Here is a 55012-nt window from a genome sequence, read left to right as displayed (position 1 = left end):
TCATAGGTGATCGAACCCGGGATCGGCTGGACGGAGGCGAAAGCGGCCGAGCCGGCTGCGAGGGAGATCAGGGCGGCAGAAATGATGGTCTTCATGGTCGGAGTTCCTTATCTTGAATTGAGTGACACGCTGCGTGTTCAGCTCATGATTGTATGTCTGGGTAGAGTTCCACCCGGGATTTTGGATCGTCCCTTGTGTCAGTCGTTCGACATGGAACGGGAAACGATCGATACGGTCCTGTCTGCATTCACCTGGTAGATCTCGCGGACCTCGGATCCACCGGTGTAGAAGGTATGAAAGAAGTTCGAACCGGCCGGGGCCTGTTCGAGCCTCGGCTGCGCACCGCCATAGGTGATGGAGCCCGGGATTGGCTCTACCGCGAAGGCGGCCGATGTGCCTGCGAGGGTTGTGAGGAGTGCTGCTGCGATGAACTTCATTGTCGTTGTGCCTTGAGAACCTTGTTCAATCGAACTGTGCGGTTCGATGAGATGTATTTGGCGCAGACGGCTGCGGATTGCAATACCCAATTGCGCACAATCGAACTGATTGGTTCGGTTGGTGTACCCGGTATACGGAGAGGCACTTGAAAATTTGTCCTATGAAAATCAGCGGTTTAGGCTGTGTTTTTGCTGTCATTTAACTATGACATAGAACGATTATTTTTTATTTCTCTCACCCTTTTGTGACTGCTGCTTGACTGTCGAGACCCCGATTAAGGCGTCGCCGTCGACCGCGGGTGGCCCCTGCGCGGCGGCAATCGGTCTTTCATCCCGATATTTCGAGAAGCCTGCTCGCGGCCCCGGGCAAAATTCGGACGTCCCGCCATTCCAACAATCTGCGGAAGCTTTGTCCTCCATGTCGATGCTCGGCAGAACGCCTGTCGCGCCAGCCCGGGGGGCACGGGAAACGCTTTTGCGAACGCATGGATCCACGTTGACTAAGACGACTTGTCAGGTAGTCTTAAATCGTTAACGCCAGAGAGGAGGCACAGACATGAAGTGCATTGGGAAAAATCTTGCGGCGTTTCTTATCGGTCTGGGCCTGTCCACCGGCCTCGTGCTGCCGGCAGGCGCCACGGAACTCCTGAACGTTTCCTATGATCCGACGCGCGAGTTCTATGCCGAATTCAACACGGTCTTTGCCAGACACTGGCAAACCGAGACCGGCGAGACCGTGACGGTGAGCCAGTCGCATGGCGGTTCCGGCCGCCAGGCCCGCGCCGTGATGGAAGGCCTCAAGGCAGATGTCGTCACACTCGCCCTGCAGAGTGACATAGACATTATCGCAGAGCGGTCAAAGCTGATCGCCGCGGACTGGCGAGCCCGTCTGCCGAACAGGTCGTCCCCCTATACGTCCACCATCGTGTTCCTGGTGCGCAAGGGCAATCCCAAGGGCATCAAGGACTGGGGTGACCTGGTGAAGGGGGACATCCAGATCGTCACGCCCAATCCGAAGACCTCGGGCGGTGCACGCTGGAACTATCTCGCCGCCTGGGCCTGGGCCAACAAGGAGTTCGGCGGTGATCAGCAGAAGATTGGCGAGTATATCGCCGAGATCTACCGCCGCGCGCCGGTGCTTGATACAGGCGCACGCGGCGCGCTGACGAGCTTTGCCCAGCGCGAAATCGGCGACGTACTGATTTCCTGGGAAAACGAGGCCTATCTCGCCGGCAGGGAATTTGGCGCAGACCAGTTCGAGATCGTCACCCCGTCGCTGTCGATCCTCGCCGAACCGCCGGTTGCCGTCGTCGATGTCAATGTCGACGAGAAGGGCACCCGCAGGGAGGCGGAAGCCTATCTGAACTACCTCTATTCGGCAGAGGGCCAGGCGCTCGCCGCCAAGCATTTCTACCGCCCCTCGCGGCCGGATCTCGTGGCCGCAGGCTCCGGTCCCGAATTGCCCAGGCTCGATCTTGTCACCATCGACGATCCACTCTTCGGCGGCTGGGCCAAAGCTCAGCAGGAGCATTTCGGCGAAGGAGGTATCTTTGACCGGATCTACCGCCCCTGACGGGCGGCACCTCCCAAGGGTGAGGAAGGCGGTTCCGAAGGGGGCCGCCTTCCTTGTTTTTCGGCAGAGTCGGACAAGACGATCTTGCCTTCCAGCCGACGCCTATTGTTGCGCTGCGGCATGTTTTGAGCTACAGACCCTCATCCACAAGGACCCGGTGAAAATCCGGGTGGCTCTTCTGGCCGCCGATCCGCCAGACAACACAGCAACGCAACCCATTACTTCTTTTCTGGCCCGGGACCCGCTCGGACCGTTGCAACAACTGTGAAAAATCAACAATGCAAACTCTTATCAATTACCGCCGCGAGTGGTTCTCCAACATCCGTGGCGACATCCTTTCCGGCATCGTCGTGGCGCTGGCCCTCATCCCCGAAGCGATCGGCTTTTCCGTCATTGCCGGCGTCGATCCCAAGGTCGGCCTTTATGCCTCCTTCGCCATCGCCTGCGTCACCGCCTTTGTCGGCGGCCGGCCCGGCATGATTTCGGCTGCCACTGCCGCAACCGCCGTGATCATGGTGACCTTGGTCAAGGAACACGGCCTGCAATATCTTTTCGCCGCCACGATCCTGATGGGCATCATCCAGATCCTCGCCGGCTTCCTGAAGCTCGGCCGGGTCATGCGCTTCGTCTCGCGCTCGGTCATCACCGGCTTCGTCAACGCACTCGCCATCCTCATCTTCATGGCGCAGCTCCCCGAACTGATCGGCGTGCCGGGCATGACCTATGCGATGATCGCCGGCGGCCTCGCGATCATCTACCTCTTCCCCTATGTGACGAAGGCCATCCCGTCGCCGCTGGTCGCCATTGCGGTCCTGACCACGCTTGCCTGGTGGACGGGCATGGACCTGCGCACCGTTGGCGATCTCGGTGAACTGCCCTCGACGCTGCCCGTCTTCCTGCTGCCGGATGTGCCGCTCACCCTTGAGACGCTGCAGATCATCTTGCCCTATTCGCTCACTCTCGCTGCCGTCGGCTTGCTCGAGTCCTTGCTGACCGCGCAGATCGTTGACGACATGACGGATACGCCCAGCAACAAGAGCCAGGAATGCATCGGTCAGGGCACGGGCAACATCGCCTCCGCCATGATCGGCGGCATGGGCGGTTGCGCCATGATCGGCCAGTCTGTCATCAACATTACCTCCGGTGGCCGCGGGCGCCTGTCGGCCTTCGTCGCCGGCGCCTTTCTGCTCTTCCTGATCGTGGTGCTCGACGATCTCGTCCGCATCATCCCCATGGCAGCCCTCGTCGCCGTCATGATCATGGTCTCGATCGGCACCTTCTCCTGGCGCTCGATCCTCGATGTGAGCCGCAATCCCTGGCCATCCACGGTCGTGATGCTGGCAACCGTCGTGACAGTCGTTGCGACCCACGATCTCGCCAAGGGCGTCATCGTCGGCGTACTCCTGTCCGGGATCTTCTTTGCCGGCAAGGTGGCCAAGCTGTTCAGCGTCAGCCGCCATGCCGACGGGGCGTCCGGCACGGTCACCTACCGGGTCACGGGCCAGATCTTCTTCGCCTCGGCCGAGAGCTTCATCCACGCCTTCGATTTCGCCGACGTGGCAGACAAGGTGGTGATCGACGTGACCACCGCCCATCTCTGGGACATCACTGCGGTCGGCGCGCTCGACAAGGTCGTGCTGAAATACCGCAAGGCTGGCGTCGAGGTCGATGTTCTCGGCTTCAACGAGGCGAGTGCCGACATGGTCGATCGTTTCGCCCTGCACGACAAGGACGAGCGGCTTGCCGCAAGTGCTGCCCTGCACTGATTTGAAGCAGACCGGGCGCCGGAAATTCGGCGCCCTTTTTCGACGTCACCACTCAATCAAGCAAAGGTGACGTCGAAAAACCGGATGGGTGCACTAGTCTTGCAGGGAGTGCCCACAGTCCGGAGAAAGATCATGAACCGCTTACTCTCCTTGTCTGCCCTGGCAGGCGTCGCCCTGTGCGCCGGTGCGGCCATGGCCCATCACGGCTGGTCCTGGGCCGAGGCCGACCAGATCGACCTGACCGGCAAGATCACCGCGATCTCCTTTGCCCCGCCGCATCCGACGCTCGAACTCGATACGGCCGATGGCGGCTGGCGCATCGAACTCGGCAATCCGAACCAGACCCAGCGATCCGGCTTTGTCGAAGGCGTGGTTGCTGTCGGCGATGAGATCACCGTGCGCGGCAATCGCTCGCTCGATCCCGCGGAGAAGCGGCTGAAGGCCGTGCGTGTCATCGTGGCGGGCAAGAACTACGACATCTATCCCAGTCGCATCGTGACGAACTGACGGCATGGACTGGCTGGCGGCTCTCGGCGAGACACCAGTGGCCCAGGCGCTGATGCGCTGGCCGGTGCTCTACATCTTCGTCAATGCCAGCCACATCCTCTCGCTTGGCATGCTGGTCGGGGCGAGCGTCATCCTCGATCTGCGCCTGCTCGGCGCCTTCGCCCGCCTGCCGCTGGCGGAGACGCTGACCGTCCTCTCGCGGATCGCAGCGGTCGCTCTGGGGTTTGCGGTGCTGACCGGCGCGCATCTCTTCTCCGTGCGTCCGCTGGACTATGCAACCAACACCGCTTTCCTCATCAAGATCGTGCTCGTTCTTCTTGGCACGGCCAATGCCCTTGCTGTCCACCGATCGCGCGACTGGCAGGCGATGGTGGCCGGCGCGCCCGCGACGGCGCGGCTCCGTCTGGCGGCGTTGGCCTCGCTTGTCTTCTGGCTGGGAGCGTTGCTTGCCGGGCGCTGGATCGGGTTTCTCTGAGTGCGACCGCTTCGGGATCTCTCCCCTGGATCCGCCGGAAAATGACGATTGTCAGTATCTTTGCACCGGGCCGAAGCAATGGTACTCTCCCTTCGTTGTTCGGGGGATTTCAACATGCCACAATTATCTGTCTGGTATTTCCGTACGGCCATTCTCTTTCTGATCGCCGGCATCTGTCTCGGCCTGTACATGTCGATCACGCACCAGTTCGAGGCGACCGGTGCGCATGCCCATATCAACCTGCTCGGCTGGGTCACCATGGCGATCTTCGGCATCTACTACGCATTGAACCCGGTCCAGGCCGCGAGCCGGATCGCCAAGATCCAGTACATGGTCTACACGATCGGCATCCTGGTCATGGCACCATCGCTCTTCCTGATGCTGACCGGCAATCCGGCCCTGGAACCCGTCGTGGCGATCTCCTCGCTGGTGACGTTTTCCGGCGTCCTGCTGTTTGCCATGATCCTGTTTACGCGCAAGGCGTGAGCAGGATCGGTACGGCGAAGGCCACACTTGGGGCTCGACGGCTGGGTTGGTGAGACCTAGCCGTCGATAGTCTGTGCAACCGCCTGTCCCGCGATCCTTGCGATCGCCATGAGCCGGTCGAGGGAAAGCCCCGCGCGGGCCTTGGCCGACATTCCTGTCATGGTCGCGCCGACGAAATCCGCCACTTCGCTGGCCTTGTCCGGATGTCGTGCGGCGACATAGTCAAGGATGGCCTCTTCTGCACCGCGCTGTAGGACACAGGCGGCTGCTCGCGCGTCCGGGTCGTCCGATCGGACACCTTCCACCACCATACATCCCGTTGCGTCCGGATTGCCCGCATATCGGCGCGCCGCATCCTCAAGCACAGCTGTAAGGCACGCAGCCACCGGCTCGTCCGCGCGCAACAGTTCGGCAAGCGGGATGGCCTCGGTTGCCGTGTAACGGTCCAGGACGCGCGCATAGAGCCCCATCTTGCTGCCGAAGGCGGCGTAGAAACTCGGCGGGTTGATGCCGAGGGCCGTCGTGATGTCGGCCACGCTGACCGCGTCATACCCACGACCGTGGAAAAGTTGCTGTGCAACGGCGATCGCCTCTTCCGGGTCGAAGCGGCGCGGTCTGCCGCGTGGCCGGATATTTTTTGTATCAGTCATTACAAAAAGCCTTGAAGCTGAGAAATCAGTATTTATGTAGTGCTCGTTAGGTAAACACTCAAGGAGCGAACATGTCCAAGTTTATAGGAAAATCAGTGCTGGTGCTCGGCGGCAGCCGCGGGATTGGCGCGGCCATCGTCCGGCGCTTCGCAGCCGATGGCGCAAATGTCACCTTCACCTATGCCGGATCGAAGGCTGCGGCCGAGCAATTGGCGGCCGAGACTGGCAGTACGGCAGTTGTCACCGACAGTGCCGACCGTGAGGCCGTGGTCCGGCGGGTTCGCGAAAGTGGCCCGCTGGACATCCTCGTGGTCAATTCCGGTATCGGCGTTTTCGGCGATGCGCTGGACCAGGATCCCGATGTCATAGATCGGCTTTTCCAGATCAACATCCACACGCCCTATCACGCCTCAGTGGAAGCGGCGCGACAGATGCCCGAGGGGGGCCGTATCATTGTGATGGGGTCGGTCAACGGTGATCGAATGCCTGTTCCCGGCATGGCGTCCTATGCAGTCAGCAAGTCTGCCCTGCAGGGTCTCGCTCGTGGGCTGGCACGCGATTTCGGTCCGCGCGGCATTACCATCAATGTCATCCAGCCAGGGCCGATCGATACGGATGCCAATCCGGAGAATGGGCCGATGAAGGATCTGATGCACAGCTTCATGGCCATCAAGCGCCACGGCCGCCCGGAAGAGGTCGCCGGCATGGTTGCCTGGCTGTCTGGCCCGGAAGCCAGTTTCGTCACGGGGGCCATGCACACGATTGACGGTGCATTCGGCGCCTGATCGGCCATCACAAGGGGCGCCTCCGGGCGCCCCGGTTGGAGCGCGGTCATTGATACGCTGGTTGTCAGGTTACACGTGTCGCCACCGCGCCAGCGCCTCTTGACCCACGGGGGTCAAGCCATAGACACCGCGCTCCACCCGCTCGAACCAGCCATAGACATTGCCCTGCAGGATCTTGGCCGCCTCAGGCACCTGCGCCCGGACCTCCCGCACCATGAGCGGACCCGATGCGAGCGCCGAAGCGCATCCGAGTGCCTGCTGGCGATAGGCCGTCATGAGCGGTGTCCTCGTGCTGCCGCCCACCGCAGGATCGCCCTTGCGCCGCTGGTGTTCGCGCATCAGCCGTGAGCGCCGTTTCGGATTGGTGCGGGGCATGGGCGTGACCGAACCGACGATGACGCTGACCTCGCCGGTATCGGATATGCCGAGCATGCCGATCCCCAGCCGTCGGCAGAGATCGCGGTAACGTTTGTCGCTCTCGCGCCCCTTGCCCTTGGCCGAGACACGCCCCGCGATCCAGACTTCGTCGGCGACAGAGGCGCGATCGACAGCCTGCAGGATGAGTTCGAGATTGAAGCTGAGCTTGAGCTCGCAGACCACGAGCACAGGCGGATCCTCATCATTCAGGCCGACGAGATCGCAACCGCCGATCTCGCCCTTGACGCTGTAGCCGGCCTTTTCCAGGAAGGCTTTGACCGGCAGGTAGAGTGAAGTTTCCATGGACCTGCTAGAGTTTGGAAGGAGATGCCCGACAACTACTGCGATTTTCCGGCGTGTGACACCCGGCGCGGCTGCTCTTCGGCGAAAAACTGCCCGGATGCGCTCGATCAGCCGTCGATGCGCTTCACCAGCAGCTTGTCCACCCGCCGTCCGTCCATGTCGATGACTTCGAAGGACCAGCCCTTTGCGGTGAATTTTTCGCCGAGGGAGGGGAGGCGCTTGATCTCGTCGATGACGAAGCCCGCGACGGTCTCGTAGTCTGGATCGGCCTCGATCGAAAAGCCCATCTCGTCGGCAAACTCGTCGATCGGCATCCAGCCGGCCACGAGGAAGGTTCCATCCTCGCGCTCGGTGAGGGGAGGCTCCTCGCCGTCCTCTTCCTGAAACACGCCGGTGATGGCTTCCAGCACGTCACCCGACGTCACGATCCCTTCGAAATGGCCATATTCGTCATAGACGAGAACCATGTGGGCGGGCGAGCGACGCAACGACTGGATGACGTTGATGGCGCTGGTCCGGTCTGACACCACGGGCGCCTCGCGCATCAGGGAGCGGATGTCGAGTTCTGTACCCTGCAGGAGGGCGTCCAGTGCGTCCTTGACGAAAACGACCCCCAGGATTTCGTCCGAAGAACCGTTGCGCACCGGAAGGCGCGACCGCTGCGAATTGCGCAGCTGTTCCCGGATTGCGGCGAAATCATTCTGGATGTCGATGACCTCGACCTCGCGGCGCGGGGTCATCAGGCCACGCGCGGCCCGGTCTGCGAGGCGCATGACGCCCGAGATCATTTCCGACTCTTCTTCCTCGATCACGCCGGCGCTGTGCGCCTCGGCGAGCACGCTCCTGATTTCCTCGTCGGTCATCTTCTCGCCTTTGTCGCCCTTCTGGCCGAGAAGTGCGAGAACGAGCTTGCCGGAGGCATTGAGCAGCCAGACGAGAGGAAGCGCGACCCTCGAAAGCATCGCCATGGCTGGCGCGACTTTGGATGCGACGGCCTCTGGCGCCCGAAGTGCGATCTGCTTGGGCACGAGTTCGCCGACGATCAGCGACAGATAGGTGATGGCAACGACGACCGATCCGACACCCAGGCCGTCTGAAAGTGCTTCAGACAGGCCCTGCGCCTGCAGCCATCCGGCGAGGCGCGCGCCCAGCGTCGCGCCTGAAAAAGCGCCGGAGAGCACGCCGACAAGGGTGATGCCGATCTGCACTGTGGAGAGGAAACGCCCCGGATCTTCGGCAAGCCGGATGGCGATGGCAGCACCGCGATTGCCCTGATCGGCGAGTAGCTTCAGGCGCACCGGGCGGGAGGAGACGACGGCGAGTTCGGACATGGCGAGAACGCCGTTAAGCAGTGTCAGGAAAACGACGATGGAGATTTCGATTAACACGAGTGGTCCATTGATTACGTCGGGATGCGCCGGAGCGAGCCGCTCGGTGATCCGGGATGCCGATAAGCCGGCCAGTCCCTCCGTTCAGCTGTCACGCACAATAGCATGCGGCTGAGAAACGTCGACACGCTCCATATACGTGAGGAGTCCCGGTCCTGCAAACCGCAGATTTGTGACGCGCAGGTTTCGGGTGGCATCGGAACCCCTTTGCCGACATCGTCGGTCCGGCAGAAGACCGGAGGATTGCATGCATAGCGACAGGCTGACCAGCACCCATAGGAACCCGACCCCGGCGCAGTGGCAGGCGATCCGCAGTCGCGACACGTCCATGGACTGCCATTTCTTCTATGGGGTCCTCTCCACCGGCATCGCCTGCCGCCCTTCCTGCGCGGCCCGGCCCGCCCGGCCGGAAAGTGTCGTCTGCTATGAGACGGTTGAGCAGGCGCGCGCCGCCGGCTTTCGTCCCTGCCTGCGTTGTCGTCCTGATAGGCCTGAGGCCTGGTGACCTGCAGCCGGTCGACGCCTCACACGAGGAAGGTCGAGATGATCGGAAAGGCCGTGAGAATGGCGATCCGGATCAGGTCGGCACCGACAAAGGGCACGATGCCTCGGTAGGTCTCGCGGATCGGCACGTCGCGGGACATGGCCGATATGATGAAGAGGTTCAGCCCCACCGGTGGCGTTATCATGCCGATCTCCGCCACCATCAGCACCAGGATGCCGAACCAGATGGCGAAATGCTCAGGGCTCATGCCGAAATCCATGGCCGTCACGATCGGGAAGAAGATCGGAATGGTGAGCACGATCATGGAGAGCGAATCCATGATGCAGCCAAAGATGATGTAGAGCGCGAGGATGATGATCAGCACGGTCATCGGCGCATAGCCCTGCGCCGTCACCCATTCCGCACCGAGCTGGGGCAGGCGGGAGAAGGCGAGGAAGGAATTGAAGACCGAGGCGCCGAGGATGATGAAGAAGATCATGCCGGTCGAGACGGCCGTCTCCTTGAAACACTCGAACAGAGACTTGCGATCCAGGCCGCCATTGACGAAGGCGACGAGACCCGCGCCGACCGCACCGACGGCGGCCGCCTGGGTCGGGGTGAACCAGCCGAGATAGATGCCGCCGACGACCGAGAAGAAGATGGCGATGACGGGCCAGACGGCAATCATCGCCGGTACCCGGTCCCTCCAGGCGACGCGTGCCGCATGTCCCGCCGAACCGGGCTTCACCCGCACATAAATGGCAATAACGATCAGGTAGGAGAGCGCCGCAATGATGCCGGGCACGAAGGCGGCAAGGAAGAGTTTGGCGATATTCTGCTCGGCGAGGATGGCATAGATGACCAGCACGACCGAGGGCGGGATCAGGATGCCGAGCGTGCCGCCGGCTGCAAGCGAAGCCGTTGCCAGCCCGCCGGAATAGCCGTTCCGCTTCAGTTCCGGCAGCGCGACCTGCGCCATGGTGGCGGCGGTCGCGAGTGACGAACCGCAGATCGAGCCGAATCCCGCACTGGCGCCGACGGCCGCCATGGCGACCCCGCCCTTGCGATGGCCGAGAAAGGCGGCCGCTGCATTGAACAGCGCCTGGCTCATGCCACCGCGTGCGGCGAACTGGCCCATCAGCAGGAAGAGCGGAATGATCGAAAGCGAGTAGTTCGCATTGGTGTTCCAGGCCAGCGCCTTCATCTGCGCAAGCACCGGCGTCCACCTGTCGAGCACGAAATAGGTGCCGACAATGCCGGTGGCCAGCATGGCAGCCCCGATCGGCACGCGCATCAGGATCAGAAGGATGAGAACGGGGAAGGACCAGAGTCCAATTTCGACGCTGCTCATCAATGGGCTCCGAGCGATGCAACTATGGTGCGCCGGTTCCGGATGTCCCGGATATCGGCGACGACGACAAACAGGCAGATGATCAGGTTGGCGAACAGCAGCACGAGCGCCACGGCATAACCCCACCAGACCGGAATGAGCAGCAGCGGCGTGATTTCGCCATTGCCGAACTTGTCCATCGTCCCGACGAAATGACGCCAGGTGACGAGGCCGAGAAGCACCGCGATCAGCACGTCGCCGACGACTTGGGTGAAGTTCATCGCCTTCGGCCCGAAGGCGGAGATGATGAGATCGACACCGACATGACCGCGCTTCAGCTGGCAATAGGGCAGGAAGGCGAAGACGGCGAGACCACATAAGGCTTCCACGAGCTCGATTTCGCCGGGCAAGGGTCGAATGGTCAGGCTGCCGACGATTGACAGCACGGTCAGTCCGCAGGCGACCATCAGGCAGAGCCCGCCAAACGCGACCAGCGCCCCGGCAAGGGCATGGCTGGCCCGCTCGAGGCGCTCGAAGCTGCTTGACGTGGAGTTCGCCATGGGGAGGTCCTCGGGTATCAGACGAAAAAAAATCCGGGCGCCTTCCGACAGGGCGCCCGGACAGGTGTGGGAACTTACTTGGCGTTCGCCTCGATCAGAGCAAGTGCATCGTTGTAGAGGGTCGTGCCATCGAGGCCCTTGCCGTCCATTTCGGCGATCCAGGCCTTGGTGACGGCCTCTCCGGCAGCCTTCCAGCGCGCGGTTTCGGCCTCGTCCAGTGTGATCGTGGTATTGCCGGCCTTGTCGGCAATTTCCTTGCCGCGAACGTCGCCTGAGTCCATGGCCTGCCCGAAGAGCCGGGCGAGTTCCTTGCCCGAATTGGCGTCGATCACCGACTTCAGATCGTCAGGCATGGCGTCGTAGCTGTCCTTGTTCATCGCGAAGAAGAACGTGCCGGTATAGAGGCCGGTCGAGCCGGAAAACGCCGTATGGTTCGGTGCGAGTTCGGCGATCTTGATCGCCGGCGTCACTTCCCACGGCACGACGGAGCCGTCGATGACGCTCTTCGACAGGCTTTCCGGGACGGCCGTCACCGGCATGCCAATGGCCGATGCGCCCATGGCCTCGAGCATCTGGTTGACCACTTTGGACGTGCCGCGAAGCTTCAGGCCCTGCATGTCTTCGAGCTTGGAAACCGGCTTGGAGGCGATCGTGTGGATGAGCCCCGGGCCATGCGTGTGGACGGCGAGCACATGGTAGTCGGTCAGCTCGTCCTTCAGGTGCTTTTCGTAATAGTCCTGGAAGGCGAGCGAGGTCGCTTCCGCAGTGGTCACCATGAATGGCAGTTCGAAGGCTTCCGACTTGGGGAAACGACCCGGCGTATAACCGAAAAGGGTCCAGGTGAGGTCGACGACACCGTCCTTGACCTGATCGACGAGGTCGGACGGTTTGCCGCCCAGCTGCATCGCCGGATAGAGTTCGACTTCGATCCGGCCATTGGAATCGGCCTTGATCTTGTCGGCCCAGGGCTGCAGCACCTTGGCCGGGATCGTCGCCTGCGGCGGCAGCATCTGATGCAGTTTCAGGGTGACGTCGGCGGCAAAGCTGGTAGTCGCCGACAGCGACATGACCAATCCGGACAGGCCGGCAATGAGAAACGGGCGCAACATGATCTCCTCCCATGTCTTGTTGAGCGCGGGGAACCTGCCGATCCGAGATCTCGTTGCGATCCGAACACATGACCGTGAGGTCATGAAAGGTCGCATCGTTGGGCTCCTCACTCCCGACCGGCAAACTTCTCCCTTGATGGTTATGCTTACAGATGGCTTCGTCGCATGCAAATAATCTTCTGGCGGTCACGCATAACCAAACTTGTATGAATGGATGCTCTGCGCCGCAATCTTTAACGCGTGTTTCAGGGCATGTCTTGCAAGCTTTGATCCGGAGTCCTTGGCGAGGACAGCGCGCTCGGTTATAGCTCGCCCTGGTCCGCTCATGACGAGCGGCGTACCGGTTGATGCGTATCGGGGATGGGTCGAGAATGAGTTTCACCGCTGCCGGAGCTGCCCGCCTGACAAGGTCGCTCTCTCTCGCCACGGGTCTTGTCGCGGCAGTTCTCCTGTCATCCTGTGCCGGACGGCCCGGTCCCGAAACCCTGGGCACGGTCGCCCTCGGCGACTTTGAGCCGACCCGGGTCGAGACCCTCTACACGGTCACCACCCGTGGCCGCGCCACGACGGGCACGAATGTCTTCACGACGGACAAGACGCGCCACCCCAATTATGCGAGCTTCGACATCTCCATTCCGCCGACCCATGTGGCGGCCGTGATCGAGTGGCCAAAGCCGGGCCGCGAGGTGGACCCGAAAACCGATTTTGCCGTCGTCTCCCAATCCGTTCTCGACCGGGCATCGCTCCTGCAGGTTCTCCGCCGGCGCGAGGCCGCCGCTCCGGTCGTCTTCGTCCACGGCTACAACTACAATTTTCAGGAATCGCTCTTCCGGCTGGCCCAGCTGAAGACGGACAGCAATGTCGAAGGCACGCCGGTGCTCTTCTCCTGGCCATCGCTTGCCGCCTTGCCGGCCTATGTCGCGGACAAGGAATCCGCTACCTATTCGCGCGATGCGCTGGCTGACTTGCTGTCCGACATGGTGCGGGCGCGCAAGGGTGAGGTCGATGTCTTCGCCCATTCCATGGGTGGCTGGCTGACCATCGAAGCGCTCCGGCAGCTCAGGCTGGAAGGCAAGGACGATGTGCTCGACCGTCTGAGGGTGATCATGGCAGCCCCCGATATCGACGAGGATGTCTTCACCGCCCAGCTCGATGTGATCGGCCGTATGCGCACCCCCATCACCATCCTCGTTGCGCCCGACGATCGTGCCCTCCAGGTGTCGAGCTTCCTCGGCGCCGGCACCCAGAGAGTCGGCGCTCTCGATGCGCGAAGCCCGGAAGTCGAGGAAGCGGCGCAGCGCTACGGCATCACGATCGTCGATATCTCCTCGCTGGAATCGATCGATGCGACCAACCACAATCGCTTCTTCGACGTGAAGCAACTGGCCGTCGCCCTGAACAAGCCGGCGGCCGCCGCGACCCTGGGCGATGCCGGCGCCTTCGTGCTGGATGCCGCCGCCCAGACCGTGTCCAGTCCCTTCTCGCTGGCAGCGACCGTTCTGCGCCAGCGGTGATCCGACCGGTCTTGTCGATCAACGGGCTTTAAGCCGGGCCTTTCCTGTAGGGCTGGCTTGCTTTGCGTCCGCTTGACGGGAGAGGCATTCGGCTGTCTTGCGCAGTTTATGCGCCGCATTACCGAAGCGTTTACCACCTTGGTGGCACAAGCTTCGATAAATACGAATGCGCTAATAAGCAGTCGAGTCTCTCCATCCAGTGGTCCCATTCATGGCTTCTCCTTCGTCCGGTGCCGATCCGGCGGCGTCCGCGCCCGCCGCGGATCTCCCCAAGCCGCTGTCGCATGCGGCTCTTTCGCTGATTCCGCGTCTCCTCCTGCGCCTGCCGCGCACGGGGCTGCTGCTGGGCGCCATCGTCATGCTTGCCCTGCTGGGCCCGGTCCTCGCGGAGGAAAGCGCACTCCGTTTCGGCTGGAGCCTCTTCATGGCGCGTCAGGGCATCGATGCGGCCGAGGGCACGCTGGGGCTGTCGATGGTTCTCGGCGTCATTGCCTCGCGCGGCCTGGTGCGCATGCCGCGGCGGCGTCGGAATGACGGCTCGGCGGAAGGTGATCTGGCCCGCGCCGTCGCCCTTCTGTCCGGGCAGGGCAATGCCAGCGCCGGCCTTGTCCGCCTTGGAGACAAGCGCGTCCTGATGTCCGACTGCGGCCAGGGCTTCATCATGTATGCCCGCCGGGGTCGCTCGCTGGTGGCACTCTTCGACCCTGTCGGACCGAGGCATCTCTGGGCGCCGCTCGTGGAAAAATTCATCGCAGAGGCCCGCCGGACCCGCAGCCGTCCCGTCTTCTATCAAGTCTCTGCCGATTTCCTGCCGGTGGCCGTGGAGATGCGTCTGCAGCCCCTGAAGCTCGGCGAGCAGGCCGTCATTGACCTCCCCCGTTTCAGCCTTGCCGGCGGCGACTGGCTGAAGCTCAGGCGCTCGATCAACCGTGCCGAGCGGGATGGGCTTTGCTTCGAACTCGTCCCGGCCGGTTCGGTCGCGCCGCTGATCGATGAGCTCCGGCTTGTTTCCGAAACCTGGCTTTCCGCCCACGAGGCCGGCGAAAAGGGCTTCTCGCTCGGAACCTTCGAGCCGGACTATGTCGCCTCCGGCCCCGTCGCCGTGGTCCGTCTCGAAGGCCGGATCGTCGCCTTTGCCACCCTGATGACTGCGTCGTCGAACGGCGATGCCTTCATCGACCTGATGCGCCATGTGCCGGGCGTGCATCGCGGCATGATGGACCTGCTCTTCGTGAAGATCATGGAGGCACTGAAAGCCGATGGATTCCGGACGCTCAATCTCGGCATGGCGCCGCTCGCGGGGCTCTCCGTCCATCGTCGCGCGCCGACCTGGAACCATGTCGCCCGCCAGGTTTTCGAACACGGCGAACGCTTCTACAACTTCCGTGGCGTGCGTGCCTTCAAGGAGAAGTTCGATCCCGAATGGCAGCCTCGCTACCTGGCCGTCGCAGGCCAGGGTCTCCCCCTCCTGTCCCTGATCGACGTGACGCTGTTGATCGGTGGCGGGCTGAAGAGCCTGATGCGCAAGTGATGGGAATAGGCGCAAGCGTCGCTGAGTGCAGCAGGCTGCGCAGGCGGCTGACAGCGGCCGTCTTCCTCCTTTCGGTCATGGCAGGCGGCGCACCAGCAACGGCGTCGAGCGACGGCATTGTCAGTCTGCCGCAGGACCACATTGCCACCCCCGATGACCACAGGATATCAGGCGTCGTCGTGCTGATCTCCGATGCCAATGGCTGGGACATGGTCGAGCAGGCTGCGCTGGAAGCGGTGGTCGCCGGCGGCGCAATCGGCGTCGGCGTCGATCTGCGCACCTGGCGGGCGGCGCTCGCGCGCGAGACGGCGCGGGAGTGCCTCTTCCTTCCCGCCGATATCGAACGCCTGACCCGTCAGTTGCATCGCAGTCATCAGGCAGATTTCTATCGTCCACCGCGCATCATCGGTTTCGGAGAAGGCGGGGCGCTGGCGCTCGCCATCGCAGCCCAGACGCCGAATCGCAGTTTCGCCGAGACGATCGGCGAGACCGTCGCCGTCGACCCGACGCAGGCAGTCATGCTTCCCAAGCCGCTCTGCACGCCAGCCCCGCGCCAGGAAACGGCAGACGGAACGGTCTATGGGCTGTCGCCAGGCCCCTTGCCCAATCCCATCAGCATCACCTTCTCGTCGCTGGCCGATGATACCTCGCGGCATCATGCGCAATCCCTGCAGACGAGCCATCCGGATGTGGTGATCGCACGAGGGGACGGTGATGCCGCGCCCATCCTATCCGCCGAAGCCGCCGAGCTCGTTGCACGATTGGCACCTGATGATGAAGCCCTCGACCTGCCGTTGGTCGAGGATCTGGTGACGCCGACCCATGATACGGTCGCGATCTTCTATTCCGGCGACGGAGGCTGGAGGGAGATCGACCAGCGCATCTCCGCCCGCTTGAACGCGAAAGGCATCCCCGTCGTCGGCGTCGATGCCCTGCGCTATTTCTGGAGCGAGAAGACACCCGAGGCGACAGCCGCGGACCTCTCGACCATCATCGACCACTACCGCGCCCGCCTCGGGGTCCGGAATGTCGTCCTGATCGGCTACTCCTTCGGCGCCAACATCCTACCCAGGGTCTATAATCTCCTGCCAGAGGCAGACCGCAAGAGCGTAACGCTCCTCTCGCTGCTCGCGCTCTCCCGCCAGGCCGATTTCGAGATCGCCGTCTCCGGCTGGCTGGGTGCTGCAGGTGCCGGTAAACATGGCGATCCCGTCGATCATCTCGCCGGTGTCGAGGCCGCCAAGATACAGTGCGTCTACGGGCTCGATGAGCAGGATACGGGCTGCCCGGCGCTCGAACCCCGTGTCAGGGACGGTCTTGAACTCATCGCGCGCCCCGGCGGCCATCACTTCGACGAGAATTATGAGCTGGTGGCCGACCGCATCCTCGCGCGGGTAAGGCAAGCTGGTGCCGTCGATTGAAGCCTACCGGTCGCTCGTCTCCCAGCGCGGATTGATCCACGGTTCCTGATTGCTGCGTGGCAGGGGTGTCTTGCCGAGAATATGGTCGGCCGCCTTCTCGCCGGTCATGATCGAGGGGCCGTTCAGATTGCCATAGGTCAGTTTCGGGAAGATGGATGAGTCTGCCACGCGCAGGCCCTCCACTCCGATCACCCGGCATTCCGAATCGACCACGGCCATCGGGTCGTCCTTCGATCCCATCTTCGCCGTGCCGCAAGGGTGATAGGCGCTTTCCAGATGCTCGCGCAGGAAGGCATCGATCTGGTCGTCCGTCTGGACCCCTTCGCCGGGCTGGATTTCCGGGCCGCGGAAGGCGTCGAAGGCCTTCTGGCCGAAGATTTCGCGGGTCAGGCGCACGCAGTGGCGGAATTTGATCCAGTCTTCCTCATGGCTCATATAGTTGAACTTGATGACGGGATCGGCCATCGGATCCGGCGAGGCGAGGGTCACCGACCCGCGCGACTTGGAGTGGTTGTAGCCCACATGGACCTGGAAGCCATGGCTCTTGGCCGCAGCCTTTCCGTCATAGGAAATGGCGACGGGCAGGAAGTGGAACTGGATGTCCGGCTGCTTGACGCCGGGCGCCGAGCGCACGAAGGCGCAAGATTCGAACTGGTTCGAGCCGCCGAGCCCACGGCCGGAAAACAGCCATTGCGCGCCGGCCACCCCCTGCCAGAACCAGGGCAGCCAGGAATAGAGCGATACGGGCTTCAAAGAGATCTGCTGGAAGTAGAATTCCATGTGGTCCATCAGATTGGCGCCGACGCCCGGCCGGTCCACCTTCACCTCGATGCCCATTTCCTTCAGATGCGCTGCCGGTCCGATGCCGGACAGCATCAGCAGCTTCGGCGAGTTGAAGGAGGAGGCTGAAACGATCACCTCGCGATTGGCCCTGACCACTTCGATTTTGCCATTGCGCTCGATCTCGACGCCAACGGCACGGCCGTTCTCGATGACGATCCTGCGGGCAAAGCAGCGCACCAGTTCCACATTGGGCCGCTTCATCGCCGGCTTGAGGTAAGCATTGGCGGCCGACCAGCGGCGCGAGCGCCAGATGGTCTGCTCCATCAGGCCGAAGCCTTCCTGCTTCTCGCCGTTGTAATCCTCGGTCGTCTCGAAGCCCGCCTCGCGGCCGGCTTCGACAAAGGCGCGCACCAGAGGGTTCTTCGCCGGGCCGCGCTGGACATGCAACGGCCCGTCCGTGCCGCGCCAGCCGTCCTGACCGCCATGCGAATTTTCCATGCGCTTGAAGTAGGGAAGTACGTCCGCATAGCCCCAGCCGGAGGCGCCGCTCTCTTCCCAGCCGTCGAAGTCCTCGGCAGATCCCCGCACATAGACCATGCCGTTGATCGAGGACGACCCGCCGATCACCTTGCCGCGGGGGGCGGTGATCCGCCTGTTGTTGAGATTGGGTTCCGGCTCGGAGAGATAACCCCAGTTGTAGCGCTTCATGCTCATCGGCCAGGCAAGGGCTGCCGGCATCTGGATGAAGGGCCCGATATCCGACCCGCCATATTCCAGCACCATGACGGTGTGCTTGCCGTCTTCCGACAGCCGGTAGGCCATGGCCGAGCCGGCCGAGCCGGAGCCGATGATGATGAAATCTGCCTGGTTCATTGCGGTATGTATCCCAGCCTCGGATAAGTGGTGATGTCCCCCGACCTCCCCCGTAGGGGAGGCGTCGTTACGTCAGATCAATACGGCGCCTCGCATTTGCCCATGCCGACATAAATCGTCTTCAGCTCGGAATAATGCTCGAGCGCCGCTGCCGAATTCTCGCGACCAAAGCCCGATTGCTTCGACCCGCCGAAGGGGATTTCGACCGGGCAGAGATTATAGGTGTTGATCCAGAGCGTGCCGGCCTCAAGCTGATCGACCACGCGATGGGCGCGGGAGAAGTCCGCGGTGAAGACGCCGGCTGAGAGGCCGAATTCCGTCGCATTGGCCCGCTCGATCACCTCCGCCTCGTCCTCGAAATCGAGCACGCACATCACCGGCCCGAAAATCTCTTCGCGTGCGATGGTCATGTCGTCGGTGACATTGGCAAACACCGTCGGCTGGATGTAGAAGCCTTCGCCGGTAACGCTGTTGGGAATGCCGCCGCCGGTCACCAGCGTGGCACCCTCCGCCTTGCCCTTGTCGATATAGGAGAGCACCTTCTCGCGCTGGGCAAGCGAAACCATCGGCCCCATCTGGGTTGTCTCGTCCTGCGGGTCGCCGATCAGGATGGCTTCGGTGCGGGCCTTGAGGCGCGAGAGGAAGGTGTCCTTGATCGCCTTGTGCACGAAGACGCGCGTGCCGTTCGAGCAGACCTGGCCGGTGGAATAGAAGTTGCCGAGCATGGCGCCCGAAATCGCGCTGTCGACATCGGCATCGTCGAAAACGACGATCGGCGACTTGCCGCCGAGCTCCATGGTAACATGCTTCAGCTGCGAGGCGGCAGCGCCTGCCACCTTGCGGCCCGTCGGCACGGAGCCGGTCAGCGACACCTTGGCGACACCGGGATGCGACACGAGCAGCGGCCCGGTCTCGCGGTCCCCCTGGATGACATTGTAGACGCCCTTCGGCGCGCCGGCCTCGATCAGGATCTCGGCGATCTTCAAGGCCCCGAGCGGCGTCACTTCCGATGGCTTGAACACCATGGCATTGCCGGCGGCGAGTGCCGGCGCCCCCTTCCAGCAGGCGATCTGCTGCGGATAGTTCCAGGCTCCGATGCCGGCGACGACGCCGAGCGGCACGCGCTTCGTATAGGCCCAGTCGCCCCCCAGCGGGATCTGGCTGCCATTCATCGCACTTGCAATGATGCCGCCGAAGAATTCGAAACTGTCGGCGCCCGAGGTCGGGTCGGCAACGATCGTCTCCTGGATCGGCTTGCCGGTGTCGAGCGTCTCAAGCTCGGACAGCTCGCGATTGCGCTCGCGCATGATCTCGGCGGCCTTTTTCAAAACGCGTCCGCGCGCAGCCGGGCTCCACGAGGCCCATTCCTTCTGCGCCCGCTTGGCCGATGCAATCGCCATCTCGACGATCGCAGGCGTGGCCGCATGCAGCCGCGCGATCACCTCGCCGGTGGCCGGGTAGATGCTCTCGATAACGGCGCCGTCTGTATCCTCGACATAGTCTCCGTCGATGAAATGCGAGGCTTGCGGTTGTGCTCTCATGATGTTTCTCCGGACAGCGTTCAATCTGGTCTAATCATCGGGTCATGCCCCTCATTGCGGGCACAAGGTGTTGCGCCTGACCCGTCCTGGCACCGTCTCCCGTCTGAACGGGGAGGCGGAGAGGAGGGGCTAGCCTTCGTCTTTTCCTCTCCCCACGCGCGGGGACGGGGTAGGGTGAGGGGCAATCCTTGCTGCGATCGCGGTCTGCAACTGCCCCGCCACATAATCCTCGACCAATGCGACAGAGGCATCAATCGATAAAGGTGCCGCTTTCAGAGATTGACGGATATAGAGCCCGTCGATCATCGCGGCTGCGCCATCGGCAATCCGCCCCGCGTCGGCGGCCCCGCAAAGCGGCTTCAGCCCCGAAAGCAGGTTCGAATGCAGCCGCCGCGCATAGACGACGAGCAGTCGGCGCACCTCTTCCGAACGCTGCGCTTCCGAATAGAAGGCGAGCCAGGCGGCGACGACGTGAGGCGCGAACTGGTTGGCCTGGAAGGAAATGCGCAGCACGGCCGAAATCCGTTCGCGCGGCGTCTCCGACGTCGCAAGCGCGGTCACCGCATCGGCGCGCAGCTGGCGCAGCAGCGAGCGGATGGTCTCGACCAGCAACTGATCCTTGGAGCCGAAATAGTGATGGGCGAGCGCCGGCGAGACACCCGCCGCGCGGGCGATCTCCGACATGGTCACGGTGAGCGATCCGTGATGTCCGATCGTTTTCAATGCGGCATCGACAAGCGCCTTTCGACGCACCGGCTCCATTCCGACTTTCGGCATTCCAGATCCCCTTGTCTTGCACCATCATACTTTTGATTGACTGATCAATCAACTAAAAATCGGAAACGTCTCTCGATGGGCCGGCGCGGCGTTCCATTAACGGTAAACCGGTGAGGCTGGCGCATGGGGTTTCGCCGGGCGATATATCGAAAGGAACCGAAAACGAGTTGCCAAAACGCATGTTTCGCGGCCTTTCCCGGCTTCGGGAGCCGTCCAGGTCGTGTCGTGATCCGGTTTCGTGCCATGAAACTTTCATCGCACTGTCACACTGCCGAAAGCCTTTGTTGACGATTGAACCGCCAAATTTCCGCCCATAAAAACAAATGCATACTGGAGTATCGCCTATGGGTGCGGGGGTCGCGGAAGATTTGGGCGCGTTGCGGCGCTTCGCCAGTGACCAGTTGGTCACGCTTGCCAAGCTTGTCGTGGAAAATGCCTTCCAGCCGATCGTCGAGGTCGGAACCGGGGCGGTGTTCGGTCATGAAAGCCTGATGCGCGGTCAGGACCGCATCGGCTTTGAAAGCCCTCTCGATCTTCTCGACCAGGCCGCCGCCACGGGCCAGCTTCTGCCGCTGGAGCAGATGGTCGCGACCCGGGCGCTTGCCAAGTTTGCAACGCTCCCCGATCGCGCCGGCGCCACGCTGTTCCTCAATCTCGACGTCCGCCTCATCCCCGAAGGCAATGAGCTGGTCGACACGCTGCTCGACCAGCTTCGCAAGGCGCATGTGCCGCCGTCTTCCGTCTGCTTCGAACTGTCAGAGCGCTTCGACAACACCCGTGTCCCGGAATTTGCCGCCCTTGTCGAGCGTCTGCGCCGCTCGGGCTTCAAGCTCGCCATCGACGACTTCGGTGTCGGCCATGGCGAGATGAAACTGCTCTGCGACTATCCGGTCGACTATGTGAAGATCGACCGCCATTTCATCACCGGCCTCGACAGCAATCCGCGCAAGCGCCACCTGGTGAAAAACATCGTCAATTTCTGCCATGTGCTCGGCGTGCGTGTCATCGCCGAGGGCATCGAAACCGAAAACGAATTCCTCGCCTGCCGGGAGTTCGGTGTCGATCTGGTCCAGGGCTGGTATATCGCCCGCCCCAGCACCATTGTCTCGGAGCTGAAGAGCGCCTTTCCCCATCTCCAGGATGTGGGCAAGGCTCGCCGCGCCACACAGTCGCTCGACGAGATCTTGATCCGCAAGCAGATCGAGACCCTGCCTACAGTCTTCGAACACGAAAACATCGACCATGTCTTCGATCTGTTCCGCCGCAATCCCGGCCAATCCTTCTTCCCCGTCCTGAATGCCAATGGCGAGCCACGCGGCATCATCAATGAGCGGCATCTGAAGGAATACATCTACCAGCCCTTTGGCCGCGATCTTCTGAAGAACAAGCTCTACGAGCGTTCGATTTCCCACTTCGTCGACCGCGCCCCGATCGTCGGCCTCGATGCCGATGCCGAGCGGCTGATGACGATGTTTGCCAATATGGAAGGGTCCGACTGCGTCATCCTGACGGAAAACATGCGGTATGCAGGTGTCGTCTCGGCTGCCTCGCTGATCCGCATCATGAGCGAGAAGCAGCTGAAGACCGCCCAGGACCAGAACCCGCTGACGGGTCTGCCCGGCAATCGCGCCATTCGCGATTTCATGCGCTCGGCGGCCCTGGATGGCGATGGAACACGATTCTGCTGCTACTGCGATTTCGACCATTTCAAGCCGTTCAACGACCATTACGGCTTCCACCAGGGCGACCACGCGATCTCGCTCTTCGCGGCCCTCCTGCGCCGCTATTTCTTCTCTGAAGACGATTTTCTCGGCCATGTCGGCGGCGATGATTTCTTCATCGGCGTCAGCGATTGGACCCGCGAGGAGCTGGCCGAAATCCTCGACCGCCTCCTGTCGGATTTCCACGACGACGTCATCGACCTCTATTCCGAGGCCGACCGCCAGGCCGGCCATATAAGGGGCCTCGATCGCCAGGGCCTGGAGCGCGATTTCCCGCTGATGCGCTGCTCGATCGGCGTTCTCGAACTCCCCGCAGGCCTCGTCATCGACGATGTCAATCGCATCAGTGGCGAGATCGCCGAGCTGAAGAAACAGGCCAAGGAAAGCGCCGAAGGCGTGGTGATCGGCGTGTCGGGCGACAAAGAGGCGACGTTATCCTCCGGCCGTGCCGCTTGAACCTGCAGTCTCATTCGTCATGATGTCGCAAGTGTGGACAGCGCCGCGCGAAGACCATGAATGAGGGACAGATGTTTTCGGTGGCCAAGGAGCCCGCAGACCAGCCAGAGATCCAGCGCCTTCTGGACCTTTCGGACGCCGTTGCCGCATCCCTTTATCCCGGTGCCTTTCGCCAGCCGTTGAACTGCGCCACCCTATCGCGGCCCGACATCGCGCTTTATGTCGCGCGCAATACCGCCGACATTGAGGGGAGCCGCGCGCTCGGTTGTGCCGCGCTCCTTGATCTGTCGGACGGCACGGCTGAACTCAAGCGGATGATCGTCGACCCTGAATACGCAAACCGAGGCATAGGCAGCGGGCTCGTCCACGCAGCTCTGGAGGGGGCCCGCCAACGCGGCATGCGAAGCGTGCTGCTCGAAGTTGGCATCCGCAACATCAAGGCCCGCCGTCTATACGAACGCGCCGGTTTTCGCGACCGGGGACCATTCGCGTCGTATCGTGATACGCCGATTGCCACGTTCATGGAGATCAGCCTGTAAGGACGGGTGAAGCGTATCCGGATATCAGCGAAACAGCTGCATCAATGTCTCGCTGTTGCTGTTGGCGATAGACAGCGACTGCACGGCAATCTGTTGCTGGGTCTGCAGCGCCTTCAGGCGTGTGGAAACCTCGTTCATGTCTGCATCGACAAGGCGGCCGACCCCGCTGTCGATACTGTCGGAGAGCTTGTCTGCAAACTCTGCCTGCATCTCGATGCGCGTCTGCAGCGCGCCCAGCCGGCTGGCGCTGCTGATCGCCATCTTTTCCATGTGGTCGACACCCTTCAGATATTGGTCGATGGTTCGGACGTTCTGGGTGATGTCGACTTCCGCCAGATCGAAGTCCGGCGCATAGGGCGGGTTCGACTGGATGTTGCCGACATAGACACGCGCGGCACGATTGCCGGCTTCCGGATAGACGGTCTGGTCGGCGGAAAAGCTGATCAAGTTGCCGCTTGCAACGGCCATCAGATTGCTCCCGATGGAGGCTTGGCTGATGACGGCAGCCAGGTCTGCTGCGCTGCCGATATAGCCGTCGACCGTACCGAGTGCCGCATCGACGACCGCCCGGTTGATCGTATAGGTCGTCGTGGCGCCGGGGCCGACCTGCACATCGAAATAGACCTCTGCCAGGGGGGATACCGTAAACGCCGTGGTGAACGAGATCGACGCTCCGGGATACATGTTGTCATGGTTCTGATCCGGCGCGTCCTCCAGACCCATGGCAAAATTTGCCGGGTAAGCGCCGCTGGCAAAGCTGGAGGCGACATTGGAGATCGTGATGCTGGATCCCGGATGGCCGGAAGTTTCCAGCGACCCGATCTCGAAATGCGTGGTGGAACCGCCGCCGGAAAACAGGGACTCGTATGCTGTCGCAGGAACACCATTGTCGGTGAATGCACGTTCCAGCACGGCACGCAATTGTGCCGGACTGCCGACGATCCCGTCGGTGGTGCCGAGTGCGGCATCCACGAGAGCCTTGTCGATCGTCAGCGTATAGTCATTGCCCGTCGAATGGGTCCCGGAATCGACATTGATGTCGAAGGTGATGGTATCGCCCGCGGCAAACGTCACGCCACCGGTGAACTTGTGACGCTCATGCCCCTGATGCGCGACGGAATTGACGCCGGTGCCGCGGAAGCCGCCGATATCGCCGACGCTGTGGATCTGTTTCTGCAGGATGCCGCCACCGCCGCCTTCGTTCAGCATGCTGGACTGCTTCAGGTCGATATCCATGGTCTTGACCTGGACATTGCCGCTCGCGTCGCGGACGAATGACGAGACCACGCTCGTCGTCATCGGCCCTTCTTCGAGGAGTGGCAGAGTGGATTTTGTCTTCAGCAGGTTCTCGCCGCTGAAACTTGCCGATTCCACGATGGACTCGGCTTGCGCGTTCAATTGCGTCAGCTCTTCCTGGATCTTCGCCCGGTCGACGCCTTGTTCCTTGGCCGCAACCAGTTTTGCCTTGAATTCCCCGAGGATGTCGGTGATGGCGGCCGTGCCGGCATAGGCGGTGTCGAGTTTGGCAGCGCCGAGGCCAAGCGCGTCGGATACGGCGGAAATTGCCATGTTGTCCGAGCGCATCGTGGTGGATATTGACCAGTAGGCTGCATTGTCTGAGGCTGCTGCAACCCGCAGTCCGGAGGCTGCCTGCTGCTGTGAGACGGTCAGATTTGCGGCAACGCTCCGCAGTGTCTGGAGCGCAGCAATGGCGCCCAGATTCGTGTGAATACTGGTCATGAAAAAGACTCGCGGAGGGGGATGATGGCGACGCATCATGCGTCAATAAGTGATATCTGTTTAAGGGCCTGCATGGTTAACGAAATGTAAATCGGCCAATGCGAGGTTTCATACTTTCATCATTGCAACCAAAAATGATCACCTTGCCAGCCGAGGCAATTCACCACATTTCTGCTGACGGTATCGTGCGTTAGCTATCGTTTCTGTCAATTGGAGTTCTCCCGATGTCTCTGCCCGCCACCATGCGCCACGTCGATTTTCCCGCCCATGGCGGCCCGGAGGTCATGAGCCTCATCAAGGGGCCACTGCCGAGCCCGCGCGCCGGCGAAATTCTGGTGAAGGTGGCGGCTGCGGGCGTCAACCGGCCGGATGTCGCCCAGCGCCAGGGCGCCTATCCGCCGCCGAAGGATGCAAGCCCGATCCTGGGCCTTGAAATCGCTGGCGAGATCGTCGCACTGGGGGACGGCGTCACTGACTTCCAGATCGGCGATAACGTCTGCGCCCTGGCGAACGGCGGTGGCTACGCGGAATACTGTAGCGTGCCGGCCACCCAGGCCCTGCCTTATCCCAAGGGCTATGACGCCGTGAAGGCGGCAGCCCTTCCCGAAACCTTCTTCACCGTCTGGGCCAATCTCTTCCAGATGGCGGGCCTCACCGAAGGCGAGACCGTGCTCATCCATGGTGGCTCCTCCGGCATCGGCACAACCGCGATCCAGCTCGCCAGGGCATTCGGCGCCACCGTCTACGCGACGGCCGGCTCGGCCGAAAAATGCGCCGCCTGCATGGATCTCGGCGCTGCCAGGGCGATCAACTACAAGGCCGAGGATTTCGTCGAGATCGTCCGCGAAGAAACCGGCGGCAAGGGTGTCGATGTGGTGCTCGACATGATCGGCGCTGCCTATTTCGAGCGCAACCTTCAGGTTCTGGCGAAAGACGGCTGCCTCTCGATCATCGCCTTCCTGGGTGGCTCGACCGTCGAAAAAGCCAATCTCTCACCCATCATGGTCAAGCGCCTGACGGTGACAGGCTCCACCATGCGCCCGCGCAGTCAGGAAGAAAAACGCGCTATCCGCGACGACCTGATGACGCAGGTCTGGCCCCGCCTGGAACGCGGGGATCTGGCTTCTGTCATCCATTCGGTGCTGCCGTTCGAGTCTGTCGTGGAGGCGCATCGGCTGATGGAAAGTTCGGCGCATATCGGCAAGATCGTGCTGAAGCTGGGGTGAGGCTGCGGCGCACTTCGGGACATCTGGCGCTTCGCTCGCCTTGCAATCCATGGTCAAAAGCGCCGACCAGGACGCTGGTCAGGCAACGTACGAAAACTTGCTCAGGTCCAGCGCGGGTGAGATTTCGTGGTCGATGCCGCCGCCGCTTCGCTTTGCCCGGTAGGAGGCCCGGTCTGCGGTCGCCATCATGTGCTCCAGTTTCGCAGAGCCCGACAGTGCCATCGTGTATCCCAGGCTGACGCCGATGGCGATCTCCTCACCGCCAATCCGATACGGCAGGCCGAGCACATCCAGGATCTTTCGCGCCAGGGTTTCAGCGTCTGCGGGATCCCTCATGTCGGGCTGCAGAATGACGAATTCGTCGCCGCCAATCCGCGCGGCAACAATAGGCGGATCCAGGGTCTCTTGCAGCCGCTTGGCGATACCTGCCAGCAAGGCGTCGCCGACCGCATGACCAAAGCGATCATTGACGCCCTTGAAGCCGTCAAGGTCGAAGAGATGGATGCAGGTGAGCCTATCGTCAGCGCATTCGAGGCTCGAATAGGCCTCGATCAACGCCGTTCTGTTGCGTAGCCCTGTCAGCGGGTCACGGCGTGCCTGCCGTTCCATATCCAGACGCAGCCACATTTGTCTCGTCGTGTGGCGGTAGACGTGCAGGACGCTCTGCATCGCAGCGAACAGGAAGAGCACGCACATCATGCCCAGGATCCAGTGGACCGTATCGCCATACAATATGACCGAGATTGTCGTCGGCAGGCCTGCAATCAAGATCGCGGTTGCCGCGATGAACGGCCGGACGGATATCCTGACCGCCACCCCGGCAGAGTATCCATAGATCAGTGCTGCGGCGAGCAGGTGGACTGACAGATCCCGGTAGGAGAAGGCGGAGGTGGTAATTGTCCCCACGCAGGCCGCAATGAGGAAGATGAGAAGTCCGTGGGCCATCTGCCAGCGGGCGGCATCCGCAACCGTCACGGACTGCCTCGCGTCTGCGTGCCGATGGGCCAGGGTCACGGCGATTTTGGCCAGCGAGGCAATGGCCCCGATGATCGTGGCAATCAGCAGCGGCGTGCTTCCAAGGCTCTCATAGGCGAACAGGCCGACAGCGAGAATGGTCACGGCCATGATTGTCGTCGGGGTCAGTGTCGAGTTGAGCTCCGACACCAGCATCTTGAACACATCGTCGGTCTCTCTGTAGCGCACACCGAACCCTTTATTCAGACCGTCGGCCCGGTAGAGGGCCATTGTTCCCTCAAGAGTGAAAGGCGGAGCTTAAGATTCCGTCAGGCCCACCACTAAAATCTGGCCGGCGACCCGGTCTGTCGCTCGGGCTGTCCGGTGACAGCGCAGGAAGGTGTCGGTGCGAACCTGCCGGATGGCAGGCTGATTGAGCATGCCTTGCCCCGCGTTTGCCAGGCGTCGTGGCGGAAAAGCGGTGACCTGGATGGAACGGCATCAGGGCTGCAGGCGTCTAGGAAGAGCGATGATGCGTTCCCTCGCATTGTCTTGAGCGTCAGGACATCAATCGTCGGGCCATCGCTTGGTGGTGGTTGATGGGCATCTGGGACGCCGAATGTGAAAGGAACTTCTATATGACCGTCGTGCTTGCCACCGTTTGCCAGGATGGCGTCGTTCTCGGCTCGGACTCCCAGATTACCGACAAGGGGAGAGGCATGACCTATCCCGCCGAGAAGCTTCATCCCCTTGGAGAATCGGCGGCCTGGGGCGGCAGTGGTGCGCGATCCGTGCTCACCGATGTGAAACGCTGCTTCAATGATAACAGCGCATCCATTCTGGAGGCCCCCGACATTGGCCGTGCACTGCAGGCGCAGGTTCTCCCGATCCTGCGCCACCATTACGACACCTTCATTCCCGACGTGCCGGGCGAGGAAGGCGGCGGCACGCCATCGGCCTATGTGATGGCCGCCGGATGGCGGGAGGGCGAACCCTGGATCATCGAGATAACCCCCTCGGGCATGATCGGCCACTATGCCGATATCGGGTTCCACGCGATTGGCAGCGGTGCGGCCATGGCACAGCAGGCGGGGTCGCTCTTGTCCCACTTCCACCTGAGCGAGCGGTCGACGCGTTTTGGCTGCGCGGCGGTGTTGCGGGTCCTGCAGGCGCTCGATCTCACCTCGGCGAGCGTCGGCAAGCCGTTCAGCCTGTGTCGGATCGATGCCGAGGGCGCCCATCACCTCAGCGACGAGGAGATCGAGGAACTCAGCGGTATCGTGGGTCGATGGGAGGAGGCCGAGCAGGCCATCATCGGCGACATCTTCGACTGATCAGGCCGCACGGAACGCTCCTGGTCGACGCCTTTGCAAATGCTCCCTGCAGCGCATGGACCCGAAAAGATCCGATCCGGCTCGGTATTAGAAGTCAGTCAGGGCCGCCACGGCACCCGAAGAGCGCCAAGTGATGCAGCCGGTACCTGCCCCTGCGTCAGGACTGAGGCCGACTGTCGCTCCGGGCTTTCGGATCGGAGCGCCGACCAGAAACCCGTCCCCCCCGTCAAGACACTGTGACCGGCTTCGACCGCAGCATGCTGGCCGTAGCCGGGTCGGCGCGCCGACAGAGGCGGGGCGGCAGTCCTTTCATGATCAGTTCGGCATCGGCGACCGCCATCGAACCCAGGGCATAAAAGGCGTCCCGCGTCCCGCCCGTCCTGTGCGCGGACAACAGAATGCCGGAGGTTTTGCGCACGGGATCGTCTGCGGCGACGGGCTCCTCCGGAAACACGTCCGTTGCCACCTTGATATGGCCGGATTGCGCAGCCTCGATCATCGCCGGGAAGTCGACGACGGCAGCCCGGCTCATCAGCAGAAACGCCGCACCCGGCTTCATCAGGGCGAATTCCCGTTTTCCGACGAAGCCCTCGTTTTCGCTGGTGACGCTCGCAAATACACAAACCACCTGGCTTTCGCTGAGCACGTCGTCGAGCGTAGACGGCTCGCAATCCTGGCGTTCGATGATCTCCTTGGGAAGCCAGGGGTCAAAAACGCGGACCTTGTTTCTGAACGGGCGAATGAGGTCCCGAAACTCCCGGCCGAGATCGCCGAAACCGATGATTCCAACGGGTGCGCCTGAGAAACGGAAGGTGTTCGCATTGCCCTCCAGACCATAGCGCTCGACACCCTGCCGAAAATCGCGATCCGCCGCGGTGATCCCCCGCGCAAGATCGAGCGCCATGGCAAGGGCCGCCTCCGCCACCGGAGAGGCGAAGGCCGAGGCCGGCGTGATCACCCAGATCCCGCGCTCGACGCAGGCCTGATAGTCGATATTCGGCAGGAAGTTCGATTCGACGTTGATGATCGCCTTCAGCTTGGGCGCCTTGTCCAGACGTTCTCTCGGCATGTCGGTCTGGCCGAAGATCAACACCGTCTCGGGAAGAAGTCGCTCGACGTCTTCGGCAGGCATTGCCCGGTCTTCCGAGACGATGACCTCGCCCAGCGCCTCAAGCCGCGCTCTGACCGAAGGCTCCATGATCAGTTCGAGTGTCCTGGGCAATGGATCGACCAGAATGATGTTGCGGCTCAATGTTTCCTCCCTTGAAACCCGCGTAAGACACGCCGGAGCGCCTGCTCAAATGCCCGAGCCATCCAGCTCCTTTTCGTCTTTCCCCTCCCAGGCCGGCGGCCGGACCATCGCATCCAGGTTGACCCCCGGAAGTGGCATCCAGCATTTCAGCTCCGGCTCCGCATAGGCAACGATCAGGCCAGGCGTCGAGTCCGACGAGCGCCAGCCATCGGCTCCGAAGCGGTCTCCATTCGACCAATAGACGAGATCGACCGCGCCAGGTCCCTGTTCGGAGGCGCGGATGGTCACGAGGATACGGCTGCCGTCTTTCGGCGCCGTGCGCATGTTTCGCCAGCGGTTGGATTCTTCCATAATATGCTTCTCCCATTGCAAAGGAGAGTTTCGCCGTCGCAGGCTGGGCGGTCAACTTCAATCGCTGAACGGATGATCAAGGAAGATGCACTTTGTGCCCAATTCCGCTGTCACCATTTGAAATTCCGCGACTGCGACGATCCTGACCGGAATTCGGAATTCGGGGCCTATGCTCGGATCTGGTCATCGGATGTCACGGCGGTGCACATCAGGGCTATTTCATGCCGCACGAAAAGCCTGTCGAGACCGGAACCGGCTTTGCGGGCCTGGCAGCCGATGGCGCGCGCGATATGGCCAAAGCCCTGTCACCGTTTTTGATGAAGAGGCCTGTTCGAGATGTCGGGGGAAGTGGTTGAAGACCCGGACAGAGTGGCTGCGAAGGCGGGGGTTGGCGAGCATCCGCCATTCACCCGTTGCGAGCGGGATTTTCTCACACCGCTTGCTCGCTCGACATGATCTCGTCACCGGCGCGCGAATTGTGGACGAAACCTGCCGCAATGCAACACAATTATCCCAACAAAACGTCACACAATGTGCCTTGTCGAATCCGCGAACGCACCCTACCTTTCAATCATCGGCAACGTAACGAAAGGAAGGTGATCCAATGTCTAATGAGATTTCGGTCTGCGTGTGTGACTTTGGAAAGGGTGCGGTTTTGACGGGGCAGCCCTCGGCCTGATCCAGCCTTCCTTCGGATGGTTTTCCATCCGGGTCCAGACAAAGGACTAAAACTCATGGGAGCCACCCTCGCGGGTGGCTCTTTTGATTTCTGATTATAGGTCTGGCGAGCTGCTCTCTACGCCGATAACGAGATAAGCAGTTAAGATATCGAATCTTGCCAGCGCAAGTGATAGTTCTGACTTCGCTATTTGGATCTCGCTTGCTGATCCGCCGTTGACCAATTCAAGAAGCTGGCTCCCCTTCGCAGAGATGTCTTTCATTGACAATGTGATGTACAAGGAAAACTCTTCACCAGTTACAGAGCTGTCCAATTCTACGCCCGCCTCTGGGGAGGTTGCGTTGATGGTAGATCTGAGTTCTTGAAGTTGCTCCGGTTTAAGTGACGACAGACTGATCTCTGTTGCGCCAAACTCCTTCGACAAAGCAAATTCAACCGCCTGGAATTGGAGCGGCAAATCGCTGTTTATCAGCCTTGCGGTCTCTTCCCGACTTTTCGCTAAATCCGCCGCGGACGCTTGGTTCAAGTCCGTCCTGAGGCTGTTGATGTTGTCTTTGGCAATCTTTATGTCGGAGAAGGAGTTGCGATATTTGAGTTCAACTCTGGATCCAACTTGAGCGACTGAGACGCCGGCCAGTAAGATAAGCAATGATGCTGTCAAGAATTTATTGCTTCGCATCGCGGGCCTTCTTTCAACCGATGGAATTCAGGATAAAGTAATTTTAAATGCTCAGCGTTTATATTTCTAGCGTACCAAATCTGAAAGTTCTTTTCTTTGTATAGTCTGCAGAAATCGGCTTGCAGGTATACCCAGTACTCGGTGGGAAGCTGCTCCTGGTTGGCGAGGTACCCAGCATGCGCGATGAAGTCGCCATATCGATCGTATGCGTTATTTAAAAGTACAAAATCGTCTGCTGCGGCGAAGATCTCCTCGGTGATCTCTCTGCTTTCTTGCGATATAGCGATGGTATTCGCAGCATTTAAGGACATGTTCGCCGAGGACAATTGACCGTACGCGATGTACAAAGCCGCGAAGCCTATGATTGTTGGCGTCCACGCGGCTATGTTATTTAAGGTTTTGGGCATCGTGCCGACCTCAGCAACATTCAATCAGCACAGAATATGCTTCTGCGCGAGTTTGGCAAGTCAACCGCCAGTGAACTCAGAGCCCCACCGTCCCGAAGCCCGGCACCTTGATGCCCGGCCGGGCGAAATCCACGCCCGCCACGAGACCGAGGAAATTCACCTCCAGCCCGCTGCGCACTCCGACCGACAGTCCGGCAAGCCCGCCGAGGCTCAAGTGCAGGTCGCGTCCATCCTTGTCGAGATGATAGAAGGCCCCGCCGGCCAGATAGTCGCGGCCCACGGCATCGGCCGGCAGCACGGCGCCCAGTTCCGGCACTTCGCGCAACACATGCGCGACGAAGGTGTTGGAGTTCGGCCCTGGATAGATCCGGTAGCCTCCAGGCTGGCCATACTGATAGCCGGCGATCGCAGCCTCCACCATCGGAATCAGACGCTTCGCCTCTTCGCCCTTCACCTCCGCCACCAGTCGCGGCGGGTTGGAATACCAGAAGGCATCGGGTGCCCGGTGGTTGCGACGGATGGGGGAGCCCCATCCCACCTTGTCATAGCGCTGATAGGCGCCGTTCTCCTCCTTGGTGACGATCCAGGCATGGCTGGCAATCGCGCCCTTCAATCCTCCCGTCATGGCGGAAAAGACATAGATCGCAGCTTCCGGGCTCTCTTCAGCCGTCGGCAACAGGCCCGACGAGCCCCATTTTGCCGCACTCCAGCCGTCGGGATGGTCCCGAGTCGCCCAGAGCCCGGCGGAAACCAGGGTCGGCAGCACGAAGACGAGCAGGATGACGGAGATGATGCGCAGCAGAAATTTCAATCCGGACCTCGAACGGGATGGAGATGCATGCTTTAAGAAGCATCAGACAATATTGGCATTTTGAGGCAGATCATGGAAAATCCGATCACGGTCGAGGTCACGCGCGGTCAACTCGTCGAGAGCCGCCATCGCGGTCTGGCGATCGTGGTCGATGCCGAAGGCAAAACCGTCTTCTCCGCCGGTGATGTCGATGCCGGCGTGTTTCCGCGTTCGGCTTGCAAGGCCATGCAGGCTTTGCCACTGGTCGAAAGTGGCGCGGCCGATGCCTATGGCTTCGGCAACCGGGAACTCGCACTCGCCTGCGCCTCCCATTCCGGTGAGCCGGAGCATGTCACAACCGCTGCCGCCATGCTGAAGGCGGCGGGTCGTGATGAAAGCGTGCTCGAATGCGGCGCCCACTGGTCGTCGCACCAGGCCGTGCTGATCGAACAGGCGCGCACGCTGGACAAGCCGACCGCACTTCACAACAATTGTTCGGGCAAACATTCCGGCTTCGTGTGCACCTGCTGCCACACCGGAGAGGACCCGCGCGGCTATGCCGGTTTCGACCATCCGCTGCAACAGGCGATCCGCGCCATCATGGCGGATCTCACCGGTGCCGTGCTCTCCAGAGACAATTGCGGCACCGACGGCTGCTCCATCCCCACCTATGCCGTGCCGCTGATCGGTCTCGCGCGCGGCTTCGGCAAGCTCGCAACGGGCAGGGGCTTGGAGCCCATCCGGGCCGCCGCCGCCCGCAGGCTGATCAACGCCTGCATGGCCGAACCCTTCTATGTTGCCGGGACCAGGCGCTTCTGCACGAAACTGATGCAGGTGGCACCGGGCAAGATATTCGCCAAGACCGGCGCCGAAGGCGTCTTCTGCGCACTTCTCCCGGACAAGGGCCTCTCGTTTGCCGTGAAGGCCGAGGATGGCGCCACCCGCGCCGCCGAGGCCATGATCGCCGCTTTGCTTGCCCGCCATTTCGATGAGGGCAGCGCGGAACACACCACGCTCACGGGAATGTCCCGCCACGGCATGAGCAACTGGAACGGTCTTCATGTCGGCACGATCAGGGTGACGGACGTGCTCTTCGCCTGAGCACGGGATTGCAGCAGCGGCGCTGGTCGAACGTCACCCTCCCTGCCGCAAGGGAGGTTTAACCCTTCTCGGGCTAGACTGCGCGGCGAGCGATCCTGCGCAACCGACGAGGCCGATTTCCATGGATGCTTCGATGAGAAGCCCGTACCGGATCCCTGGCGATACCGCCCTTTGTCCCTCGGCCGTGCCGCTTGAGTGCAATGGCCGTATGCTTCAACTCGATTGCCGCGAAACTTGCGATGAACTCTATGCCCTGAAAGAGGCCTGGCAGGCCCTGGAGAGCCGGTGTTCCGAGCCCTTCGCCTATTTCCAGAGTTTCGACTGGTGCCTGAACTGGTGCCGTGCCTTTCTCGAGGACGAGGCCGGCGATCACCCCCGCCTTCGGGTCTATGCTCTCTGGGACGGTGCCGAATGCCTGATGATCTGGCCGCTGATGACCCGCCGGGTCACCCCCGCCATCACCGTTCTGGTGCCCCTGACGGCTCCGATGAACCAGTATGCGACGTTGCTCCATGATCCCGCCCGGTTCGATCCCGCCCTTGGTCGTTCGGTTTTCGCCGCGATCCGCAAGAACAGCGGCTGCGATGCCATCTGCCTGGACCATGTGCCGCAATCCGCGCTGCTGGCCGAGATTCTCAAAGGCGAGGGATCCAGCCCTGACGGGGTGCAGAAATCCTCCATCCTCGATCTGAGCAAGGTGTCGGACTGGGAAAGCCACCATGCCAGCCTGCCGAAGAAACAGCGCCTGCAGCGCAACAGCCGCCGCAACCGGCTGGAAAAGCTGGGGTCACTCGATTACCGGGTCTATCCCGCAGGCAGCCGAGGCTATGCCGAGCATATCGACCACTGCATCGCCATGAAACGGGACTGGCTGAAGGGCACTGGCCGTCTCGGACGCGATCTCTTCGATCCGCGCTTCGCCACTTTCCTGCACGATCTCGGCAGCACGCCCGGCAAGGACGATGACGGCGTCTTCCTGCATGCGCTGACGCTTGACGGCGTGCCGATTGCGATGGAGCTCGGCATGCGCTTCCGGCAGGATTACTACTGCTTTCTTGGCGCCATCGATCTCGCCTATCAGAAATTCTCGCCCGGCAAGGTACAGATGGAACAGGCCCAGCGCTGGGCGATCGAAACCGGCATCCGCCGCTTCGACTTCCTCAATGATCCCTCCACCTACAAGTCCAGCTGGACCAACACGACTGCGCCGCTCACTGCCTGTTACATCCCCTTCACCAGCCTCGGCCAGCTCTATTGCCGGCATTGGAAGGCCGGCCTTCGACCGCGCCTGCGTGCGCTCTATGATGGCATCGGCCCGGCCTGGCGATGCCGCTTCAGGAAAATGGTCGATGCGCTGCATCGCTTCGTCTGGCGCAATGGCGGCAATATGAGCCTCGTGCTGTGCTGCATTCCATGATCGGCAAACTTCGGCGCAAGGCCCTCGATCTAGTCGGCGATCCCGGCCTGCGTGGTGCGCTGGTCAGCATATCCGTGCGCATTGCCGCTGCCTTTGTCGGGCTCGCCCTGCAGATCCTGCTCGCCCGCCTGATGGCACTCGAGGATTACGGCATCTATGTCATCCTGTGGACATGGGTCAGCGTCGTCGGTCAGGTCGGCGTCCTCGGCTTCTACGATTCCGCCGCCCGCTTCATTCCGCGCTACGGAAGGCGTGAGAAGCATGCCCATCTCGCCGGCTACCTGGCCACGGGCTTTCGCGCGGTCATGATAGGGTCGGGCCTGCTCGCGGCCCTTACACTTGTCTTCCTCACCGTGCTGCCCGGCTTCGTCGATCCGGCTTTCCTGCTGCCGCTCGGCGTGTTGGCACTCGGCTTCCCCGTCCTCTCGCTCGAATCCTATCTGACGGGTGTCTCCAGAGGTTTCGGCTGGTATGCGCTGTCCACCATCCCCGGCTACATTTTCCGACCAGTGCTGATCATGCTCGGCATCGGCATCGCCCGGGCGGTGGGGCTGCCGCTCGATGCCGTCACGGTTCTCGCCATTGTGGTCCTCGCCTCCATCGTCGTCCTGCTTGTCCAGGCTCTGCTCCTGCGCGCGCGCCTGCCGAAAACTGAGCGCATCGTGGCGACGCCACAGCGCCGTCGCTTCTGGCTGCTCGCCTCCGTCCTGATGATGCCGGCGATGACGGCGGAGGAGCTCTTCGTCTGGATCGATGTCCTCATTCTCGGCTTCCTCGTCGCCCCGGACGAAGCCTCGCTATATTTCGCCGCCCAGCGCTCGCTGTCGCTGGCAGCCTTCGTGCAATACGGCTTCATGCTGGTCGCCGCGCGTGGCTTTTCGCTGTCGCTCGCTTCGGCCGACCGGGCAGGCCTTCAGGCGCAGATCACCCGCTCCACCAATGCCACCTTCTGGCTCACCATTCCCTCCGTCGCGCTCACGCTCCTTGCCGGCTATCCCTTGCTCGCCCTGTTCGGCCCGGAATTCCTCGCCGCCTATCCGTGTCTCGCCTTGCTTGGTCTCGCCTATGTCATCCGTGCGGCAACTGGCCAGGCGGCCGAATTGCTGGTGGTCCAAGGACGCTATCGCCTGAGCCTGCTCATCGTTTCGATATCGGTGGCGACCTGTCTCCTGCTGATGCTTTTCCTCGTTCCCCTCTGGGGTATTGTCGGCGCAGCCATGGCCATGGTCATCGTCCAGGTGCTGCGTCTCGCCGTGGTGACATGGCTCGTTCATCGCCAGACCGGCTACTGGGTGCTGGTGCGCCCGTTCGCGCAGAGAACGCAGGAGGTGTAGGCCTCGGCGTCTCACCTGGGGCTCGGGCGCCCGAAGACTCAGGCGAGGATCACGTTGGCCCCCCTGGACCTGTAGCCCTCGAGCACCGTGTCCTCAGCCTCCGACACCACGATCATGCCCGTGAGCTCGGGGATGGCGGCGATGCCGAAAGGCGAGACGCTGTCGAGCTTGTCCAGGGTCAGCGGGCAATAGGTTGCAAGGCTCCGCTCCAGGATCCGCCGCTTGATCGCCGCCTCCTCGAAATCGCCGGTCGTCAGGCCGTCGCTCGCATGCGCGGCCGTCGCCCCGAGGAAGAAGACATCCGGCCGCAAGCGCTCGATGGCGGCAAGCGCGGTCGGTCCGACCGACACCATGGAATGTTTGTAGATCCGCCCGCCGATCAGAACGACGTCCACGGCGCCATGCGCTTCCAGCTCGGCAGCGATGGTCGGCGCATGGGTGATCACGGTGAGCGCCATGTCCCGCGGGATATGGCGCACGATCTCCGCCGTCGTCGTGCCGCCGTCGAGGAAGATCACCTGCTCGGGCGCGATCAACTGCACGGCTGCCACCGCCAGCCGCCGTTTTTCCTCGGTCGCGAGACCGCGCCGCGTGGAAAGCCCGGGCAGGGGAGCGGCAACGGGCAACGCTCCGCCATGCACGCGCTTCAGGAGCCCGGCCGAGGCCATGTCGCGCATGTCTCTGCGGATCGTGTCCTCCGACACGCCCCATAACCGCGCAAGCTCGCCAGCCACTGCCCGCCCGTCGCGCTTCAGCATGTCGAGGATTTGCCGTCGTCTCTGTTCTGTCAGCATGAATCTACCCGAAGCGTCACGATAATGCATGATTCTAGCGAAATGGATTCGACAAGCCAGAAGAATCGTGCGGATATGTGCATGTCTCTGCATGAGGCGGAGGACATGAAGGAGAATGAAATGTTGATTTTGATTGCCGGTCCCTATCGCTCGGGCACCGGAGACGACCCGGAAAAAATGGCCGCCAATCTCAAGGTGCTGGAAGCACCATCTCACGCCCTGTTCAAGGCGGGCCATGTGCCGATGATTGGCGAATGGGTGGCACTGCCGATCTGGCATGCAGCAGGCGGAAAGTCGGTGGGTGACGATCTCTATGAGGAAATCTTCCATCCGGTCGCCGGCCGGTTGCTGCAACTCTGCGAAGGCGTCCTGCGCCTGCCCGGCGCCTCGAAGGGCGCCGACAATGATGTGCGCATCGCGACCGAACGCGGCATTCCGGTCTGGACCCGGCTGGAAGATGTGCCGGGCTGCGGGTGAGGGAAGGTGAGGCCATCTGGAGACAGCCGCACCCCACTGCGCGAAATGGTTACTCCACTTCTGCCAGCCGCTTCGCCCACATCGCCTTGAAGCACGGGCGGGACTGGATGCGGGCGAGCCAGGCTGCCGTTTTCGGATGGGCGTCGAAGAGCGGCTGATAGGCCTGGGCGTAGCGCACGATCTCGCCGAGATTGATGTCGGCCACGGTAAACCGTCCACCGACGGCATAATCGTTGCCGGCAAAGTGCTTCTCCAGCACGCCGAAGGGGCGGGCGAGGATGCGGGCGACGGCCTTGGCTTCCGCCTGGCCGGCCTCGGTGGCGAGGCGTCCGTCAATATTGGCCATGGAGATCTTCAGGGCCTCGGACTCGATCGATGTCGCACCGAAAAGCGTCCACTGCAGCATCAGCGCGTCTTCCGCCGCATCCTTCGGCGCAAGCGGCCCGCCTGATGTCTTCGCTACGTAGAGCGTCTGCGCCAGCGACTCGTTCAACACCAGACCGTTATCCTCGATCGTCGGGATGCTGCCCATCGGGTTGATGCTGAGGAATTCCGGTGAGCGCGTGTTGAGCCGCGCGCCGTCTGCCATGGGGTCCTTGAGCTTGTAGGCCTGCAGAACCGGCACCAGTTCGAAGGGCGAGCCCAGTTCTTCCATCAGCCAGAGAATGCGCGTCGCGCGCGACTTGTAGACGCCGTAGATTTTCAGCATGTGCCACTCCCGTGATTGTTGCGCGGGAAGCTATCCTGCGTGGGGCGTCCGGAAAAGCCGCTTGCGCTGATCGCATCGATGAAATTTCCTGATCGCGGCTGGAATTGACAAAAGCCGGCCTCGGCGCGTATTCCTTCGGCTCCAGGGTCTGCAGTTCACCCAGGCGTCACCGCCCCGATGAGGGGAGCTAAACCTGCTTCTCTCTTGTCGACGTCAGCTCGTTTTCCCGTGCCCCGTCGGAAGTCGGTGACCACCGGCCAGCTTGGCTGCTTTCGGGCGCCAGGGCACGACCAGGAGAAATGAGATGTCGAGGATGACACATGCCTTTGCGGCACCCGATCTGTCGGCGCTGGCGAAAAGCCTGAAGCGAGAACTTGATGCGCGGACAGACCTGCCCGGCCATGTTGAACTTTTGAACATGCTGACCCGCGCCGTCGGCTTCCGCAACTACCAGCATTTCAAGGTGAGCCACGCGGCGCAGGAGCGTCTCGCCAATCCGCCTGGGATCGAAGCGGAGCCCGCAATCGATTACCGGCGTGTGGAACTCACTGCCCGCTGCTTTGCCGGGACGGACATACTCGTCCGCTGGCCGGGCAAGTTCAACCAGCAGCAACTGGCGCTCTGGGTGCTCTGGTCCTTTCTGCCGTCGGGGGAGGATGTGGGGGAGAAGGCGGTCAATGCCGTGCTGATGCGTCACAACGGCTTCGGCGACCATGTCCTGATCCGCCGCGAGTTGGTCAATATGGGGCTCCTGAACCGCACGCAGGACTGCCGTCTCTATCGCCGTGTGGAAAAACGACCGCCGCCTGAGGCGCGTGAGCTGATCCGTCTGGTAACGAGCCGCCGCCGCGAAAGCTGAGAAGACCGGCAAACGGATATGGGACGCGGCGGGTTTGCCGGTCGCGTCTCACCCGGCCTTGTGAAGAATTAGCCGCTCGCGCTCCCGCAGGATGCGTGTCCATTCGGGATGGAAATTGCTGACCTCGAGCATTTCGCGCACGCTGTCCCGGTCGATGGGGCGGGCGAAGAAGTATCCCTGGCCGGCCCTGCAGTCCAGCGACAGCAGATGCTCGGCCTGCCCCTGTTCCTCGATGCCTTCGGCCACGACCTGTATGTCGAGCCCTCTGGCGATATCGAGCAGGCCGCGCGTGATCACGCTTCCGCTGCCGGCATCCGCCAGGCGACGGACGAAACACTTGTCGATCTTGATGATGTCGACGGGGACCGTGAGCAGGTGGGTCAGCGAGGCAAAGCCCGTTCCGAAGTCGTCGAGGGCCACCTTGATGCCTGCTTCGCGCATCGTGTGGATCTCTTCAGCCACGACATTGTCCTTCTGCGCGAGATAGACGGATTCCGTGACCTCGGCCACGATATGGTCCGGAGAAAGCCCGGCGCGGCCGAAACTGTCCACGATGCGCTTCGTCAGCCCGCCGCGATGGAAGTCGGCAGCCGCGAGGTTCAGCCCCACGCGCGCGAATTTAAGCCCTTCACGATGCCAGTCGCCGGCGGCGGTCGAAATGCGTTCCAGCATGCGCTCAGTAATCTCGATCGCCACATGGGCGTCTTTCATCGCCTCGTGAAAATGCGCAGCCGCAACCAGGCGGCCGTCCGGCATTTTCATCCGGCAGAGCGATTCAAAACCCGTGATGCGCCCGGTCGCAAGTTCGATCAGCGGCTGGAAATGTGCATCGATCCGGTCTTCACGCAGCGCCTGGTCGACCTCCTGCACCGAGCGGAAACGTTTGGCGATCGCGGTGCCGAGACCCGGCTGATATTCGACGTAGCGGCCACGTGCCCGTTCCTTCGCGTGATAGAGCGCGTAGTCGGCGTTCTGTCGCACCTGTTGCGGGCTCCGCTCCACGCCGGCCCGGGCACCACCCAGCGTCGCGGCCGGATAGATCAGGTGCCCCGCGCAATCGGCCGGTTCCTTGATGCGGGCAATCAGCGTATCGGCAAGAGCCGCCGGATCGGTCGTTGCGATGCAGGGCACGATTACGGCAAATTCGTCCCCACCGAGACGGAAGGCCATGCCGGGCGCCGCTTCCTGCTTCATGCGTTCCGCCACGACCTGGATCAGATCGTCACCCGCGCCGTGGCCGAACGTGTCGTTGACCATCTTGAGGTTGTCGAGATCGACAAGCATCAGGGCCCAGTCGGGCTCGCGCCGGGAAACTTCGTTGATGACCTCGGTGAACCGGCTGCGATTGGGCAGGCCGGTCAGGCCGTCTGTATCGGCCATGCGCCGGCGCTCGGCCATGCGCTGGTCGCGTTCGATGGCAATGGCGCAGAGATGCACGCAGGCGCTGACGATCTGCCGCTCCAGGTCCGACGGCCCGCGGATGGTGCGGTAGTAGAAGGCGAAGGTCCCCAGCACTTTGCCCGAGCCGATGATCGGCGTCGACCAGCAGGCCCTCAGCCCGAGTGGCAGGGCGAGTTGCTTGTAGGGCTGCCAGTATTCATGGGTGTCGATATCCTCCACCAGAACCGGCTCGCCGTGATAGGCCGCCGTTCCGCAGGATCCGACCCCGTGGCCGATCGCGACGCCGTCGATGGCGGAAATGTATTCGAGCGGAAGTGAAGGGCCGGCCAGATGGCGCAGCCGCCGCTCTTCGTCGAGCAAGAGAACGGAGCAGACGATATCATCCGTCATGGTCTCCACTTCGCGGCACAGATAATCCACGGTCTCAGCCAACGACTGCCCTGTCGCGATTTTCTCGAGGATGATGTTCTGCAAGGGTAGAAGCATGGGACCTGCAACATGTTGACTGCCGCAGACTAGATCAGGGGAGCCCTAAATAGACATTACGACCATTCGAAAGCTCTGATGTTGGTTTCCGGATCATTAATCAAATCACCCGGGGCGTCCCGATTTAGCCGCCGGCCATGCGGTTCCCGGAAAGCGTCAGATGCGGGAAGGACGTATCCCCGTCTTCGAGCGCACCACTCACCCGGTCTTTCCAGCGATATCCGACGATGGCGCCTCCCGTGGCCCCATCCACGATATTGTTGCGGATCACAGTCTCGCCAGCGCCTTTCACCACACTCACTCGCATGCCCTCGGCGCTGCCGCGCAGGATATTGTCACTGACGATGACATTGCGCAGATAGGGTCCCCAGCCAATGGCGAGTGCCGCCGTCTCGGCGCCATCGACGAGATTGTCCGTCACCAGCGTATCGGCCTCGACCGAGATGCCGAAACCGAAGCTGCTCACTGTGGGCTCGTAAGGTCCCTTGTCGACAATGCCGCGCACGATGTTGCCGCTGACCGTCGAGAGCCGCCCCCCATGATCGAAATTGGCGACCGAAATGCCGATCGCCGCCCCATCGATGAGATTGCCCTCGATCAGCGCCCCCTCGAATTCGAACTCGGCATAGATGGCGGTCTCGCCGGAGCGGAACGCCTGATTGCCGCTGATCGTGATGTTGGAGGCGGAATTGGCGCGGATTGCGGAAAATGCGCAGTCGGAGACGTGGTTGCCGGAAACCAGCACATTGTCGGCCCGGAACACATTGATGCCGTTGCCATATTGTCCGGTGCCGCCATTGGTCGCGCCGATCCGCGCCACCCGATTGCCCGAGATCACGCTGCCGTCCTCGCCCTTGGTCCAGCGATGCACGAGAATGCCGCCATTGCCGCAGTCGAATATCTCGTTGTTACGCAGCGTGAAGGCCTTGCCCTCGATCGACCAGATCCCCGCTTCCGCCGCCCCGGCCACCCGGGTCGTCTCGATGCGACCGCCGGAACGTGCGAGATAGATGCCGCATTTGCGGCTGCCGATGATCTCGCAGGCTTCGATCATCACATCGTCGACGCTGCGAAAGCCGAGGAGCCCCTCCGTATAGTCCGCAAGCCATCGATTGGCGCCATCGAATGTGATGCCCGAGAGGCTGACCCGTCGGATGTCCTGAGCTGCGATGAGATGCCCGTCGCCGCGATAGACGAGCCGTGTCAGGCCTGGAATCCCGGTCAGCCGACTGCCGTCGCGCAACTCCAGATTGGCCACCTCATAGGTGCCGGCTGGCAGGAAGACCGGTTGTCCGACGGCCGCCGCCCGGTCGATCAGGGTCTGCAGCTTGCGGCTCTGGTCGTCCTCGGTTCCGGGCAGGATGCCGGCCTCTGCCGCATCGAAACCGCCCCGCAGTTCCGCCATTGCCAGCGTCTGTGCCAGGGGCGCGCGGATGCTCACGGGCAGGCCCGCAGTGGCGAGCAGCCCGCCCAGTCCTGCAATGACCGAGCGTCGTGAGGGCATCTTGTCGTTCCGTTCGAGACGATTGGATATCGCTGCGAACTTGGCGGAACGGGCCTCTGGCGGCAAGAAGGGGCTTAAAACAGTGTTAACGCTCCAGATGAAGATCTTCGCCTTTGGTCTGGGGACGTCATCGCAAGGAGTTGAGCCAGATCAAGGAAAGGGGCCCGGATGCGCCTAAGGTGATCCTCGAAAGATAGGAACACGAAGGAAAACGATCATGCTTCGTCTCGCTGCAGTCCTCTACATTCTTGTCGCCAGCGCCGTCGGCGGTGCGGCGGTGATCACGGTTCTGTCGCTCGACATGCGTGAAGGCTGGCAGATCGCAGCCGCCTTTGTGGCGGGTCTGGTGATCTCGATCCCGATTGCTGCCGTGCTTGGCAAGAAGATCTACAATGCCCTGCAAGGTCCAAAACCCGTCTGACCTCACGCCATTCCGGCAAAGCCGGAAACCGGCTTCGCGTGCGAAGTGGCGTGAATACGGAGAGAGATCGCATTGATGGCGAACCTGCTTCGCCAGGCAGGCTTCAGACTTTCGATATGGGACGCAAACCCTTTCGGTCCTGGCGGAGTGGAAAGGGCGGTGGATACCAGTCCCATGGCGACCGGCCGGCATTTTCTCGGGGGAGGGCGTGCCGGTCGGATCGATTCTGCCGTTTGTCGATTTCGTCCGTCGGCTTTCGTCATGTTCGATATGGTCGACCTGCGCCGCGAACCCTTCGTTGAACCTCAAATGGAGGCGCCTGAAAGCCTCCGTGTCCGCCCCTCCGGCTGTCACCACCCGGATTGCCTTTAAGCCGCGTGCAAATCCTGCGCCGAGGCGCGAGGCTGACCTTCGGCATAAGCTTCGCGCCAGCCGCGCCTGACAGATTGCGGCCTACGACGTCAGTGTGATCAGGTGCAGCATGTCCAAGGTTTCGAGCTCATCATCGGCAAGGCCGCAGTCTTCGGTCGCAAGGCGGGTTCTGTCGCTCGGGCTCGGCACTGCGCTGGTCGGCTCGCTCTCGGGCTGCATCCTGATGACCGACACCAGCCGCATGAACATCGACGTCTTCCAGGACGAGGTCGCCCCCGTCTGGTACGATCCGGCCCGCACGCCGCCGGCCGCCGATCAGACGGCGCCGCAGAAGCGCGATCTCTACAAGACCCAGTTCCATCAGACCTATGGCCTGCCCGTCAGCAATCCGCTGCACCGGACCATCTACGGCCTGATGGTCGATGATGGCCACACCCTGCCGCCGATCCCGCTCGACCGCGTCCGCTCTGACATGCTGCGCCACGAGGTGGACTACCAGACGGCGGAAGCGCCCGGCACCATCGTCGTCGACACCAAGGCGCATTACCTCTATCTGGTCCAGCCCGGTGGCAAGGCGGTCCGCTATGGCGTCGGTCTCGGCCGCGATGGTTTTGCCTGGTCGGGCAGGGGTGTCATTCAACGCAAGGCCAAATGGCCGCACTGGACGCCGACCGATGACATGGTCGAGGCCAATCCCAACCTGCGCCCCGTTTCCGCCGAGCGCGGCGGTCTGGTCGCCGGTCTCAACAATCCGCTCGGTGCCCGTGCGCTCTACATCTATCAGGGCGGCAAGGACACGCTCTACCGCGTGCACGGCACGCCCGACTGGCAGTCGGTCGGCAAGGCCACCTCGTCTGGCTGCGTGCGCATGTTCAATCAGGACGTCATCGATCTCTTCGATCGCGTGCCCGACAACACCCCGATTGTTGTCATTTAGCGACAGTCGTTTGCGACGGGATCCATCTCTCCAAAACGTGAGCGGGGGTCGGCGTTGCATTAAGTGAAGCTTTCCTGTTTGCATCGCATCATCGCGGAACAAAGCGCACCTCCCGGCGTCTTCCTCCGCAGCGCTGCCACAGGAAATTTGTAACCTACATGTCTTCAATGCCTCCCCTGACCCGCCGTTCGCTTCTGTCGTTGACAGGCCTCGGAGCCGCCTCGCTGCTCGCAAGCTGCACCACCTCCCGTCCGCTCCCTCCCGGCGTCCGCCTCGATGGTCCGGCCGTCCCCGCCGCCCCGAAGGGTCGCACGCCCGAACTCGACGCCATGTATGGCGAAGTCTATGACGGCGGTTTCGTCATTCCGGCCGTCCCTTACTGGAAGATCCCCGACCGCTTCTATCGCCAGCAGGTCGTCGATCCCACCGGTGAGGCCCCCGGCACGGTTGTCGTCGATACGCCAAACCGCTTCCTCTATCTCGTCGAACGCGGGGGCACCGCCATGCGTTACGGCGTCGGCATCGGCCGTGACGGCTTTTCCTGGGGTGGCGCCGGTGTGATCCAGTGGCGCCAGAAGTGGCCGAAATGGACCCCGCCGGACGAGATGATCGCCCGCCAGCCGGAACTGGAGATCTATTCGGTGCGCAACGGTGGCAAGCCGGGCGGTATCGACAACCCGCTCGGTGCCCGCGCGCTTTACATCTTCCAGAACGGACAGGACACGCTCTACCGCCTGCATGGTTCGCCGGAATGGAATTCCATCGGCAAGGCCGTCTCGTCGGGCTGCGTGCGCCTGATGAACCAGGACGTCATCGACCTCTATGAGCGCGTGCCGAACAAGGCGAAGATCGTCGTCCGGCAGTAACGGCCGGCAACGCCGTTCAGCGATTTCAGCACAGACGAAAGGCCCCGCCGGCAAACCGACGGGGCCTTCCTCATATTGGCCTGTGTTCCGCGCTGGCGGAGGTCAGGCGGCCTCGAGCGCCTTTTCGATGTCCTGAACCGTATGGCCGGTCAGGTCCTTGTCGAGTTCGCCGATCAGGACGGCCGAAAGCTGCTTGTGATAGCCCTTGCGCATCTCGCCCAGCGTCCGCGGCGCGGCGATGATGACGAGGTTCTTGATCTTGCCGTCCAGCACATGGCGGTTCAGCATGTCGGTGATGCCGCTGCCGAAACCGTCTTCCTCCTGCTGGCTGTCGTCAGGATTGGCGGCGCTGCTGGAATGACGGTTGCCGGAGGTGATCTTCGAGCTGTCGATCTCTTCCGCCGGCATGGCCTTCAGCTTGATATCAAGCGCGTTGCCCTCGTTCTGGAAAAGGCTCAGCTTCTCGCCGTCGGCGACGGCAATGACGGTGTTCTGGGGCACTTGCATGAAAGTTCTCCTTGCTGGTCTGTGCGAGGTCCACCGAAGGTGGCGCTGCCGCAGGTGACCGGAGGACAACCCCTCGGGCTTTTGATCGTTCCTTCATCGCAGGCCCCGATCGCCGGCATGGCAATCCGACCTCCTGCCTTCGGCCTCACCCCCGACAGCGAAACGGGCTGAAAGAACTCGCAGCCCCGGCATTCATGGTGGCAATGGTCAGCCCGTTGGCGACCTCGATATCGGTATCGGTCTCCGGACAGGCATCGACATCGGCGAGGCAGCCGCTGTCGATAAATTCCCGGTTCCGGGCCAGGAAACGGTCGGAGGCACCGTCATGCCCGACGTGGTCGAGGATGTCGCCGAGGGCCCTGGCATAGACCTCGCATTTCGTCCGTTGCCAGTCCGACCGCCCCTCTACCGTCGTGCCGGCCTCTTGCGCCCATGCCTGGGCGTTCAACATCGTCATCGAAACGACACCCGCCGTCAGACAGACAAGGGCGAGGCCGAGACGGAAAATCGCGTGGCCCGTCGTCGTCGCATGGCCGGTCATTGACCGTATTCCGCAAAGATCGCAGCACCAATCTCGGCAATGGCGGCATCCCTTGTCTTCAGCGGGTGCTTTCGCCCATCCATGTAGATGGCGACGACCAGTGGAGCACCCTCCGGCGGTCGCAGAAGGGCGATGATGCCGCGCGTTCCGTGGCCACCGGCACCGCTGCGGTCGGCGATCCTCCAGCCCTTCGGCAGCTTGGCGCGCAGCAAGCCGCCCGCCACGGCATTCGCCGCCATCCAGGATTCCAGCTGGTCCGCGGCCTCAGGCTCGAGCGCACCGTCCAGCAGCAGCCGGCGCAGGGTGCTGGCCATGGCCTGCGGCGTGGTCGTGTCGCGCGGATCGCCGGGGGTTGCCTGGTTGAGTTCCGGTTCGTATCGGTCGAGCCGTGTCGTGCCGTCGCCGGTGCGCCGCAGAAAATCCGTCAGCGCAGGTGGACCGCCGATCGCTTTCAGGACGGTATTGGCAGCCGCATTGTCGCTGGTGCGCAGGGTGATCTCGCAGAGCGCACGGGTGGAAAGGCTCGTGCCGACCCGCTTTTCCGTGACGGGGGAATGCGGGCGCAGATCTGCCTGGCGGATCCTGTGTTTCTTGTCGAGCACGGCGTCGCCGGAAGAGAGGGCAGCGGCGCAGGCGAGCGCCTTGAAGGTGCTGGCCATGGTAAAGCGTTCACCCGCCCGGTAGCCGTGCATTGCGCCGGTGCCGGTATCGATGACCGCAAAGCCGACGCGCATGCCGAGCGTCGTCTCGACGCGCTCTGCGGCTGCTGTCACCGGATCGGCGTCCTTGACCTGCGCCGACGCCGGCCCGGGCGCATGCAGCAGTGCCGGCAGGACAATGCCCAACAGAAGGGCGGTCATGCGAAATGGCGTGATAGGTCGGATGCTTGTCATGCGGTTCTCCCTGTCGCGCCTTCCAGATTGAAGGCGAACAAGGCAGGAGCGAGGCGCAGCGATGACATGCCGGGCTCCCTTCCGTGTCCGATGACGGGGCGGAATTTCCGCTTTCCGCTCAGCCTCTGTGGCCGGGGATGATCCCGACCTCAACGCTCGTGCACGGTCTCCAGCTGGTCCTTCAGCCGGTTCAGGCTGTCGCGCAGGCTTTCGATCTCGGCAATGTCGCAGCCGGTCTGGTTGCCGATCGTCGAGAAGACCTCCAGCGCCCGGCGTTTCAGCGCCCGGCCTTCCTCCGTCAGGGTGATGAAGACCACGCGTTCGTCAGCCGCATCGCGGCGACGGGAGACATACTGGATCTGTTCGAGCCGCTTCAGGAGCGGCGAAAGCGTGCCGGAATCGAGCCCCACCTTTTCGCCGAGCGCCTTTACCGAAAGGTCGTCCTCCTCCCACAGCGCCATCATCACCACATATTGCGGATAGGTGAGGCCGAGCGGCGTGAGCAGCGGCTTGTAGGCGCGCGTGAAGGCATGTGCGGCGCCGTAGAGCGCAAAGCACAGCTGCTTGTCCAGCCTTAGTTCCTTTTCGAGTGTTTCGTCGGTCATGGCCCTTGATGAACCCCCTTCGGCATCTATTGTTTCCACAGTGGCCAAAACTGGCGCACATTTCAATGCGCAAAAAACAATTGTGCACAATTCAATTGTGCTCTATATAAACATTACCAACCGTCAAACAAGGAGAACACCCATGGCAATCCTCTATACCGCGCACGCCCATGCCACCGGCGGCCGCTCCGGCCACGGCGTAAGCGACAACGGCGTACTTGATGTGACATTGACGACCCCGAAGGAAATGGGTGGCGACGGCGCGACCGGCACCAATCCCGAACAGCTGTTCGCCGTCGGTTATTCCGCCTGCTTCCTCGGCGCGCTCAAGTTCGTCGCCTCGAAGGAAAAGGTGAAGATTCCGGAAGACGCCAAGGTGCATGCCGCAGTTGGCATCGGCCCGCGTGAAGACGGCGGCGGTTTCGGCATCGAGGTCAAGCTCACCGTCGAAGTGCCCGGCCTTGACCGCGAGCTGGTCGAGCGCCTCGCAGCCGCAGCCCATATCGTCTGCCCCTACAGCCACGCCATGCGCACCTCGACCGAAGTGCCGGTCACGGTCGCCTGATCGCCTGGCCCCTTTAAGATCCACCGCCCGAAGGCCGGCCTTGTGCCGGCCTTTTTTTGCGTCAGCCGCGTTGCGGAGGTATGGCTTGCTGGACACGGGGGAGGTGGCCAGAGGAAGATGCGGAAGTCTCGATGATCTCTGAGCCTTGCTCGGCCGTCAGCGCGTATCGGCCGCAGCAAAATGCGCCATCTGATCGGCATGGGCCTGGATGAAGGCGGGTCTTGCGGTGGCCCGGGCAACATAGGCCTGGCAGGCAGGATAATCTAAAAGGCCGCCGAGCCGCCCGACGAGCCGCAGCACATCCGCCATGGCGATATCGGCGATGGAAAACGAACCGGCAAGCCAGTCGCCGCTCGACAGCACCGCCTCCATGCGCGAGATCCGCGCGGACAGAAAGCCCACCAGGGCTTGCGGAATGCCGCCTTCCGGCTTGGAGAAGGTCAGGATCGACCAGGGCAGGCTGGCCGCCTCGACGGAATTGAGGGCTGCGAACAGCCATTCCGTCACTTTGGCCCGTCCAGCCGGATCGCCCGGCATCAACAGCTCGCTCCGGCTGCCCAGATGCAGCAGGATCGCGCCGGTTTCGAAGATGGAGAGTTCGCCATCGGTCAACCAGGGAACCTGCGCGAAGGGCTGGTGCGCGAGATGGTCCGCCTCGCGCTGGCGAAAGGATGTGCTGGCGACCTGATAGGGCAGGCCGGCTTCTTCCAGTGCCCAGCGTATCCTGAGGTCGCGCACATAGCCGCGCGGCAATTCCGGCACCCAGTCATACGTCGTCAGCGTGATATTCGTCATGGCGTTCCTTCGTTGCCTCTTCCGTGCGGTGGAAAAAAGCCCGCGGGCGCGACCGGATGATGGCCAGCCGCCGGGTGTGGTGGAGCTGGATCAGCCGCTCACCTCCGTCAGCCCCTGGCGCAGCACATGCGCGTCGCTCGTCATCGTCGCTTCGATGGCGGCATGCACATCTTTCCAGATCGGGACGGCGTCCGAAAGCGCCAGACTGCCCTCGGGCGTCAGCCGCAACCGCTTGCCGCGCCGGTCCTTCGGGTCAGGCTCGATGGACACCCAGCCGCGCGCCGACAGCGGCTTCAGGGCGGCCGTCAGCGTGGTCCGGTCCATGGCCAGAAGTCTGGCAACAGGGCCCATCGGCGGCGGTTCCGGCCGGTTCAGCGCCATCATCAACGAGAACTGTTGGTTTGTTAGTCCGACAGGCTTCAGCGCCAGATCGAAGCGGCGTCCAAGCGCTCGGGCTGCGCGCTGGGCATGCAGGCAAAGGCAGGTGTCTTTGATGTGAATGGTGGTGGAATAGGGAATCAGTGGCCCGTTTGACATGGAATAAATATGTTGATATCAACATATATGTCAAGAGGAGGACGGCAAGATGGACTGTCAGGTTGTTTCGCGGGAGGAATGGCTCGAAGCCCGCAAGGCCCTGCTCGCTAAGGAGAAGGAACTCACCCGCCATCGCGATCGCGTCAATGCGGAGCGCCGCGCCTTGCCCTGGGTGCGCATCGACGAGGACTACCGCTTCCAGACGCCGAAGGGGGAGGTGCTGCTCGCCGATCTCTTCGAGGGGCGCAGCCAGTTGATGATCTATCACTTCATGTTCGGCCCCGACTGGGAGGCCGGCTGCCCCGGTTGCTCCTTCTTCGGCGACCATATCGATGGCATGCTGCCGCACCTGAACAACCACGACGTCACCTTCGTCTGTGTCTCGCGCGCCCCGCTCGACAAGATCGAGGCCTACAAGCGCCGGATGAACTGGATCTTTCCCTGGGTGTCCTCCTTCGGCAGTCAGTTCAACTACGATTTCCACGTCTCCTTCACGCCCGAGCAGCTCGCCTCGGACACGGTCAGCTACAATTTTCGCGACACGCCGCGCGAGCAGGCGCATGATGAACTGCCCGGCCTCTCGGCCTTTTACAGGAACGAGAAGGGCGAGATCTTCCATACCTATTCGCAATATGCCCGTGGAGGCGAAGAGGCTCTCGGGACCTTGATGATCCTGGATCATGCACCGCTCGGTCGCAACGAGACCGGCACGCTGAGTTTCGTGAAGCGCAAGGACGAATATGCCGCTAAGCCGGTAGAAAAGGCCGGCTCCTGCCATTGAGGGAGACTGCATGATGGAATTCCCGAAGCCTACCGAACATCACCGTTTGCTCGAGCGCCTCGTTGGTGATTGGCTCTATGTCACCTCGACCGGCCACCCGGATTACGATCCCGATGATCCAGCCAAGCGCTGGACTGAAACCTTCCGCTCCGTCGGCGGCCTCTGGATGGTGGGCGAAGGTGAGGGCGGCATGCCGGATGGCAGTCGCGCCACGATGATCATCACCCTTGGCTACGACCCGCGGCTGGGTCACTATGTCGGCAGCTGGGTCGGGTCCATGATGGACAAGTTCTGGGTCTACAAGGGCTGGATCGAGGATGACGGCCAGACGCTCGTGCTCGAGGCGGAAGGCCCGAGCATGCAGGACCCCGAGCGCACCGAGCTTTATCGGGATGTCATCCACTTCATCGATGATGACACCAGAACCTTCTCCGGCAGCGTGCGTCAGCCGGACGGGACTTTCAAGACCTTCATGACCAGCCAGGCAAAACGCGCCGGCTGAAGGCCGGCCACAAGGAGAGAGGGACTGCGCATGCATGGCACATTCATCTGGCACGAACTGATGACACCTGACCCCGCCGCGGCGAAAGCCTTCTATGGTCCGCTGCTCGGCTGGGAGCCGACCGACATGCCAATGGAAGGCTTCACATACACATCGTTTGCCCTCCCCGGATTTCCCTCTGGTGTCGCCGGCATGATGGCATTGACCGAGGAAATGAAAGGGCAGGGCATCCCGCCCAACTGGACCGGCTATATCGCCGTCGATGACGTCGATAAAACGGCTGCGGACTATCAAAGGGAAGGTGGCGTGATCTGCCGTCCCCCGGAAGATATCCCCGGCGTCGGCCGCTTCGCTGTCGTTGCCGATCCGCAAGGTGCCGTCGTCTGCATCATGACCCCGATGATGGAAGATAGGAGCACCGGCACCTGGCCCACCCCCGGCAGCACCGGCACCGTCGGCTGGAACGAGCTCATGGCTGGCGACTGGGAAAAGGTCTGGGACTTCTACGCCGCCCGATTCGGCTGGGAAAAGGACATGGCCGTCGACATGGATGCCATGGGCATCTACCAGACCTTCAAGCTCGGTGATCGCGGCATTGGCGGGATGATGACCAAGCGCCCCGAAATGCCCATGGCCTATTGGGGATACTATTTCATCGTGCCCGGGATCGATTCGGCGGTCGAGAAGGTCAAGTCGCTTGGCGGCGAGATCCTGATGGGTCCCCATCAGGTTCCCGGCGGCTCATGGATCGCCGCCTGTCAGGATCCGCAGGGCGCTTACTTCAACCTGACGTCAGCCACGAAATGACGCGCAAAGGCCGGAGTGGCATATTGCCATCCGGCCTTTGTCGAATTCTGCTGTAAGGGTCCGCATTCGCTGGCCTCAGCCGCGCTTCACGGCCTTTTTCACCGCGCGCTTTTTCGGTGCGGGCGCGTTTTCGGCCTCGACGGCTTCGCGCTGCATGCGCAGCGCCTTCAACGCCTCGGTCTTGCGTTCGCGCGCAGTGGCTTCCGCTGCGATCAATGAACGCGCGACGCTGTCGGTGGTCGCGGCCTTGTCCTGCGGCGAAACCTTCTCAGGCTTGAAAAACGTATCTTTGGTAGCGTTCATCTCGGAGTCCTTCCTGCAGCCTGGCTGCCTGTCTCGGCATGGGGGTGAGGTCCGGCGGCCCTGGCCCGAGGAAATGGTCCGATGACCGTGGCCGGTGACCGAAGCCGGTGACCGAGGAAAGGCCGGTGGCCTTCCTCCTGGTCGGACATCCGCGCGCCCGAGGGCGCACGGAGGGGGTCGGATCAGCGTGCGCCGCGAACGGCAGCCTTCTTCGGAGCCGGAAGCAGGCCTTCGCGCTGCATCTTCTTGCGCGCCAGCTTGCGCTGGCGGCGAATGGCTTCAGCCTTTTCGCGCACGCGCTTTTCCGACGGCTTTTCGAAGGCGCTGCGAGCCTTCATTTCGCGAAACAGGCCTTCGCGCTGCATCTTCTTCTTCAGCACGCGGAGCGCCTGGTCGACATTGTTGTCACGAACGAGAACTTGCACGGTCGTTTCCTTTCCGGGCGTCGAGCCCGATTGATCTGGTGTTGCGAAAAAGGGGATACTGCAGGCTAACGCGCCACGCCCCGGCGAAGATCCCGAAAAATCGGGTTTGGCCCATCGCATACAGGAGTTGCGTCAGGCGAACAATAAAAAAGGCCGGGCGAAACCCGACCTTTTGTCGCCACTCAGCCCCGCTGCGGTACGTCCGTGGTCAGCGGGGCGAGCGACAAATCTTTAAGCGGCGCGCAGGTTGTCGGCCGAGCTCTTGCCCGAACGCTTGTCCTGAACGATGTCGTAGCCGATCTTCTGGCCTTCGACGAGATCGCGCATGCCGGCGCGCTGAACGGCAGAGATGTGGACAAACACGTCGGCAGAGCCTTCATCCGGCTGAATGAAGCCAAAACCCTTGGTGCTGTTGAACCACTTTACGGTACCTGTGTTCATAACGATTTCCTTTCAATCGTTGGGCGTGCCGCCGAGACATTCGACGGCTGGTATATCGACGTTGAAGGAAATCTGGCGTGCGCCGGGGCGCGTAGACAAAGTCGCTCGCAATCTTCGATGGCGGCAATATAGTGGGTGCGAGCCTCGCTGACAAGCAAAAATGGCCATTTGCGCCGGGGCTGTGGCAATTGCGACTGTATGGAGCCCCAAGTGCCCGACAAATCGGGATTCTGGCAAAGGGCGCTGTCAGCGTCGGCAAGGCGCCTTATCCGCACTCCTGCGCGAAAATCCTGAAACCTGGCTGCGGATCTGCCACGGGCGGGTCCACACAAAAACAGTACGACGATTCTCTCAGCGACCTTGCTGGGAGTGGCATCATCCGGCCACCCTTGCCGTCAGGGCAGACTGTCGGCGCAACGGCTCTCTCTCATCAACGGCCGTTCTCCTGATCTCCGCCACGGCACCGCTTGCCGGCAGCTTCACCTTTCCGGCCGATCAACCCGCCGCAACCGTGGAGATTCCGGATGACTGGCAGCCGACCGTGACCGACGACGGGATCGAGGGCAATTCGCCTGACGCCGGCACCTATATCTCCTTCGACATCGCAGGCATTGAGGACATGGAGCAGGTCATGACCGATGTCTTCGCCTTCCTGGAGGAGAATGGGGTGACGGCGGATCCGGGCGCCCAGAAGGAAACCGAGGATGAACTGAACGGCATGCCCTTCCAGAGCATCGAATGGAAAGGCACGGACAAGGACGGTCCCGTGTCGATCGGCGTCGGCATCGTCGCGCTCTCGGCAGACGGGGATCGCCATCATCGCCTACTGGGCGTCGACCGAGACCGAGGAGGAGAACCTGCTTGAAGTCGGCAAGATCCTCGCCACGCTCAAACCGGCAAAATAAGGTCGGCCGACACCGATCGCGATATCACGGAAAACTGCGCCCCGTGCCGGACCGGGCCGGGGCGGATCGTGACGGGCTCTGGGCCGGGTTGCGGCCCGGCGAAATGCCGCAGTCGGTTTCGTTTCCGAGTTCCATAGCGACAAGCCGGCGGCGATCTGCTAGGAGAGCGCACCCGTTCCTGGAGTGACGGGCGATCTCTAAGCCACGAAAGCCAGCCGACCATGACCATTGCTGCGGGCCTCTCCTTCGGATGCCCCGTGTCGCGCGCCCCGATTTTGGGCGCATCCAGCCCCTCCGCCGCCTTTCCCGATCATGCAAACCTTTCGGAGGCCGGCCTGTGAGCGCTGCATTCGATTACCGCGAAGATCAGACCCCCAAGGACGAGACGCCCGATGCCAAGGCCTGGCTGAAGATCGTCAATGCCTATCGCAAGCCGAACCTGACGCGTTCGAGCGTCGAGCTCGCCGTCACCCTCGTACCTTTCCTGGCTCTCTGGGCCGGTGCCTGGGCGAGCTTCCAGTTTGCCTTCTGGCCGGGTCTCGTCCTGGTCGTTCCGGCCGCCGCATTCCTGCTGCGCCTCTTCATCATCCAGCATGACTGCGGCCACGGCGCCTTCTTCGCCCGCCGCTCGGTCGACGACTGGACCGGTCGTCTTCTGGGTGTGCTGACCTATACGCCGTACGACTACTGGCGCCGCGCGCATGCCGAACACCATGCGACCGCCGGCAATCTCGATGAACGCGGCGTCGGTGACATCACCACGCTGACCGTTGCCGAATACCGCGCGCTCTCGCCGCTCGGCCGCCTCGGCTATCGCCTCTACCGCAATCCGATCGTCCTCTTCGGCATCGGTCCGATCTGGGTTTTCCTGCTCAAGCAGCGTCTGCCT

General features: G+C 62.3%; 57 protein-coding genes and 1 other annotated feature (1 of these 58 only partly in view). Of the genes, 28 read left to right on the top strand and 29 right to left on the bottom strand.

Features of this window, described 5'->3' with window-relative positions:
* Positions 1-197: 197 nt before the first annotated feature.
* Entirely contained in the window at positions 198-437 is a 240-nt protein-coding gene (locus LJE98_RS18555) for a hypothetical protein (protein ID WP_229576745.1), read from the bottom strand.
* A 556-nt stretch (positions 438-993) separates the two neighbouring features.
* On the opposite strand from LJE98_RS18555, the gene LJE98_RS18550 reads away from it, so the two are divergent.
* From LJE98_RS18550 to LJE98_RS18530, 5 genes are all read left to right on the top strand, one after another.
* Complete coding sequence (locus tag LJE98_RS18550; protein WP_229576744.1) at positions 994-2010, top strand: sulfate ABC transporter substrate-binding protein; 1017 nt, start codon at positions 994-996, stop codon at positions 2008-2010.
* A gap of 147 nt (positions 2011-2157) precedes the next feature.
* Positions 2158-2213, top strand: a sequence feature (sul1 is cis-regulatory element that is thought to sense ions involved in sulfur or methionine metabolism; They are found in Alphaproteobacteria).
* 75 nt (positions 2214-2288) lie between these two features.
* The gene (locus LJE98_RS18545) at positions 2289-3776 is read left to right on the top strand and encodes a SulP family inorganic anion transporter (protein WP_229576743.1); all 1488 of its coding nucleotides are present in this window, start codon (positions 2289-2291) and stop codon (positions 3774-3776) included.
* A gap of 132 nt (positions 3777-3908) precedes the next feature.
* Positions 3909-4283 (top strand): DUF6152 family protein, encoded by a 375-nt coding sequence (locus tag LJE98_RS18540; protein ID WP_229576742.1) that lies wholly within the window; start codon positions 3909-3911, stop codon positions 4281-4283.
* A 4-nt stretch (positions 4284-4287) separates the two neighbouring features.
* Positions 4288-4758 carry a DUF6644 family protein gene (locus tag LJE98_RS18535; protein ID WP_229576741.1) on the top strand — a complete coding sequence of 157 codons (471 nt, stop codon included), beginning with the start codon at positions 4288-4290 and terminating at the stop codon, positions 4756-4758.
* A gap of 114 nt (positions 4759-4872) precedes the next feature.
* Entirely contained in the window at positions 4873-5244 is a 372-nt protein-coding gene (locus LJE98_RS18530; protein ID WP_229576740.1) for a hypothetical protein, read from the top strand.
* A gap of 56 nt (positions 5245-5300) precedes the next feature.
* Here LJE98_RS18530 and LJE98_RS18525 read toward each other — a convergent pair whose 3' ends face one another.
* Positions 5301-5894 (bottom strand): TetR/AcrR family transcriptional regulator, encoded by a 594-nt coding sequence (locus LJE98_RS18525; RefSeq protein ID WP_229576739.1) that lies wholly within the window; start codon positions 5892-5894, stop codon positions 5301-5303.
* A 71-nt stretch (positions 5895-5965) separates the two neighbouring features.
* Here LJE98_RS18525 and bdcA point away from each other — a divergent pair, with 71 nt between their 5' ends.
* On the top strand, positions 5966-6679 hold the full coding sequence (gene bdcA, locus LJE98_RS18520; protein WP_229576738.1) for an SDR family oxidoreductase: 714 nt from the start codon (positions 5966-5968) through the stop codon (positions 6677-6679).
* Positions 6680-6748: 69 nt separating this feature from the next.
* Here the strand turns inward: bdcA and LJE98_RS18515 are convergent, their stop codons facing one another.
* Complete coding sequence (locus LJE98_RS18515) at positions 6749-7399, bottom strand: DUF2161 domain-containing phosphodiesterase (protein WP_229576737.1); 651 nt, start codon at positions 7397-7399, stop codon at positions 6749-6751.
* A 107-nt stretch (positions 7400-7506) separates the two neighbouring features.
* Positions 7507-8787, bottom strand: a complete 1281-nt coding sequence (locus LJE98_RS18510) for a hemolysin family protein (RefSeq protein ID WP_324255866.1) — start codon at positions 8785-8787, stop codon at positions 7507-7509.
* 247 nt (positions 8788-9034) lie between these two features.
* Here LJE98_RS18510 and LJE98_RS18505 point away from each other — a divergent pair, with 247 nt between their 5' ends.
* Complete coding sequence (locus LJE98_RS18505) at positions 9035-9292, top strand: Ada metal-binding domain-containing protein (RefSeq protein ID WP_229576736.1); 258 nt, start codon at positions 9035-9037, stop codon at positions 9290-9292.
* A gap of 19 nt (positions 9293-9311) precedes the next feature.
* Here the strand turns inward: LJE98_RS18505 and LJE98_RS18500 are convergent, their stop codons facing one another.
* The 3 genes from LJE98_RS18500 to LJE98_RS18490 form a co-directional block, all read right to left on the bottom strand.
* Positions 9312-10622, bottom strand: a complete 1311-nt coding sequence (locus LJE98_RS18500) for a TRAP transporter large permease (protein ID WP_229576735.1) — start codon at positions 10620-10622, stop codon at positions 9312-9314.
* Positions 10622-11161 (bottom strand): TRAP transporter small permease, encoded by a 540-nt coding sequence (locus LJE98_RS18495; RefSeq protein ID WP_229576734.1) that lies wholly within the window; start codon positions 11159-11161, stop codon positions 10622-10624. The genes LJE98_RS18500 and LJE98_RS18495 overlap by 1 nt, the downstream gene beginning before the upstream one ends.
* 74 nt (positions 11162-11235) lie before the next feature.
* Positions 11236-12270 carry a TRAP transporter substrate-binding protein gene (locus LJE98_RS18490; protein WP_229576733.1) on the bottom strand — a complete coding sequence of 345 codons (1035 nt, stop codon included), beginning with the start codon at positions 12268-12270 and terminating at the stop codon, positions 11236-11238.
* 371 nt (positions 12271-12641) lie between these two features.
* Here LJE98_RS18490 and LJE98_RS18485 point away from each other — a divergent pair, with 371 nt between their 5' ends.
* The 3 genes from LJE98_RS18485 (at position 12642) to LJE98_RS18475 (ending at position 16736) form a co-directional block, all read left to right on the top strand.
* Entirely contained in the window at positions 12642-13784 is a 1143-nt protein-coding gene (locus tag LJE98_RS18485) for an alpha/beta hydrolase (RefSeq protein WP_229576732.1), read from the top strand.
* 211 nt (positions 13785-13995) lie between these two features.
* The gene (locus tag LJE98_RS18480; protein WP_229576731.1) at positions 13996-15315 is read left to right on the top strand and encodes a phosphatidylglycerol lysyltransferase domain-containing protein; all 1320 of its coding nucleotides are present in this window, start codon (positions 13996-13998) and stop codon (positions 15313-15315) included.
* A complete protein-coding gene (locus LJE98_RS18475; protein ID WP_229576730.1) occupies positions 15315-16736 on the top strand; it encodes a virulence factor family protein in 1422 nt (473 codons plus the stop codon). The genes LJE98_RS18480 and LJE98_RS18475 overlap by 1 nt, the downstream gene beginning before the upstream one ends.
* Positions 16737-16739: 3 nt before the next feature.
* Here LJE98_RS18475 and betA read toward each other — a convergent pair whose 3' ends face one another.
* The 3 genes from betA to betI form a co-directional block, all read right to left on the bottom strand.
* Positions 16740-18392 (bottom strand): choline dehydrogenase, encoded by a 1653-nt coding sequence (betA, locus tag LJE98_RS18470; protein WP_229576729.1) that lies wholly within the window; start codon positions 18390-18392, stop codon positions 16740-16742.
* A gap of 77 nt (positions 18393-18469) precedes the next feature.
* Positions 18470-19933: a betaine-aldehyde dehydrogenase gene (gene betB / locus LJE98_RS18465; protein ID WP_229576728.1), complete on the bottom strand. Its 1464-nt coding sequence runs from the start codon at positions 19931-19933 to the stop codon at positions 18470-18472.
* A 129-nt stretch (positions 19934-20062) separates the two neighbouring features.
* Entirely contained in the window at positions 20063-20710 is a 648-nt protein-coding gene (gene betI / locus LJE98_RS18460; protein ID WP_229576727.1) for a transcriptional regulator BetI, read from the bottom strand.
* Positions 20711-21054: 344 nt separating this feature from the next.
* Between betI and LJE98_RS18455 the strand changes: the two genes are divergently transcribed.
* On the top strand, positions 21055-22887 hold the full coding sequence (locus tag LJE98_RS18455; protein WP_229576726.1) for a bifunctional diguanylate cyclase/phosphodiesterase: 1833 nt from the start codon (positions 21055-21057) through the stop codon (positions 22885-22887).
* Between the two features lie 71 nt (positions 22888-22958).
* Positions 22959-23426: a GNAT family N-acetyltransferase gene (locus LJE98_RS18450; protein WP_229576725.1), complete on the top strand. Its 468-nt coding sequence runs from the start codon at positions 22959-22961 to the stop codon at positions 23424-23426.
* Between the two features lie 24 nt (positions 23427-23450).
* On the opposite strand, the gene LJE98_RS20285 is transcribed toward LJE98_RS18450, so the two are convergent.
* Positions 23451-25166 (bottom strand): flagellin, encoded by a 1716-nt coding sequence (locus LJE98_RS20285; protein ID WP_229576724.1) that lies wholly within the window; start codon positions 25164-25166, stop codon positions 23451-23453.
* 224 nt (positions 25167-25390) lie between these two features.
* Here LJE98_RS20285 and LJE98_RS18440 point away from each other — a divergent pair, with 224 nt between their 5' ends.
* Entirely contained in the window at positions 25391-26392 is a 1002-nt protein-coding gene (locus tag LJE98_RS18440) for an NAD(P)H-quinone oxidoreductase (protein ID WP_229576723.1), read from the top strand.
* A gap of 78 nt (positions 26393-26470) precedes the next feature.
* On the opposite strand, the gene LJE98_RS18435 is transcribed toward LJE98_RS18440, so the two are convergent.
* The gene (locus LJE98_RS18435; RefSeq protein ID WP_229576722.1) at positions 26471-27637 is read right to left on the bottom strand and encodes a GGDEF domain-containing protein; all 1167 of its coding nucleotides are present in this window, start codon (positions 27635-27637) and stop codon (positions 26471-26473) included.
* Positions 27638-27984: 347 nt separating this feature from the next.
* Here LJE98_RS18435 and LJE98_RS18430 point away from each other — a divergent pair, with 347 nt between their 5' ends.
* On the top strand, positions 27985-28680 hold the full coding sequence (locus tag LJE98_RS18430; protein WP_229576721.1) for a proteasome protein: 696 nt from the start codon (positions 27985-27987) through the stop codon (positions 28678-28680).
* A 226-nt stretch (positions 28681-28906) separates the two neighbouring features.
* Here the strand turns inward: LJE98_RS18430 and LJE98_RS18425 are convergent, their stop codons facing one another.
* The 4 genes from LJE98_RS18425 to LJE98_RS18410 all read right to left on the bottom strand — a co-directional run bounded on the left by LJE98_RS18425 (position 28907) and on the right by LJE98_RS18410 (position 32859).
* Positions 28907-29932 (bottom strand): hydroxyacid dehydrogenase, encoded by a 1026-nt coding sequence (locus LJE98_RS18425; protein WP_229576720.1) that lies wholly within the window; start codon positions 29930-29932, stop codon positions 28907-28909.
* Between the two features lie 45 nt (positions 29933-29977).
* Entirely contained in the window at positions 29978-30283 is a 306-nt protein-coding gene (locus tag LJE98_RS18420; RefSeq protein WP_229576719.1) for a hypothetical protein, read from the bottom strand.
* 773 nt (positions 30284-31056) lie between these two features.
* Positions 31057-31641, bottom strand: coding sequence for a hypothetical protein (locus tag LJE98_RS18415; protein ID WP_229576718.1), 585 nt, complete (start codon positions 31639-31641; stop codon positions 31057-31059).
* Positions 31642-32124: 483 nt separating this feature from the next.
* Positions 32125-32859, bottom strand: coding sequence for a DUF3750 domain-containing protein (locus LJE98_RS18410; protein WP_229576717.1), 735 nt, complete (start codon positions 32857-32859; stop codon positions 32125-32127).
* Between the two features lie 72 nt (positions 32860-32931).
* Here LJE98_RS18410 and LJE98_RS18405 point away from each other — a divergent pair, with 72 nt between their 5' ends.
* From LJE98_RS18405 to LJE98_RS18395, 3 genes are all read left to right on the top strand, one after another.
* Positions 32932-33939, top strand: a complete 1008-nt coding sequence (locus LJE98_RS18405; protein ID WP_229576716.1) for an asparaginase — start codon at positions 32932-32934, stop codon at positions 33937-33939.
* Positions 33940-34072: 133 nt separating this feature from the next.
* Positions 34073-35356, top strand: coding sequence for a GNAT family N-acetyltransferase (locus LJE98_RS18400; protein WP_229576715.1), 1284 nt, complete (start codon positions 34073-34075; stop codon positions 35354-35356).
* Entirely contained in the window at positions 35353-36690 is a 1338-nt protein-coding gene (locus LJE98_RS18395; protein ID WP_229576714.1) for an oligosaccharide flippase family protein, read from the top strand. Before LJE98_RS18400 ends, LJE98_RS18395 begins: the two co-directional genes overlap by 4 nt.
* 38 nt (positions 36691-36728) lie before the next feature.
* Here LJE98_RS18395 and LJE98_RS18390 read toward each other — a convergent pair whose 3' ends face one another.
* Complete coding sequence (locus LJE98_RS18390; protein ID WP_229576713.1) at positions 36729-37484, bottom strand: DeoR/GlpR family DNA-binding transcription regulator; 756 nt, start codon at positions 37482-37484, stop codon at positions 36729-36731.
* Positions 37485-37604: 120 nt separating this feature from the next.
* Between LJE98_RS18390 and LJE98_RS18385 the strand changes: the two genes are divergently transcribed.
* Positions 37605-37961: a DUF4406 domain-containing protein gene (locus tag LJE98_RS18385; RefSeq protein WP_229576712.1), complete on the top strand. Its 357-nt coding sequence runs from the start codon at positions 37605-37607 to the stop codon at positions 37959-37961.
* A gap of 49 nt (positions 37962-38010) precedes the next feature.
* On the opposite strand, the gene LJE98_RS18380 is transcribed toward LJE98_RS18385, so the two are convergent.
* Positions 38011-38670: a glutathione S-transferase family protein gene (locus tag LJE98_RS18380; protein ID WP_229576711.1), complete on the bottom strand. Its 660-nt coding sequence runs from the start codon at positions 38668-38670 to the stop codon at positions 38011-38013.
* Between the two features lie 304 nt (positions 38671-38974).
* Between LJE98_RS18380 and LJE98_RS18375 the strand changes: the two genes are divergently transcribed.
* Entirely contained in the window at positions 38975-39529 is a 555-nt protein-coding gene (locus LJE98_RS18375) for a DUF2087 domain-containing protein (protein WP_229576710.1), read from the top strand.
* 48 nt (positions 39530-39577) lie between these two features.
* Here the strand turns inward: LJE98_RS18375 and LJE98_RS18370 are convergent, their stop codons facing one another.
* Together LJE98_RS18370 and LJE98_RS18365 are read right to left on the bottom strand one after the other, a co-directional pair.
* Complete coding sequence (locus LJE98_RS18370; RefSeq protein ID WP_229576709.1) at positions 39578-41416, bottom strand: putative bifunctional diguanylate cyclase/phosphodiesterase; 1839 nt, start codon at positions 41414-41416, stop codon at positions 39578-39580.
* Positions 41417-41540: 124 nt separating this feature from the next.
* On the bottom strand, positions 41541-42920 hold the full coding sequence (locus LJE98_RS18365; RefSeq protein ID WP_229576708.1) for a TIGR03808 family TAT-translocated repetitive protein: 1380 nt from the start codon (positions 42918-42920) through the stop codon (positions 41541-41543).
* A gap of 217 nt (positions 42921-43137) precedes the next feature.
* Here LJE98_RS18365 and LJE98_RS18360 point away from each other — a divergent pair, with 217 nt between their 5' ends.
* From LJE98_RS18360 to LJE98_RS18350, 3 genes are all read left to right on the top strand, one after another.
* Entirely contained in the window at positions 43138-43341 is a 204-nt protein-coding gene (locus tag LJE98_RS18360) for a hypothetical protein (RefSeq protein ID WP_229576707.1), read from the top strand.
* Positions 43342-43822: 481 nt separating this feature from the next.
* Positions 43823-44650 carry a L,D-transpeptidase gene (locus tag LJE98_RS18355; protein ID WP_229576706.1) on the top strand — a complete coding sequence of 276 codons (828 nt, stop codon included), beginning with the start codon at positions 43823-43825 and terminating at the stop codon, positions 44648-44650.
* Between the two features lie 158 nt (positions 44651-44808).
* Positions 44809-45516, top strand: coding sequence for a L,D-transpeptidase (locus LJE98_RS18350; protein WP_229576705.1), 708 nt, complete (start codon positions 44809-44811; stop codon positions 45514-45516).
* 102 nt (positions 45517-45618) lie between these two features.
* On the opposite strand, the gene LJE98_RS18345 is transcribed toward LJE98_RS18350, so the two are convergent.
* From LJE98_RS18345 to LJE98_RS18330, 4 genes are all read right to left on the bottom strand, one after another.
* Complete coding sequence (locus tag LJE98_RS18345) at positions 45619-46023, bottom strand: host attachment family protein (protein ID WP_229576704.1); 405 nt, start codon at positions 46021-46023, stop codon at positions 45619-45621.
* A 145-nt stretch (positions 46024-46168) separates the two neighbouring features.
* The gene (locus tag LJE98_RS18340) at positions 46169-46564 is read right to left on the bottom strand and encodes a hypothetical protein (RefSeq protein ID WP_229576703.1); all 396 of its coding nucleotides are present in this window, start codon (positions 46562-46564) and stop codon (positions 46169-46171) included.
* Positions 46561-47424 carry a class A beta-lactamase gene (gene bla / locus LJE98_RS18335; protein WP_420710172.1) on the bottom strand — a complete coding sequence of 288 codons (864 nt, stop codon included), beginning with the start codon at positions 47422-47424 and terminating at the stop codon, positions 46561-46563. The genes LJE98_RS18340 and bla overlap by 4 nt, the downstream gene beginning before the upstream one ends.
* A 182-nt stretch (positions 47425-47606) precedes the next feature.
* Positions 47607-48062, bottom strand: coding sequence for a MarR family winged helix-turn-helix transcriptional regulator (locus LJE98_RS18330; protein ID WP_229576701.1), 456 nt, complete (start codon positions 48060-48062; stop codon positions 47607-47609).
* 142 nt (positions 48063-48204) lie between these two features.
* Between LJE98_RS18330 and LJE98_RS18325 the strand changes: the two genes are divergently transcribed.
* The gene (locus LJE98_RS18325) at positions 48205-48627 is read left to right on the top strand and encodes an organic hydroperoxide resistance protein (RefSeq protein WP_229576700.1); all 423 of its coding nucleotides are present in this window, start codon (positions 48205-48207) and stop codon (positions 48625-48627) included.
* A gap of 156 nt (positions 48628-48783) precedes the next feature.
* Here the strand turns inward: LJE98_RS18325 and LJE98_RS18320 are convergent, their stop codons facing one another.
* On the bottom strand, positions 48784-49422 hold the full coding sequence (locus LJE98_RS18320; protein ID WP_229576699.1) for a glutathione S-transferase family protein: 639 nt from the start codon (positions 49420-49422) through the stop codon (positions 48784-48786).
* Positions 49423-49512: 90 nt separating this feature from the next.
* Positions 49513-49959: a MarR family winged helix-turn-helix transcriptional regulator gene (locus LJE98_RS18315; RefSeq protein WP_229576698.1), complete on the bottom strand. Its 447-nt coding sequence runs from the start codon at positions 49957-49959 to the stop codon at positions 49513-49515.
* A 49-nt stretch (positions 49960-50008) separates the two neighbouring features.
* Here LJE98_RS18315 and LJE98_RS18310 point away from each other — a divergent pair, with 49 nt between their 5' ends.
* The 3 genes from LJE98_RS18310 to LJE98_RS18300 are packed head-to-tail and all read left to right on the top strand — an operon-like array spanning position 50009 to position 52049.
* Complete coding sequence (locus tag LJE98_RS18310; protein ID WP_229576697.1) at positions 50009-50740, top strand: DUF899 domain-containing protein; 732 nt, start codon at positions 50009-50011, stop codon at positions 50738-50740.
* A 13-nt stretch (positions 50741-50753) separates the two neighbouring features.
* Complete coding sequence (locus tag LJE98_RS18305) at positions 50754-51242, top strand: DUF1579 domain-containing protein (RefSeq protein ID WP_229576758.1); 489 nt, start codon at positions 50754-50756, stop codon at positions 51240-51242.
* A gap of 30 nt (positions 51243-51272) precedes the next feature.
* Entirely contained in the window at positions 51273-52049 is a 777-nt protein-coding gene (locus LJE98_RS18300) for a VOC family protein (protein ID WP_229576696.1), read from the top strand.
* Positions 52050-52124: 75 nt separating this feature from the next.
* Here the strand turns inward: LJE98_RS18300 and LJE98_RS18295 are convergent, their stop codons facing one another.
* From LJE98_RS18295 to LJE98_RS18285, 3 genes are all read right to left on the bottom strand, one after another.
* Positions 52125-52352, bottom strand: coding sequence for a hypothetical protein (locus LJE98_RS18295; RefSeq protein ID WP_229576695.1), 228 nt, complete (start codon positions 52350-52352; stop codon positions 52125-52127).
* A 182-nt stretch (positions 52353-52534) separates the two neighbouring features.
* Positions 52535-52777: a 30S ribosomal protein S21 gene (gene rpsU, locus LJE98_RS18290; RefSeq protein ID WP_102021643.1), complete on the bottom strand. Its 243-nt coding sequence runs from the start codon at positions 52775-52777 to the stop codon at positions 52535-52537.
* Positions 52778-53008: 231 nt separating this feature from the next.
* On the bottom strand, positions 53009-53218 hold the full coding sequence (locus LJE98_RS18285) for a cold-shock protein (protein ID WP_006727165.1): 210 nt from the start codon (positions 53216-53218) through the stop codon (positions 53009-53011).
* A gap of 541 nt (positions 53219-53759) precedes the next feature.
* Here LJE98_RS18285 and LJE98_RS18280 point away from each other — a divergent pair.
* Positions 53760-54083: a hypothetical protein gene (locus LJE98_RS18280; protein ID WP_229576694.1), complete on the top strand. Its 324-nt coding sequence runs from the start codon at positions 53760-53762 to the stop codon at positions 54081-54083.
* 377 nt (positions 54084-54460) lie between these two features.
* Positions 54461-55012, top strand: partial view of a fatty acid desaturase gene (locus LJE98_RS18275; protein ID WP_229576693.1) — the 5' portion only. 498 nt of this gene lie beyond the right edge of the window; only the first 552 of its 1050 coding nucleotides appear in the window; its start codon is at positions 54461-54463; its stop codon lies beyond the right edge, outside the window.

It is taken from the genome of Rhizobium sp. 'Codium 1' (assembly GCF_020889605.1).
Taxonomy (GTDB): domain Bacteria; phylum Pseudomonadota; class Alphaproteobacteria; order Rhizobiales; family Rhizobiaceae; genus Allorhizobium; species Allorhizobium algae.
This window is presented reverse-complemented; position numbering and strand designations above follow the sequence as displayed.

What these genes read in the sequence shown, in the direction of transcription:
- LJE98_RS18390 (WP_229576713.1), bottom strand. Translation starts at nt 37,484, where the DNA reads ATGCTGACAGAACAGAGACGACGGCAAATCCTCGACATGCTGAAGCGC.
- betA (WP_229576729.1), bottom strand. Translation starts at nt 18,392, where the DNA reads ATGAACCAGGCAGATTTCATCATCATCGGCTCCGGCTCGGCCGGCTCG.
- LJE98_RS18485 (WP_229576732.1), top strand. Translation starts at nt 12,642, where the DNA reads ATGAGTTTCACCGCTGCCGGAGCTGCCCGCCTGACAAGGTCGCTCTCT.
- LJE98_RS18430 (WP_229576721.1), top strand. Translation starts at nt 27,985, where the DNA reads ATGACCGTCGTGCTTGCCACCGTTTGCCAGGATGGCGTCGTTCTCGGC.
- LJE98_RS18305 (WP_229576758.1), top strand. Translation starts at nt 50,754, where the DNA reads ATGGAATTCCCGAAGCCTACCGAACATCACCGTTTGCTCGAGCGCCTC.
- LJE98_RS18320 (WP_229576699.1), bottom strand. Translation starts at nt 49,422, where the DNA reads ATGACGAATATCACGCTGACGACGTATGACTGGGTGCCGGAATTGCCG.
- LJE98_RS18375 (WP_229576710.1), top strand. Translation starts at nt 38,975, where the DNA reads ATGTCGAGGATGACACATGCCTTTGCGGCACCCGATCTGTCGGCGCTG.
- bla (WP_420710172.1), bottom strand. Translation starts at nt 47,424, where the DNA reads ATGACCGCCCTTCTGTTGGGCATTGTCCTGCCGGCACTGCTGCATGCG.
- LJE98_RS18300 (WP_229576696.1), top strand. Translation starts at nt 51,273, where the DNA reads ATGCATGGCACATTCATCTGGCACGAACTGATGACACCTGACCCCGCC.
- LJE98_RS18435 (WP_229576722.1), bottom strand. Translation starts at nt 27,637, where the DNA reads ATGGCCCTCTACCGGGCCGACGGTCTGAATAAAGGGTTCGGTGTGCGC.
- LJE98_RS18380 (WP_229576711.1), bottom strand. Translation starts at nt 38,670, where the DNA reads ATGCTGAAAATCTACGGCGTCTACAAGTCGCGCGCGACGCGCATTCTC.
- LJE98_RS18535 (WP_229576741.1), top strand. Translation starts at nt 4,288, where the DNA reads ATGGACTGGCTGGCGGCTCTCGGCGAGACACCAGTGGCCCAGGCGCTG.
- LJE98_RS18310 (WP_229576697.1), top strand. Translation starts at nt 50,009, where the DNA reads ATGGACTGTCAGGTTGTTTCGCGGGAGGAATGGCTCGAAGCCCGCAAG.
- LJE98_RS18285 (WP_006727165.1), bottom strand. Translation starts at nt 53,218, where the DNA reads ATGAACACAGGTACCGTAAAGTGGTTCAACAGCACCAAGGGTTTTGGC.
- LJE98_RS18490 (WP_229576733.1), bottom strand. Translation starts at nt 12,270, where the DNA reads ATGTTGCGCCCGTTTCTCATTGCCGGCCTGTCCGGATTGGTCATGTCG.
- LJE98_RS18340 (WP_229576703.1), bottom strand. Translation starts at nt 46,564, where the DNA reads ATGACCGGCCATGCGACGACGACGGGCCACGCGATTTTCCGTCTCGGC.
- LJE98_RS18440 (WP_229576723.1), top strand. Translation starts at nt 25,391, where the DNA reads ATGTCTCTGCCCGCCACCATGCGCCACGTCGATTTTCCCGCCCATGGC.
- LJE98_RS18295 (WP_229576695.1), bottom strand. Translation starts at nt 52,352, where the DNA reads ATGAACGCTACCAAAGATACGTTTTTCAAGCCTGAGAAGGTTTCGCCG.
- LJE98_RS18325 (WP_229576700.1), top strand. Translation starts at nt 48,205, where the DNA reads ATGGCAATCCTCTATACCGCGCACGCCCATGCCACCGGCGGCCGCTCC.
- LJE98_RS18515 (WP_229576737.1), bottom strand. Translation starts at nt 7,399, where the DNA reads ATGGAAACTTCACTCTACCTGCCGGTCAAAGCCTTCCTGGAAAAGGCC.
- LJE98_RS18545 (WP_229576743.1), top strand. Translation starts at nt 2,289, where the DNA reads ATGCAAACTCTTATCAATTACCGCCGCGAGTGGTTCTCCAACATCCGT.
- LJE98_RS18550 (WP_229576744.1), top strand. Translation starts at nt 994, where the DNA reads ATGAAGTGCATTGGGAAAAATCTTGCGGCGTTTCTTATCGGTCTGGGC.
- betI (WP_229576727.1), bottom strand. Translation starts at nt 20,710, where the DNA reads ATGCCGAAAGTCGGAATGGAGCCGGTGCGTCGAAAGGCGCTTGTCGAT.
- LJE98_RS18555 (WP_229576745.1), bottom strand. Translation starts at nt 437, where the DNA reads ATGAAGTTCATCGCAGCAGCACTCCTCACAACCCTCGCAGGCACATCG.
- LJE98_RS18350 (WP_229576705.1), top strand. Translation starts at nt 44,809, where the DNA reads ATGTCTTCAATGCCTCCCCTGACCCGCCGTTCGCTTCTGTCGTTGACA.
- LJE98_RS18415 (WP_229576718.1), bottom strand. Translation starts at nt 31,641, where the DNA reads ATGCGAAGCAATAAATTCTTGACAGCATCATTGCTTATCTTACTGGCC.
- LJE98_RS18365 (WP_229576708.1), bottom strand. Translation starts at nt 42,920, where the DNA reads ATGCCCTCACGACGCTCGGTCATTGCAGGACTGGGCGGGCTGCTCGCC.
- LJE98_RS18455 (WP_229576726.1), top strand. Translation starts at nt 21,055, where the DNA reads ATGGGTGCGGGGGTCGCGGAAGATTTGGGCGCGTTGCGGCGCTTCGCC.
- LJE98_RS18355 (WP_229576706.1), top strand. Translation starts at nt 43,823, where the DNA reads ATGTCCAAGGTTTCGAGCTCATCATCGGCAAGGCCGCAGTCTTCGGTC.
- LJE98_RS18530 (WP_229576740.1), top strand. Translation starts at nt 4,873, where the DNA reads ATGCCACAATTATCTGTCTGGTATTTCCGTACGGCCATTCTCTTTCTG.
- LJE98_RS18475 (WP_229576730.1), top strand. Translation starts at nt 15,315, where the DNA reads ATGGGAATAGGCGCAAGCGTCGCTGAGTGCAGCAGGCTGCGCAGGCGG.
- LJE98_RS18505 (WP_229576736.1), top strand. Translation starts at nt 9,035, where the DNA reads ATGCATAGCGACAGGCTGACCAGCACCCATAGGAACCCGACCCCGGCG.
- LJE98_RS18345 (WP_229576704.1), bottom strand. Translation starts at nt 46,023, where the DNA reads ATGCAAGTGCCCCAGAACACCGTCATTGCCGTCGCCGACGGCGAGAAG.
- betB (WP_229576728.1), bottom strand. Translation starts at nt 19,933, where the DNA reads ATGAGAGCACAACCGCAAGCCTCGCATTTCATCGACGGAGACTATGTC.
- LJE98_RS18450 (WP_229576725.1), top strand. Translation starts at nt 22,959, where the DNA reads ATGTTTTCGGTGGCCAAGGAGCCCGCAGACCAGCCAGAGATCCAGCGC.
- LJE98_RS18420 (WP_229576719.1), bottom strand. Translation starts at nt 30,283, where the DNA reads ATGGAAGAATCCAACCGCTGGCGAAACATGCGCACGGCGCCGAAAGAC.
- LJE98_RS18405 (WP_229576716.1), top strand. Translation starts at nt 32,932, where the DNA reads ATGGAAAATCCGATCACGGTCGAGGTCACGCGCGGTCAACTCGTCGAG.
- bdcA (WP_229576738.1), top strand. Translation starts at nt 5,966, where the DNA reads ATGTCCAAGTTTATAGGAAAATCAGTGCTGGTGCTCGGCGGCAGCCGC.
- LJE98_RS18360 (WP_229576707.1), top strand. Translation starts at nt 43,138, where the DNA reads ATGCTTCGTCTCGCTGCAGTCCTCTACATTCTTGTCGCCAGCGCCGTC.
- LJE98_RS18400 (WP_229576715.1), top strand. Translation starts at nt 34,073, where the DNA reads ATGAGAAGCCCGTACCGGATCCCTGGCGATACCGCCCTTTGTCCCTCG.
- LJE98_RS18385 (WP_229576712.1), top strand. Translation starts at nt 37,605, where the DNA reads ATGTTGATTTTGATTGCCGGTCCCTATCGCTCGGGCACCGGAGACGAC.
- LJE98_RS18315 (WP_229576698.1), bottom strand. Translation starts at nt 49,959, where the DNA reads ATGTCAAACGGGCCACTGATTCCCTATTCCACCACCATTCACATCAAA.
- LJE98_RS18395 (WP_229576714.1), top strand. Translation starts at nt 35,353, where the DNA reads ATGATCGGCAAACTTCGGCGCAAGGCCCTCGATCTAGTCGGCGATCCC.
- LJE98_RS18495 (WP_229576734.1), bottom strand. Translation starts at nt 11,161, where the DNA reads ATGGCGAACTCCACGTCAAGCAGCTTCGAGCGCCTCGAGCGGGCCAGC.
- LJE98_RS18480 (WP_229576731.1), top strand. Translation starts at nt 13,996, where the DNA reads ATGGCTTCTCCTTCGTCCGGTGCCGATCCGGCGGCGTCCGCGCCCGCC.
- LJE98_RS20285 (WP_229576724.1), bottom strand. Translation starts at nt 25,166, where the DNA reads ATGACCAGTATTCACACGAATCTGGGCGCCATTGCTGCGCTCCAGACA.
- LJE98_RS18330 (WP_229576701.1), bottom strand. Translation starts at nt 48,062, where the DNA reads ATGACCGACGAAACACTCGAAAAGGAACTAAGGCTGGACAAGCAGCTG.
- LJE98_RS18540 (WP_229576742.1), top strand. Translation starts at nt 3,909, where the DNA reads ATGAACCGCTTACTCTCCTTGTCTGCCCTGGCAGGCGTCGCCCTGTGC.
- LJE98_RS18500 (WP_229576735.1), bottom strand. Translation starts at nt 10,622, where the DNA reads ATGAGCAGCGTCGAAATTGGACTCTGGTCCTTCCCCGTTCTCATCCTT.
- LJE98_RS18370 (WP_229576709.1), bottom strand. Translation starts at nt 41,416, where the DNA reads ATGCTTCTACCCTTGCAGAACATCATCCTCGAGAAAATCGCGACAGGG.
- LJE98_RS18525 (WP_229576739.1), bottom strand. Translation starts at nt 5,894, where the DNA reads ATGACTGATACAAAAAATATCCGGCCACGCGGCAGACCGCGCCGCTTC.